General features: G+C 67.6%; 50 protein-coding genes and 1 tRNA gene (2 of these 51 running past the window's edge). 24 read left to right on the forward strand and 27 right to left on the reverse strand.

Annotation, left to right across the window (positions count from 1 at the left end):
- The 5 genes in view from thrB to argS are tightly spaced (at most 49 nt apart) and all read right to left on the reverse strand, a layout consistent with a single transcriptional unit that may run on beyond the window.
- On the reverse strand, positions 1–329 hold the 5' portion of the coding sequence (gene thrB / locus A5773_RS23380; protein ID WP_066948537.1) for a homoserine kinase. Its footprint begins 607 nt before the window's first position; 329 of the gene's 936 nt are visible here — the first part of the coding sequence; it begins with the start codon at positions 327–329; its stop codon lies off the left edge, out of view.
- A 49-nt stretch (positions 330–378) separates the two neighbouring features.
- Positions 379–1,461 (reverse strand): threonine synthase, encoded by a 1,083-nt coding sequence (thrC, locus tag A5773_RS23385; RefSeq protein WP_066948479.1) that lies wholly within the window; start codon positions 1,459–1,461, stop codon positions 379–381.
- Complete coding sequence (locus A5773_RS23390; protein ID WP_067261924.1) at positions 1,458–2,783, reverse strand: homoserine dehydrogenase; 1,326 nt, start codon at positions 2,781–2,783, stop codon at positions 1,458–1,460. Before A5773_RS23390 ends, thrC begins: the two co-directional genes overlap by 4 nt.
- A 3-nt stretch (positions 2,784–2,786) precedes the next feature.
- Positions 2,787–4,205: a diaminopimelate decarboxylase gene (lysA, locus tag A5773_RS23395; RefSeq protein WP_066948486.1), complete on the reverse strand. Its 1,419-nt coding sequence runs from the start codon at positions 4,203–4,205 to the stop codon at positions 2,787–2,789.
- The gene (gene argS, locus A5773_RS23400; protein WP_067792819.1) at positions 4,202–5,854 is read right to left on the reverse strand and encodes an arginine--tRNA ligase; all 1,653 of its coding nucleotides are present in this window, start codon (positions 5,852–5,854) and stop codon (positions 4,202–4,204) included. The genes lysA and argS overlap by 4 nt, the downstream gene beginning before the upstream one ends.
- A gap of 115 nt (positions 5,855–5,969) precedes the next feature.
- Between argS and A5773_RS23405 the strand changes: the two genes are divergently transcribed.
- Positions 5,970–6,042: transfer RNA gene (locus tag A5773_RS23405), tRNA-Arg, on the forward strand.
- Between the two features lie 191 nt (positions 6,043–6,233).
- Here the strand turns inward: A5773_RS23405 and A5773_RS23410 are convergent.
- Positions 6,234–8,000, reverse strand: coding sequence for a GNAT family N-acetyltransferase (locus tag A5773_RS23410; protein ID WP_067261932.1), 1,767 nt, complete (start codon positions 7,998–8,000; stop codon positions 6,234–6,236).
- A 90-nt stretch (positions 8,001–8,090) separates the two neighbouring features.
- Here A5773_RS23410 and A5773_RS23415 point away from each other — a divergent pair, with 90 nt between their 5' ends.
- The gene (locus tag A5773_RS23415) at positions 8,091–8,870 is read left to right on the forward strand and encodes an alpha/beta fold hydrolase (protein ID WP_067792822.1); all 780 of its coding nucleotides are present in this window, start codon (positions 8,091–8,093) and stop codon (positions 8,868–8,870) included.
- A 348-nt stretch (positions 8,871–9,218) separates the two neighbouring features.
- On the opposite strand, the gene A5773_RS23420 is transcribed toward A5773_RS23415, so the two are convergent.
- On the reverse strand, positions 9,219–9,719 hold the full coding sequence (locus A5773_RS23420) for a nitroreductase family deazaflavin-dependent oxidoreductase (protein WP_066953021.1): 501 nt from the start codon (positions 9,717–9,719) through the stop codon (positions 9,219–9,221).
- Between the two features lie 107 nt (positions 9,720–9,826).
- On the opposite strand from A5773_RS23420, the gene A5773_RS23425 reads away from it, so the two are divergent.
- A complete protein-coding gene (locus A5773_RS23425; RefSeq protein ID WP_067792826.1) occupies positions 9,827–10,516 on the forward strand; it encodes a glycoside hydrolase in 690 nt (229 codons plus the stop codon).
- Between the two features lie 17 nt (positions 10,517–10,533).
- Here A5773_RS23425 and A5773_RS23430 read toward each other — a convergent pair whose 3' ends face one another.
- Positions 10,534–10,983, reverse strand: coding sequence for a hypothetical protein (locus tag A5773_RS23430; RefSeq protein ID WP_067793062.1), 450 nt, complete (start codon positions 10,981–10,983; stop codon positions 10,534–10,536).
- Positions 10,984–11,186: 203 nt separating this feature from the next.
- Here A5773_RS23430 and A5773_RS23435 point away from each other — a divergent pair, with 203 nt between their 5' ends.
- Positions 11,187–11,510, forward strand: coding sequence for a DUF732 domain-containing protein (locus A5773_RS23435; protein WP_066953017.1), 324 nt, complete (start codon positions 11,187–11,189; stop codon positions 11,508–11,510).
- A gap of 44 nt (positions 11,511–11,554) precedes the next feature.
- Here A5773_RS23435 and A5773_RS23440 read toward each other — a convergent pair whose 3' ends face one another.
- On the reverse strand, positions 11,555–12,040 hold the full coding sequence (locus A5773_RS23440) for an NUDIX domain-containing protein (RefSeq protein ID WP_231989158.1): 486 nt from the start codon (positions 12,038–12,040) through the stop codon (positions 11,555–11,557).
- A gap of 61 nt (positions 12,041–12,101) precedes the next feature.
- Positions 12,102–13,397 (reverse strand): tetratricopeptide repeat protein, encoded by a 1,296-nt coding sequence (locus A5773_RS23445; protein WP_066953015.1) that lies wholly within the window; start codon positions 13,395–13,397, stop codon positions 12,102–12,104.
- Between the two features lie 155 nt (positions 13,398–13,552).
- Here A5773_RS23445 and A5773_RS23450 point away from each other — a divergent pair, with 155 nt between their 5' ends.
- Positions 13,553–15,268, forward strand: coding sequence for an NAD-binding protein (locus tag A5773_RS23450; RefSeq protein WP_066953013.1), 1,716 nt, complete (start codon positions 13,553–13,555; stop codon positions 15,266–15,268).
- Between the two features lie 271 nt (positions 15,269–15,539).
- Here the strand turns inward: A5773_RS23450 and A5773_RS23455 are convergent, their stop codons facing one another.
- On the reverse strand, positions 15,540–16,418 hold the full coding sequence (locus A5773_RS23455) for an LLM class flavin-dependent oxidoreductase (protein ID WP_067261937.1): 879 nt from the start codon (positions 16,416–16,418) through the stop codon (positions 15,540–15,542).
- Between the two features lie 70 nt (positions 16,419–16,488).
- Here A5773_RS23455 and A5773_RS23460 point away from each other — a divergent pair, with 70 nt between their 5' ends.
- Complete coding sequence (locus A5773_RS23460; protein ID WP_066953059.1) at positions 16,489–16,902, forward strand: VOC family protein; 414 nt, start codon at positions 16,489–16,491, stop codon at positions 16,900–16,902.
- Between the two features lie 9 nt (positions 16,903–16,911).
- A complete protein-coding gene (locus A5773_RS23465; protein ID WP_066953009.1) occupies positions 16,912–17,301 on the forward strand; it encodes a VOC family protein in 390 nt (129 codons plus the stop codon).
- 21 nt (positions 17,302–17,322) lie between these two features.
- On the opposite strand, the gene A5773_RS23470 is transcribed toward A5773_RS23465, so the two are convergent.
- Genes A5773_RS23470 through cysD form a run of 3 tightly spaced genes read right to left on the reverse strand, consistent with a single transcriptional unit; the run spans position 17,323 to position 20,646 of the window.
- Entirely contained in the window at positions 17,323–17,808 is a 486-nt protein-coding gene (locus A5773_RS23470) for an RrF2 family transcriptional regulator (protein ID WP_066953007.1), read from the reverse strand.
- A gap of 58 nt (positions 17,809–17,866) precedes the next feature.
- Positions 17,867–19,717, reverse strand: coding sequence for an adenylyl-sulfate kinase (gene cysC / locus A5773_RS23475; protein WP_066953006.1), 1,851 nt, complete (start codon positions 19,715–19,717; stop codon positions 17,867–17,869).
- Positions 19,717–20,646 carry a sulfate adenylyltransferase subunit CysD gene (cysD, locus tag A5773_RS23480; RefSeq protein WP_067792829.1) on the reverse strand — a complete coding sequence of 310 codons (930 nt, stop codon included), beginning with the start codon at positions 20,644–20,646 and terminating at the stop codon, positions 19,717–19,719. Before cysD ends, cysC begins: the two co-directional genes overlap by 1 nt.
- A gap of 186 nt (positions 20,647–20,832) precedes the next feature.
- On the opposite strand from cysD, the gene A5773_RS23485 reads away from it, so the two are divergent.
- Complete coding sequence (locus A5773_RS23485) at positions 20,833–21,270, forward strand: PaaI family thioesterase (protein ID WP_067792832.1); 438 nt, start codon at positions 20,833–20,835, stop codon at positions 21,268–21,270.
- 79 nt (positions 21,271–21,349) lie between these two features.
- On the opposite strand, the gene A5773_RS23490 is transcribed toward A5773_RS23485, so the two are convergent.
- Positions 21,350–21,841: a carbonic anhydrase gene (locus tag A5773_RS23490; RefSeq protein ID WP_066953000.1), complete on the reverse strand. Its 492-nt coding sequence runs from the start codon at positions 21,839–21,841 to the stop codon at positions 21,350–21,352.
- A gap of 136 nt (positions 21,842–21,977) precedes the next feature.
- Here A5773_RS23490 and A5773_RS23495 point away from each other — a divergent pair, with 136 nt between their 5' ends.
- The 4 genes from A5773_RS23495 (at position 21,978) to A5773_RS23510 (ending at position 27,376) form a co-directional block, all read left to right on the forward strand.
- On the forward strand, positions 21,978–22,955 hold the full coding sequence (locus A5773_RS23495) for an ABC transporter permease (RefSeq protein WP_066952998.1): 978 nt from the start codon (positions 21,978–21,980) through the stop codon (positions 22,953–22,955).
- On the forward strand, positions 22,952–23,878 hold the full coding sequence (locus A5773_RS23500) for an ABC transporter permease (RefSeq protein WP_067261945.1): 927 nt from the start codon (positions 22,952–22,954) through the stop codon (positions 23,876–23,878). Before A5773_RS23495 ends, A5773_RS23500 begins: the two co-directional genes overlap by 4 nt.
- Positions 23,875–25,713, forward strand: a complete 1,839-nt coding sequence (locus A5773_RS23505; protein WP_067792835.1) for an ABC transporter ATP-binding protein — start codon at positions 23,875–23,877, stop codon at positions 25,711–25,713. Before A5773_RS23500 ends, A5773_RS23505 begins: the two co-directional genes overlap by 4 nt.
- Positions 25,714–25,780: 67 nt before the next feature.
- Complete coding sequence (locus tag A5773_RS23510) at positions 25,781–27,376, forward strand: ABC transporter family substrate-binding protein (protein ID WP_232001963.1); 1,596 nt, start codon at positions 25,781–25,783, stop codon at positions 27,374–27,376.
- Here A5773_RS23510 and A5773_RS23515 read toward each other — a convergent pair.
- The 3 genes from A5773_RS23515 to A5773_RS23525 all read right to left on the reverse strand — a co-directional run bounded on the left by A5773_RS23515 (position 27,363) and on the right by A5773_RS23525 (position 32,473).
- Entirely contained in the window at positions 27,363–28,604 is a 1,242-nt protein-coding gene (locus A5773_RS23515; RefSeq protein ID WP_067792838.1) for an alpha/beta hydrolase, read from the reverse strand. The two genes, A5773_RS23510 and A5773_RS23515, sit on opposite strands and share 14 nt — an antisense overlap.
- Positions 28,605–28,703: 99 nt before the next feature.
- Positions 28,704–31,325, reverse strand: a complete 2,622-nt coding sequence (locus tag A5773_RS23520; protein WP_067792841.1) for an ATP-binding protein — start codon at positions 31,323–31,325, stop codon at positions 28,704–28,706.
- Complete coding sequence (locus A5773_RS23525) at positions 31,322–32,473, reverse strand: exonuclease SbcCD subunit D (RefSeq protein ID WP_067792844.1); 1,152 nt, start codon at positions 32,471–32,473, stop codon at positions 31,322–31,324. Before A5773_RS23525 ends, A5773_RS23520 begins: the two co-directional genes overlap by 4 nt.
- Before the next feature lie 254 nt (positions 32,474–32,727).
- On the opposite strand from A5773_RS23525, the gene A5773_RS23530 reads away from it, so the two are divergent.
- Positions 32,728–33,228: a histidine phosphatase family protein gene (locus A5773_RS23530; protein ID WP_156659496.1), complete on the forward strand. Its 501-nt coding sequence runs from the start codon at positions 32,728–32,730 to the stop codon at positions 33,226–33,228.
- 1 nt (position 33,229) lies between these two features.
- Here the strand turns inward: A5773_RS23530 and A5773_RS23535 are convergent, their stop codons facing one another.
- Together A5773_RS23535 and A5773_RS23540 are read right to left on the reverse strand one after the other, a co-directional pair.
- A complete protein-coding gene (locus A5773_RS23535) occupies positions 33,230–33,772 on the reverse strand; it encodes a DUF3558 domain-containing protein (protein ID WP_067792847.1) in 543 nt (180 codons plus the stop codon).
- A complete protein-coding gene (locus A5773_RS23540) occupies positions 33,769–34,326 on the reverse strand; it encodes a DUF3558 domain-containing protein (RefSeq protein ID WP_066952984.1) in 558 nt (185 codons plus the stop codon). The genes A5773_RS23535 and A5773_RS23540 overlap by 4 nt, the downstream gene beginning before the upstream one ends.
- A gap of 172 nt (positions 34,327–34,498) precedes the next feature.
- Here A5773_RS23540 and A5773_RS23545 point away from each other — a divergent pair, with 172 nt between their 5' ends.
- The 4 genes from A5773_RS23545 (at position 34,499) to A5773_RS23560 (ending at position 41,360) form a co-directional block, all read left to right on the forward strand.
- Positions 34,499–36,256: an ABC transporter ATP-binding protein gene (locus A5773_RS23545; RefSeq protein ID WP_067792850.1), complete on the forward strand. Its 1,758-nt coding sequence runs from the start codon at positions 34,499–34,501 to the stop codon at positions 36,254–36,256.
- Entirely contained in the window at positions 36,253–38,151 is a 1,899-nt protein-coding gene (locus A5773_RS23550; RefSeq protein WP_066952979.1) for an ABC transporter ATP-binding protein, read from the forward strand. The genes A5773_RS23545 and A5773_RS23550 overlap by 4 nt, the downstream gene beginning before the upstream one ends.
- Before the next feature lie 145 nt (positions 38,152–38,296).
- Entirely contained in the window at positions 38,297–39,448 is a 1,152-nt protein-coding gene (gene embR / locus A5773_RS23555) for an ATPase/transcriptional regulator EmbR (RefSeq protein ID WP_067261960.1), read from the forward strand.
- Between the two features lie 133 nt (positions 39,449–39,581).
- Positions 39,582–41,360 (forward strand): serine/threonine-protein kinase, encoded by a 1,779-nt coding sequence (locus A5773_RS23560; RefSeq protein ID WP_067792852.1) that lies wholly within the window; start codon positions 39,582–39,584, stop codon positions 41,358–41,360.
- 36 nt (positions 41,361–41,396) lie between these two features.
- Here the strand turns inward: A5773_RS23560 and A5773_RS23565 are convergent, their stop codons facing one another.
- Positions 41,397–41,978: a hypothetical protein gene (locus A5773_RS23565; RefSeq protein ID WP_066952975.1), complete on the reverse strand. Its 582-nt coding sequence runs from the start codon at positions 41,976–41,978 to the stop codon at positions 41,397–41,399.
- 281 nt (positions 41,979–42,259) lie between these two features.
- Entirely contained in the window at positions 42,260–43,405 is a 1,146-nt protein-coding gene (locus A5773_RS23570) for an adenylate/guanylate cyclase domain-containing protein (protein ID WP_067792855.1), read from the reverse strand.
- A gap of 11 nt (positions 43,406–43,416) precedes the next feature.
- Here A5773_RS23570 and A5773_RS23575 point away from each other — a divergent pair, with 11 nt between their 5' ends.
- Positions 43,417–43,953: a DNA-deoxyinosine glycosylase gene (locus A5773_RS23575; RefSeq protein WP_067792858.1), complete on the forward strand. Its 537-nt coding sequence runs from the start codon at positions 43,417–43,419 to the stop codon at positions 43,951–43,953.
- Between the two features lie 8 nt (positions 43,954–43,961).
- Here A5773_RS23575 and A5773_RS23580 read toward each other — a convergent pair whose 3' ends face one another.
- Positions 43,962–45,353, reverse strand: a complete 1,392-nt coding sequence (locus A5773_RS23580) for an amidase (protein ID WP_082948365.1) — start codon at positions 45,351–45,353, stop codon at positions 43,962–43,964.
- 47 nt (positions 45,354–45,400) lie between these two features.
- On the opposite strand from A5773_RS23580, the gene A5773_RS23585 reads away from it, so the two are divergent.
- The 3 genes from A5773_RS23585 to A5773_RS23595 all read left to right on the forward strand — a co-directional run bounded on the left by A5773_RS23585 (position 45,401) and on the right by A5773_RS23595 (position 50,295).
- A complete protein-coding gene (locus tag A5773_RS23585) occupies positions 45,401–45,829 on the forward strand; it encodes an HIT family protein (protein WP_066953048.1) in 429 nt (142 codons plus the stop codon).
- Between the two features lie 10 nt (positions 45,830–45,839).
- Entirely contained in the window at positions 45,840–46,292 is a 453-nt protein-coding gene (locus tag A5773_RS23590) for a nitroreductase family deazaflavin-dependent oxidoreductase (RefSeq protein ID WP_067792865.1), read from the forward strand.
- 85 nt (positions 46,293–46,377) lie between these two features.
- The gene (locus A5773_RS23595; RefSeq protein ID WP_082948366.1) at positions 46,378–50,295 is read left to right on the forward strand and encodes a bifunctional diguanylate cyclase/phosphodiesterase; all 3,918 of its coding nucleotides are present in this window, start codon (positions 46,378–46,380) and stop codon (positions 50,293–50,295) included.
- On the opposite strand, the gene A5773_RS23600 is transcribed toward A5773_RS23595, so the two are convergent.
- The 3 genes from A5773_RS23600 to A5773_RS23610 are packed head-to-tail and all read right to left on the reverse strand — an operon-like array spanning position 50,292 to position 53,325.
- Positions 50,292–51,323: an LLM class flavin-dependent oxidoreductase gene (locus tag A5773_RS23600; protein WP_066952966.1), complete on the reverse strand. Its 1,032-nt coding sequence runs from the start codon at positions 51,321–51,323 to the stop codon at positions 50,292–50,294. The two genes, A5773_RS23595 and A5773_RS23600, sit on opposite strands and share 4 nt — an antisense overlap.
- A 59-nt stretch (positions 51,324–51,382) precedes the next feature.
- Positions 51,383–52,501: an FAD-binding protein gene (locus tag A5773_RS23605; protein ID WP_067792868.1), complete on the reverse strand. Its 1,119-nt coding sequence runs from the start codon at positions 52,499–52,501 to the stop codon at positions 51,383–51,385.
- Complete coding sequence (locus A5773_RS23610) at positions 52,498–53,325, reverse strand: uracil-DNA glycosylase (RefSeq protein ID WP_067792871.1); 828 nt, start codon at positions 53,323–53,325, stop codon at positions 52,498–52,500. Before A5773_RS23610 ends, A5773_RS23605 begins: the two co-directional genes overlap by 4 nt.
- 85 nt (positions 53,326–53,410) lie before the next feature.
- Here A5773_RS23610 and A5773_RS23615 point away from each other — a divergent pair, with 85 nt between their 5' ends.
- Positions 53,411–54,652: an MFS transporter gene (locus A5773_RS23615; protein WP_067792874.1), complete on the forward strand. Its 1,242-nt coding sequence runs from the start codon at positions 53,411–53,413 to the stop codon at positions 54,650–54,652.
- Positions 54,653–54,656: 4 nt separating this feature from the next.
- Here the strand turns inward: A5773_RS23615 and A5773_RS26370 are convergent, their stop codons facing one another.
- Entirely contained in the window at positions 54,657–55,253 is a 597-nt protein-coding gene (locus A5773_RS26370; RefSeq protein WP_067792877.1) for an SHOCT domain-containing protein, read from the reverse strand.
- Positions 55,254–55,318: 65 nt separating this feature from the next.
- Between A5773_RS26370 and A5773_RS23625 the strand changes: the two genes are divergently transcribed.
- Positions 55,319–56,686 (forward strand): FAD-binding oxidoreductase, encoded by a 1,368-nt coding sequence (locus tag A5773_RS23625; RefSeq protein ID WP_067792880.1) that lies wholly within the window; start codon positions 55,319–55,321, stop codon positions 56,684–56,686.
- 118 nt (positions 56,687–56,804) lie between these two features.
- On the forward strand, positions 56,805–57,321 hold the beginning of the coding sequence (locus tag A5773_RS23630) for a cytochrome P450 (RefSeq protein ID WP_197507906.1). It continues 725 nt past the right edge of the window; 517 of the gene's 1,242 nt are visible here — the first part of the coding sequence; its start codon is at positions 56,805–56,807; its stop codon lies beyond the right edge, outside the window.

The following is a 57,321-nucleotide window of genomic DNA, read 5'->3' on the forward strand; positions in this document are numbered from 1 at the left end:
GCAGCCAGGCCGCCGACCACGGCCGCCGCGGACGAGCCCAGGCCACGGGAGTGCGGAATGGCATTGCGGCAGCGGATCACCAGGCCCGGGGCCTGGACGCCGACGGCCCGCAGTCCGCATTCGACGGCACGCACCACCAGGTGTTCTGAGCCCCGCGGCACCTGCTCGGCGCCCTCCCCTTCGACCAGCACGACCAGGCCGGAATCCGTTGTCTCCACGACGATCTCGTCGCAGAGGCTCAACGCCAAACCGATGCTGTCAAAACCGGGACCGAGGTTGGCACTGGACGCCGACACCACGGCGCTCGCCACCAGCCCGGCGGACAGCATCTGGCTCACCGACAAACCGCCATCGGCTCTGCCGCGCTTTCGATCGCCACTATGCAAGCCCCAGCTTCTCGACGACGAGCACCGGATCGACGGGTAGCGGGGAGACGGTCGGCATGTCCCTCAGCGCGGTGTCGGGATCCTTGAGGCCGTTGCCGGTCACCGTGCACACCACGGTCGACCCGCGCTCCACCCAGCCGTCATCGACGGCCTTGAGCAGACCCGCGATGCTGGCCGCCGAGGCGGGCTCGACGAAGACGCCTTCACTTTCGGCCACCAGGTGGTACGCGGCCAGGATCTCCTCATCGGTGGCGGCCAGGAAGCGCCCGTTGGACTGCTGCTGCGCGTTGACCGCGGCCGCCCACGAGGCGGGCGCGCCGATGCGTATCGCGGTCGCGATCGTCTCGGGGTTGCTGACCGGGGCGCCGTGCACCAGTGGTGCGGCGCCGGCAGCCTGGGTGCCCAGCATCCGGGGCAGCTTGTCGATCACGCCGTCCTGGTGGTACTCGGTGTAGCCCTTCCAGTACGCGGTGATGTTGCCCGCGTTGCCCACCGGGAGAGCGTGCACATCCGGCGCGGCACCAAGCGCGTCGACGATCTCGAACGCCGCCGTCTTCTGGCCCTCGATGCGGACCGGGTTGACCGAGTTGACCAACGCGATCGTCGGGAAGTCGGCGGCCATTTTGCGGGCCAATTCCAGGCAGTCGTCGAAGTTGCCGTCGATCTGGATGATCTTGGCGCCGTGCATGACCGCCTGAGCCAGCTTGCCCATCGCAATCTTGCCCTGCGGAATGAGCACCGCGCAGGTGATGCCGGCACGAGCGGCGTATGCCGCCGCCGACGCCGACGTATTGCCGGTCGAGGCGCACAACACGGCCTGCTGGCCCCGCGCCAGTGCGTCGGTGACCGCCATGGTCATGCCCCGGTCCTTGAACGAGCCGGTCGGGTTGAGGCCCTCGACCTTGAGGTGGACCGTGCAGCCGGTCTTTTCCGAGAGACGCGTCGCGGCGATCAGCGGAGTGCCGCCCTCGAGCAGGGTGACCGGGGTCCAGTCGTCGCCCACCGGCAGCCGGTCGCGGTACGCCGCGATCAATCCGGGCCACGGTTGGTGCACGGCGGTATGCGGGACGCTCATGAACCGGTCTCTTCCAATCGCAGGACACTGGTGACGCCCTGCACGACGTCCAAATCCGCCAGCGCATCGACGGTTTCGGAGAGTGCGGCGTCGGTGGCGCTGTGGGTGACCACCACGACACGGGCTCCCACCCGCCGCCCGCCTTCGTCGGACACCCCCTCCTGCCGGACCTCGGCGATGCTCACCTCGCGCTTGGCGAATTCGGCCGCCACCGTGGACAACACGCCCGGCTTGTCGGCGACGTTCATGCTGACGTAGTAGCGGGTGCTGATGAAACCCATTGGGGCGATGGGAAGCTGGGCGTATTTGGACTCTTTCGGCCCGCGGCTGCCCAGTACCCGGTTTCGGGCGGCCATCACCAAGTCACCGGTGACCGCGGATGCGGTGGGTGCGCCACCGGCGCCCTGACCGTAGAACATCAGCCGGCCGGCCGCCTTGGCTTCGACCACCACGGCGTTGAACGCCCCACTGACGGTGGCCAACGGGTGCGACAGCGGCACGAGCGCCGGATAGACGCGGGCCGAGACCCGTTCCTGTCCATCGTCACCCGGGATGCGCTCGCAGATGGACAGCAGCTTGATGGTGCAGCCCAAAGACCGTGCGGAGGCGAAGTCGGCCGGGGTGATCTTGGTGATGCCCTCGCGATAGACGTCGTCGGCGGTGACCCGGGTGTGAAAGGCGATCGATGCCAGGATCGCGGCCTTGGCCGCGGCGTCGTAGCCTTCGACGTCGGCCGTGGGATCGGCCTCGGCGTAGCCCAGGGCGCTCGCCTCGGCCAGGGCGGTTTGGTAGTCGGCGCCGGTGCTGTCCATGGCGGACAGGATGTAGTTGGTGGTGCCGTTGACGATGCCGGCGACCCGCAGCACGGTGTCCCCCGCCAGCGACTGGGTGAGCGGGCGGATGACCGGGATCGCACCCGCGACCGCCGCCTCGAAATACAGGTCGACGTGAGCGTTTTCGGCGGCCTGCGCCAATTCCCCGGTGGAGGTGGCCAACAGCGCCTTGTTCGCCGTCACGACCGATTTGCCGTGCTCGAGCGCGCGCAGGATGGCCTTGCGGGCCGGTTCCACCGGCCCCATCAGCTCCAAGACGATGTCGACGTCCTCGCGGGAGACGAGTTCCTCGATGTTGTCGGTGAGCAACTCGATCGGGACACCGCGGTCGGCGGCGACCCGCCGCACTCCGACGCCGCGCAACACCAAGGGCGCGCCGACCCGAGCCGCGAGGTCATCGGCGCTGTCCTCGATGATTCGGACGACTTCGCTTCCGACGTTGCCGAACCCGAGTACCGCTACGCCGACAGGCTTTTCGTCACGGGGCACAGTTCACCTCACTTCCAGACTCAGTAGATCGTCAACCGTCTCGCGGCGCAGGATCAGCCGGGACCGCCCCGCGCGCACCGCCACCACCGCCGGCCGGCAGATCATGTTGTAGCGGCTCGACAGCGAATAGCAGTACGCGCCGGTCGCCGCGACCCCGAGCAGGTCACCGGGCCGAAGGTCGTCGGGCACCCACGCGTCGCGCACCACGATATCGCCGGTTTCGCAGTGCTTTCCGACGATCCGCGCCAGCGTCGCCGGTGCGTCGCTGTCGCGCGAGACGAGCCGGGCGTCGTACTGCGCGTCATAGAGCGCGGTGCGGATGTTGTCGCTCATCCCGCCGTCGACGCTGACATAGCGGCGTTGGGCCGTGCTGCTCACGTCGACGTCCTTGACCGTGCCCACCTCGTACAGGGTGATGGTGCCGGGCCCGGCGATGGCACGTCCGGGCTCCACCACCAGCCTCGGGGTGGGCAGCCCCACGGCCGCCGACTCGTTGCCGACGATGGCAGTCAGCTTGGCCGCCAGTTCCGCCACCGGTGGCGGGTCGTCGGTGCCCAGGTATGAAATCCCCAGTCCCCCACCGAGATCCACGGTCGAGATCTGCCCCGTCTTGTCGACGCCGAATTCGTCGACGATTTGCTGCAGCAGCCCGATGACGCGATGAGCGGCGACCTCGAAACCGTCGACGTCAAAGATCTGGGAGCCGATGTGGCTGTGCAGGCCCACCAACCGCAGGTGATCGGTGGCGAACACCCGGCGCACCGCGGCCATCGCTGCGCCGCTGGCCACCGACAGCCCGAACTTCTGGTCTTCGTGTGCCGTGGAGATGAACTCGTGCGTATGCGCCTCGACCCCGACGGTGAGACGCACGTAGACGTCCTGGACGACTCCGGCCTCCCCCGCGATGGCGTCGAGGCGCTCGATTTCGGTCATCGAGTCCAGGACGATGTGCCCGACACCGACTTTGACCGCCGCGGTCAGCTCCGCGACGGATTTGTTGTTGCCGTGGAAGGTGATCCGCTCCGGCGGGAAATCGGCGTGCAGCGCGACCGCGAGCTCGCCGCCGGTGGACACGTCGAGCGAGAGGCCTTCCTCATCAACCCAGCGCGCGATCTCGCTGCACAGGAAGGCCTTGGCCGCGTAGCACACGTTGTGCCCACCGCCGAAGGCCGTCGCCAGCTCGCGGCACCGAGAACGGAAGTCGTCCTCGTCGACGACGAACAGCGGGGTGCCGTACTCCTGGGCGAGTTGGGTCACCGGGATTCCAGCGAGGCCGGCCACACCCGCGTCGTCGCGAACGATGTTGCGCGGCCACACGTTCGGCGCGAGCCGCAGCAGCTCGTCGGGGGATTGCGGTCGCGGCGGGCTATTGAGGGGCCGAGTCTCTTCGGCGTGCCGCGGACCGGCGGGGTGTACGTTCACATTCGCTCCGGAGCGGTGACGCCGAGGATCGTCAGCCCGTTGGCGATGACCTGGCGGGCGGCCTCGCACAGCGCCAGGCGCGCGACGTGCAGGTCGCTGGGTTGTTCGTCGCCCTGGGGCAGAACCCGGCATGAGTCGTAGAACCGGTGGTAGTCGCCGGCCAGGTCCTCCAAGTAACGGCACACCCGATGCGGTTCCCGCAGGGACGCAGCCGTTTTCAGCACACGGGGGAATTCCCCGATGCTGCGCAGCAGGGTGCCCTCTTTGTCGTGGCTGAGCAGCTCGAGATGGCCGGTGTCGGGGGCCAGGCCCAGTTCGGCGGCGTTGCGGGCCAGCGCCGAGAGCCGGGCATGCGCGTATTGCACGTAGTAGACCGGGTTTTCGTTCGACGCCGACGACCACAGCGCCAGGTCGATGTCGATCGGGGTGTCGACCGACGAGCGGATTAGGCTGTAGCGCGCCGCGTCGACGCCGATCGCCTCGACCAGGTCGTCGAGCGTGATAACGGTTCCGGCCCGCTTGCTCATCCGGACCGGCGCGCCGTCGCGGACCAGGTTCACCATCTGCCCGATGAGGACCTCGACGGTCGCCGGGTCGTCACCGAACGCGGCGGCAACGGCCTTGAGCCGGGCGATGTATCCGTGGTGGTCGGCGCCGAGCATGTAGATACACAAGTCGAAGCCGCGCTGCCGCTTGTCCAGGTAGTAGGCGATGTCACCGGCGATGTAGGCGGGCTTACCGTCGCTCTTGATCACGACGCGGTCCTTGTCGTCACCAAAAGCGCTGGTGCGCAACCAGGTTGCGCCGTCCTTTTCGTAGATGTTGCCCGTCCCGCGCAACCGGGCGATGGCTTGGTCGACCCGGCCGCTGGTGTGCATCGAGTCTTCGTGGGTGTAGACGTCGAAGTCGGTCCCGAACTCGTGCAACGACTCTTTGATGTGGGTGAACATCAGGTCGACGCCGATGGCGCGGAACGTCTCGCGCATGTCGGCGTCGGGCAGGCTCAGCGCGTCGGGCGCCTTCAGCAGCACCTGCGCGGCGATGTCGTTGATGTAGGCGCCGGCATAGCCGTCCTCGGGCGTTGCTTCGCCCTTGGCGGCGGCGATCAGCGAGCTGGCGAACCGGTCGATCTGGGCGCCGTGGTCGTTGAAGTAGTACTCGCGCTCGACGTCGGCGCCCTGGGTGGCCAGCAGCCGCCCCAAGGCGTCGCCGACGGCGGCCCAGCGGGTGCCGCCGATGTGGATGGGTCCGGTGGGGTTGGCCGAGACGAATTCCAGGTTGATCTTGTGGCCGCCCTGCGCGTCGGAGTGGCCGAAGGTGTCGCCGGCGTCGATGACGGCGTTGACGATCTTGGCCTGCGCGGAGGCCTCGAGGCGCAGGTTGATGAAGCCAGGACCGGCCACCTCCGCCGAGGCGACACCGTCCGCCTCGGACAATGCCTCGGCCAGCCATCCGGCAAGTTCACGCGGGTTGGCGCCGACCCGCTTGCCCAGCTGCAGCGCCAGGTTGCTGGCGTAGTCGCCATGCTCGGGATTGCGGGGCCGCTCCACGGTGACGGTCGCCGGCAACGCGGCAGCATCCAGCCCGCGCTCGACCAGCACCGCGGAGGCGGTGGTCTTGAGCAGCTCAGCGAGGTCAGCGGGGGTCACGAGCGTCCATCCTATTGGCTGAGGTGCCCGCGCCCCGAATCCATTGCGGTGGCAAAGCGGCTACCGACATGCGCTAGTCTGGCGGGGCCCAATGGCGCAACACCGAAGTCGTAGCGCCCCCGTAGCTCAGGGGATAGAGCGTCTGCCTCCGGAGCAGAAGGCCGCAGGTTCGAATCCTGCCGGGGGCACAAAAATAGTTGCAGGTCAGACGGTGTTTCCGTTAGTCAGCTCGGCTAATGAAACGCCGTTTCGGGCCTCAGTGTTACGAGGATGCCACCACTGTTCCCAAAGTCTTTCCGGCCGGCAAAAGCGCGTCGTCCTCGCCTTGGCTGGAATCGCCATCACGCACGCTGAAACGTTCACCGCGCATAAACCGGACTCAGATGGTGCATTTCAGCCCGACGTGGGCGGCGTGGTACCCGAGCCGGCGATAGAACGCCCGAGCCCTTTCGCGAGCCTCGTCTGTGGTCACCTGCGCCAGCTGTGCCCCGTGCGCTCGGCCGTAGTTGTGTGCCCACTCGATGAGCGCAGTACCAAGCCCCTGTGCGCGTTCGGCTTTGGCGACCCGTAATCCCTCGATCTGCAGCCGGGTGGCGCCGCCGCGGGAAAGGCCGGGAATGATCGTCAATTGCACAGTCGCGACGACCATATCGGAACCGTTCAGGACGACTCCGAGATAGTTGGATCGGTTGCGAACGACGATGTCGTAGGCCGCCTCGTAGCGTTCGAGTTCGGCGTCTTCGCGATCCTGACCGAATTCGTCGTCGGAGAGCAGCTGGGCGATCACCCCCACGTGTTCGCGCGTCGCGCGCTGCACACGATATGTGCGGCCCGCTACCCGCAGCAGTCCTCGGACCGAGGACTGCGCCAGTGCCTGTAGGCGCGCCACCAACAGGTCCAGCCACGCCCCCACGTTGGTTCGTGCCTCCGCGGTATCCGGGTAGCGGCATCGCAGATGCAGCCCGGACTCGTCCTGGATGAACCAGAGCATGACGCCGTCGGTGTCAACGCTCGCGCTCACATACTGGGCGTCGAGTCCGACCGAGTCGATGCGCACCGGAAGTCTGCTTTGGTCCAGCCAGGAAATGGCGAACATTCCGGGCGCGATGGGCATTCCACCCCACGGAGCCAGAACGTCGGCCAGTGGCCAGGAACCAAGCTGCACGGCTTCTTTGACGGCGGCGGCCGCGGCGTGCGGCTCGGCAACCGCCGACTCCAGGACCGAATTGGTGATGAACCAGCCCACCGAGTCGTGCCATTTGTCTTCAAATCGGCTGTGCACGGGGAAGACCGCGCGCAGCGGCGCCCCGGCCAACTCGCGGGTCACCCCTGTCATGGCGACCACAGCGAGCGCCAGCGTCGAGACACCGTCCTCGCGTGCCTGCGCAGCGAACGCGGCGCCGTCATCGACATCGAACACATCACGCACTTCAACGCGTTCCGGATGCGGCCCGGACTCACCCAACGGCAACGGAAACCGTGGCATCACCCCACCGCTGTCGCTGATGATTTGTGCCCATCGCGCGCGCACGCGTTCCGGTGCCGCGGGACGGTCCAACAGTGCTTGCGTGTGCACGACAAATGCCGGCGGCGGCTGCAGCGACGACGTACGTCCGATCCGCGCGTCGGCGAGCATCGACAACAGGTCTCGGGCAATCACCAGCATTGACCACATGTCCACGTGGGCGTGGTCGGCAGCGATCACTACCGTCAATCCGGCGGCAGTCTCCAGCACACACAATCGATGTGAGGGTCGCTGATAGGGCGAGCACGTCGCATTGAGAACGACTCGCAGTGCGTCGTTGACCGCCTGGCCCGGAGTGATCTCATGCTCTACCCACTTGCCTGGGTGAATATCGATCTCATTCAGCTGCGGATCGCCGTCCGCCCCGAGCGTGAATGCCGTCCGTAGGGTGCCGTGGCGGGCGATCACAGCCAGCCACGCATCGGCCAACGATTGGCGGCTGACCCCCGCCGGCAACCGAATGGACAAAGCCATCCAGGAGCCGGGTCGTGCGCCCGCACCAACGTGTATGCGCTGGTCGAAAGACACCGGGAGCTGCCGGCCGAGGTCAGACACCGAGACGTCGTAGCCCCAGAGTCGTCCAAAGGGTAGCCGCAGGTGCGCGACGTTGGTCAGCCGCATGGCGGTACCCTAACGCCCCGGTTAGCCTGAGTGCTCGGTCTGCGCGGTCGGCTCCGGGGCGAGTCGTCCGGTCGTGAGAAGAGTTGCGTGATGTCCACTTTCGTGGTTCCTGGAGCAGAGCTTGCGGTTGAACTGAGCGACGAAGGTGGTCATCCGGTAGTTCAACTGCACGGACTTACCTCCAGCCGCGCGCGTGACCGGGTGCTCAATCTTGACCTCGGAAGAGGCCTCAGCGGGACCCGGTTGCTGCGGTACGACGCACGCGGCCATGGCAAGTCGACTGGGCGCAAGGTCCCGGAGGATTATCGATGGGAAAGCCTTGCCGAGGATCTTCTGCAGCTGCTCGACAAATGGTTTCCCGGCGAACGGGTGCACGGAGTCGGCCCGTCCATGGGTACCGGCACGCTGCTGCACGCGGCTGCCCGCGAGCCGGACCGCTTCGCCGGCCTCACGCTCATGGTGCCGGCCACCGCGTGGGAAACCCGGCCCGCGCAGGCGGCGATCTACCGGGTTGCGGCCGAAGTTATCGAAACCGAGGGAGTCGGGGCATTCATCGCGTCGGCTCGTGGGGCGACTCCGCCGCCAGCCACGGTCGGCGCGCCCGAAACAGTTCCCGATGTGGCCGACGCGCTGCTGCCGTCACTGCTTCGAGGCGCGGCTCTCAGCGACCTGCCCGCTCGCGAAGCGGTCGCACGAATCGATGTGCCGACGACGATTCTGGCCTGGGTCGGCGACCCGGCGCATCCGATGTCGACAGCGGAATCGCTTGCCGCACTGATGCCGCGGTCAACGCTCACCGTGGCGCACATCCCGGCCGATGTCGAGACCTGGCCCCAGATCCTGAGCCAAGACGTCGCCCGCAGAGGCTGACTTGTGCGCGCACGCCACGTCGGCTCATGCCTGGGCTGAGTCGGCGCCTTGCATGGTGTAGGCCATCAGCGGCTTCCGTCTCTACGGAGTACCTACACCGCACGCCGCCCGAATCAATCGAGAGATCCCAGATGAATCCCGCTGCGATTGAGCGCATTGCCCAGCCGTTGGCCCAACGCGGCGGCGACGCCTTCGGGTGATCAGATTGGAACCGGTTGTCGCACAACGGAATTCATTTCGACCGAGCTGAGGCATCCGACAACGATCCGACACGCACACCGGCATTACGCATCTGAACTGCGAATAGTGGCCCTAAATCGCCTGCAGGACAGGAGAATCGGGCTTACTTCAACTTCGCGCCAGGACGAACGCTTCGATGTGGCGCTTGCCAGCTCGCGCTTCGTACTTTCGCCAGCCGGGGTAAAGCTCTAGGCCCTTCGCCCAGATTTCGTCGCGCTCGCCCGGCGAGGCGAGCCGCGCGTTCGCATGCCAGGTGTCCCGGCCGATCGCCACCGTCGCCTCCGGGTGCGCCTTGAGGTTGTGGTACCAGGCGGGATGCTTGGCGCCGCCGAAATTGGACGCGATGAGGGCCAGGCCATCCGGATGCGGGATTCCGTACACGGCGACGGTGCGGGGCTCACCGGATTTAGCGCCGGTGGTGGTGAGCATCACCACGGGGATGCCGGTCGCGAGCCCGGCGAAGCTGCTTCTGCCGCCCGTGAGCTTGGTGATGAGTCGGTCCAGGTGGTGCGCCGTGGGGCGCAGGAGCGCCACACCCACCGGCGTGGAGGCGAAGCGACGCATGATCCGGTGGAACGCATTGGCATCGCCGAACGATTGGCTGGGCATGGTGACATTGTGACCCGACCTTGGGTCGCTTAGGGCCTATTCGTCCGAGCTGAATAACTGGACGAAAACGTGTCACAGAAGTCGCTTGCGGCACTAAGCTGCTGGTCGTGGGCAAGAACGTGTTAGCCAACGGCAGGGGCCGCTGGCTGGCGATTGTGGCCTCGTTCGCGCTTGCGGCCGCCATGGTCTACGCCCAAGACACAAAGCCGCGCTGCTGTGCGCCGAACGCGGTGGCCGCGGCCCCCACCACCACGGCCGCCGCGTCGATCAACGCCGCCGCCCCGCCGAACACCCCGCACACCGCCAGCCCCGCGGAAGTGGAAATGTTGACCGCCAGCGCACCGGCCGCCGCGCAGCAATTCCAGGTCGCGCTGCCCCGTGGAATCGCGTCGGAGGACAGGCTGCAGGTCAAGACGATCTGGGCGGAACGCGCCATCAGCGTGCTGTTTCCGCAGATCAAAACCATCTATGGGTACCGGGAAGACCCGCTGCCGTGGCACCCGAACGGGCTGGCGATCGACGTGATGATCCCGAACCACGGCAGCCCCGAGGGCATCGAGCTCGGCAACCAGATCGCCGGGTACGCCCTGGCGAATGCGAAGCGATGGGGAATCAACCACGTGATCTGGCGGCAGAAGATCTACCCGGGCGTCGGCGGGGGCAGCTGGACCGCCGACCTCGGTTCGGAAACCCTCAACCACTACGACCACGTGCACATCGCCACCAACGGCGGCGGCTACCCGACCGGGCACGAGGTCTACTACATCGCCTCGATGACGCCCGCGCCGCAGCAATGATTGGGTGACAACGAGATTCACTCCGGCCCGGCAGGAAACGCCGCCACCGGCATCTCGACGGTTCCCCGGCACGGGCCGCCGTTGATGTCGGTGTGCCAGGTGCCGCGCAGCGAACCGTCCGCCTGCGGCGTGTAGAACGCCCACGACCGCGCGGGCGCCCACACCTTCGGGACGCCGTCGCCCATGAAGCAATCCCATTGGAAGTCGAAGCGCTCAACCCAACGAGTGCCGTCCCAGGCGTAGTGAGACGGCTGGGGCAGCGTCGGGTTCTTGGGCGTGGGGCCGTTGGTGGCGGTAGCCACGCACTTGCCTGACGGGCAGGCGGTGACGAAGACGTAGTCGGCGCTGAACGTCGGCTCGGGCTGACTGGCCGCCGTGCTGGTGCCGGACTTGCTCGCGGCGTACCTCACCAGCGAATATTTCCCGTTCCACGCCGGTGTCGCCGCGTGCGCCGGAACGACGGTCATCGCGAGCACCGCCGCCGCGACGCCGACCAGCGGCACGGCGCCGAACCGCCACCCGGGAAACATCACGTCCATGGTGGGGGTTCGACGGCGCAGCCCATACTCCGCCAAGAATTCTTTGAGACTCCGTTAAGGCTCCGTGCTGATTCTGTGATCAACGCACTCCGCGTCCGTCAGAAAAGCCACCTCAGCACAAGGAGACCCCGATGTTTTCTCGCCGTTTCACCGCCTCCGTCGTCGGCACCGCCGCCCTGGGCCTGGCCGCGCTCGGCCTCGCCGGCACGGCGGGTGCGAGCTCGGTCGATGACGCGTTCCTCGCCCAGCTGGCATCGGATGGCATCACCCCGCCGAGCGCGTCGGTCGCCATCAAGGACGCGCACGCCGTTTGCAACGCGCTCGACCAGGGCCAGTCGAGCAAGGAGGTCATCAGCGCCGTGGCCAAGGCGACCGGCTTGAGCACCAAGGGCTCCAAGACGTTCGCGGTCGACGCGGCCTCGGCCTACTGCCCGCAATACGTCACGTCGGCCTGACACCGACCACCACAGTGCGGGGACCCGGCGGGCCCCCGCACTGTTCATGGCCGCCGCAACAGAAACAGGCTGTAGGCGGCGACGGACTGAGCGTCGGCGATCACTCCCGACCGGATCATCTGCTCGACGTCCTCGCGGGCGAACCAGGCACTGCGCAGGTCTTGTTCCTCGTGCTCGAGATCCGGCTCCCCTTCGGCGATTCCGGTGGCCAGGAACACCCAGCCGCGCTGGCTGGTCATGCCCGGAGCGACGTCGAGCTGGCCGAGCACCTCGAATGACGACGCACTCAATCCCGTTTCCTCGCGCAGCTCACGCTCGGCCAACTCGGACGGGTCGGTGTCCGCCAAGCCGGGAGCGGTGCCCTGCGGGAATTCCCACCGCCGCTCCCCGAGCGGATACCGGAATTGCTCAACCAGCCGGAATCGGTGCCCGTCGAACGGCATCACCAGCGCATAGTCCGGTTTGTCCACCACGCCGTAGATGCCCGGGCTGCCGTCCGGGCGACGGATGTCGTCTTCGCGGAGCACCATCCATTGGCTCCGATAGATCTCGCGGGACGCGACGCATTCGATGAAGGGCACCAACCCAGTATCACTGGGATGCCGTGAAGCGGTCGTACGTGCGGCGCAGGGCGCCGCGGTCGACGGAGTGCAGCGCCCGGGTGAGGACTTCGAACACGTCGACGTGCCCGACGGTGGGATCCGCCGTCTCGCCACGCGTGTATTGCCACGGCATGGACCGGCCGCGCCGCAGCACTTCGCCGAGGTACCACACGGCGCCATCGACGAACGGTTCATTCCGCTCTTCGTTCAGGAGCTGCTCGGGTGTCGAGGCCTTCTGAATGACAAGCTCTTCCAACGCGTCTAACGACTCCGGCGAGAAGTCCCACACGGCATCGCCGCCGTAATGACCTGCCCAGACCGGGAATTGGGCCCCCCGCTCGGCAAGCCAGCATCTCAGGTATTCCTCATCCGAAAACCGCTGGGTGACTTGCCTTTTAGCGCTGAAGCGGCGCTTTCCAGCTTCTTCGACCCGGTCGCGTAACTCGGCCACCCATCGGTGGTCCTCGGCGCGGTCGCGCCACTTCGCCAGCTCCTCCCTGGCCGCGACGGTGACCGGATTGTCTTCGCCGAAGACTCGTGCTTCGTCGAAGACCAGTGCCTGCCAGGTAGCCACCTTGTCCCCGTAGTCCATGGGTTCTGGCTCCCACAGTGCGATGGTGTGCCGCGCGATCAGCGTGTGGCGGTGGTCGTCGCCCAGCTTTTCGCGCATCACCTCGACCAGCGACTCGAGCTCAGCCACGGCGCCGGCGCCGTCCACCGATTCGCCGTGCCATTGCGCCAGCGACAACCGCATTCCCAACGTGTCCTCGTGGTCGTCGCCGAGCACCCTTCGCCGGGCGGCAAGGACGCGCTCGCCCTCGGCGACGGCACCCGGGTAGTCACCAAGCTCCTTGCGCTTGTGCGCCACGCGGTCCATGGACGTCAGCACGGTGGGGTGCTCGGCGCCCAGGACGCGTTCTTCGTCGGCCAGCAGCTGTGACCATTCGGCCAACGCGGCCCGCGCTTCCTGCTGGGGCCGGTCCGCGAACATGTGGCGCGCCGTCAACGTGGTGATGTGATCCCAACCGAGCACCTCCTCGAACTCGGGTACCAGCTGCTCGAGCACGGCGTAGGCCCCGGCCTGGTCTCCCATTTGGAGCTGCAGGTGTACCAGCGCAAGCTTCATGTCCAAGACGTTGGGGTGCCGTTCCCCCAGGATCGGGCGGCAGACCGCGACCAGCTCGTTCATGAGTGGCAACGCCCCGGCGAAGTCGGCCGCGGCGATGCGCTCCGAGATGAGCCGGGTCAAGGCGGCGAGCGGCCCAGGCAGTTCCGGCTGCGTCATACCGCTATCGAATCTCTCCTGCGGCCCCGTGGCAATTCACTCTGCGGCCGGTGTCGCGCTGGCAGAATCGGCACGGTGCCCGATAGTCATAGGAACAAAACTCCAACGTCAGCAGAGGTGGGGGTCATGCCGGACGACCCGGGGCGTGCCTGACCATGCGCGGGCACATCATCGTCAGTGGTGACGACGCGCTGGCGACCACGATCGTCGAGGAGCTCAACAACGCCGGTGTACACATCGTCAAGCTCCAAACCGCCGGCGAGCTCGACACCGCCGGTGTGACCCGTGCTCGCGCCGTGATTTGCGTCGGTGACGACGACGCGACCAACCTCGAAATCGCACTGCTGGCAAGGAAAGCCAACCCCCGGGTGCGCGTGGTGGCACGGCTGGGCAACGATGTGCTGCGGACGGCGATGGCGGCCGACAAGCGTCCCGGCGCGATCCTGGACGTCGCCGACCTCTCCGCGCCCTCGGTCGTCGAGGCGTGTCTGGCGCACACCGTGCACCCCTTTGAGGCGGCGGGCATCGAATTCGTCGTCTCCGGCGCCGAGGCACCGTATAGCGCGACGCTGCGCGAAATCTACGGTGACCTGGCACCGGTGGCGGTGATCCACGGCGAGAACTGCGCCACCCCGGGCGAGGTGGTGTCCTGTCCAGGCCGTGATCTGTCGGTGCACGCCGGCGACTGGACCGCGATGATCGGCACCGCCGAGGAATTGGCCGAACGCGGCATCAAGGTCCCGCGGCCGACCGTGACGCGCTATCGCCTGCCCCGGCTGCGGCGGATCCTCGACAGTGCGCGCGCGCTGCGCGACGACGTCAACCCGATGTTTGCCCGAGCGTTGCTGGCCGCGGCATGCCTACTGGTCGGGTCGACGGTAATCCTGCGGTTCAGCTACCAGCCGGGTCCGAAGATGACCTGGCTCGACGCGCTGTATTTCAGTACCGAGACGATCGCGACGGTCGGTTACGGCGATTTCAGCTTCCTCCATCAGCCGACCTGGCTGCGGCTGTTCAGCATCATGCTGATGTTCGCCGGCGTAACAACCACCGCGCTCCTCGTCGCTTTCGTCGCGGACCTGCTGATATCGCGGCGCTTCGCCCACTCCGTCGGCCGCCGCCGGGCGCGCCATCTGCGCAATCACGTCATCGTCGTCGGGCTCGGTTCGTTCGGTAGCCGCGTCGTCGCCGACCTGAGGTCAGCGGGATACGACGTCGCCGTGATCGAGCGGGACGAAAACAACCGCTTCCTGTCGGCGGCGGCCGACCTCGACGTACCGGTGATCTTCGGGGACGCGACGCTGCGCCAGACGCTGGAGGCCGCCCGCGTCGAGCACGCCCGCGCGGTGGCGGTGCTGACCCAGGACGACATGGTGAACATCGAGACCGGGATCGTGCTGCGCGAGATGCTGGGCCCCCGGGTGAAGCCCGAAGTCGTGCGCACCGACGTTCCCCTGGTGCTGCGCGTGTACGACCGCGCGTTGGGTGCCGCGGTGGCGCAGCGATTCGGATTCGAAAACGTCCGGTCCACCGTCGAACTGGCCGCACCATGGTTCATCGGCGCCGCAATGGGCCTGCAAGTGCTGGGCACATTTTCCGTCGGGCAGCGCTCGTTCATGATCGGTGGAATGCATGTGGCGCCAGGCAGCGAGCTCGACGGGCTGAAGATGTTCGAACTGTCCACCCAGACCCGGGTCATAGCGATCACCCGCCAGGACGCGCCCGTCGAGCTGCACCCGCGGCGGGACGCCTGGCTTCGTGGCGGCGACACCGTCTACCTGGTCGGCCCGTATCGCGAGTTGTTGGCGACGCTGCGCAAGGGACAGCCGCCGCAGCAGCCAGCCGCGGGCGACGAGCGCGCGTCGGCCTAGTGGCGATCGCAAGCGCGGCGCAGCCGGGCGCGGCGGGTCGCCACCATCGGGCCAGTGGCGATCGCAAGCGCGGCGTAGCCGGGCACAGCGGGTCGCCACCATCGGGCCAGTGGCGATCGCAAGCGCGGCGCAGCCGGGCACAGCGGGTCGCCACCATCGGGCCAGTGGCGATCGCAAGCGCGGCGCAGCCGGGCGCAGCGGGTCGCCACCATCGGGCCAGTGGCGATCGCAAGCGCGGCGTAGCCGGGCACAGCGGGTCGCCACCATCGGGCTAGAGCCGGCCGGCCACGTCCGCCGCACGGCTCAGTTGGTCGACGTCCACGCTCGTCGGGATGAGCTGTACCTCGTCGGTGCCTATGTCCTCGAACTTGCGCAGCACCGCCAGCAGCTCGTCCTCGGAACCGGCCCATCCGGTCGTCGGCGCCATGGCGTCGACGTACTCCGCCGGTATCCAGTTCATGTAGCGCCGCAGGTGGCGATGCACTTGGGCCCGGGCCTGCTCCGGCGATCCGAACGCGAACCAGAACGACGTCACCAGGTGGGGTTTCCCCTTGCCCGCCTGCCCCCACGCTTCGCGCGCGACGTCGAACAGCTCGTTCTGCTTGGCGACGTCCAGGTCCAGCGTGGTCCCGGCCAGTCCAGCGGCCCAGGACGCGGCGCTGCGGATGGTCTTGGGGCCGATGCTCCCGACGAACAGCGGCGGGCCGCCGGGCTGCACCGGCGCCGGCCCCACTGGCAGGACGGACTCCGTGAGCTTTTCGCCGGCCCACACCCGCTTCATCACGGCGACGCGGTCGGCCATCTCGCGCATGGTCTGCGTCGCCGGATCGGCGCCGACGGCGTGGTAGTCCTCGTGCCTGCCGCCCACGCCGATGCCCACGCTCAGCCGCCCGCCGCACAGCATGTCGCCGGTCGCCAGGCCCTTGGCCAGCATGACGGGGTCGTGCAGCTGCGGCACGATCACGGTCGTCAGCAGCCGCACCCGGGTCGTCCACGCCGCCAGCGCGCCCAGCAAAGTCAGATTGTCGGGGTTGTCGAACGCGATGCGCTCGCCCCAGCACAGCGACGAGAACGGGCCGGCGTCGATCGCGCGCGCCCAATTCTCCAAAACTCCCGCGTCCAAGTCCGGCTCCATCACCGGTAGCGTCATCGCAATCCGCACGACGGCGATTCTGGCATGACCGTCAACATCCGGGCGTACAAGTGGCAGCATGGAACAGATGGGTTTCACCAGCAGTTCCATCGCGCACGTCCGCCTCACCGTCACCGATATTGAGCGATCCCGGCAGTTTTACGAGAGCGTGTTCGGTTGGCCGGTGCTACTGGAGGTGCCCGACAACGCCGACGAGGCCACCCGCAGCCAGTTGAGCTTCTTGTTCGGTGGCGTCATCTACGACCTCGGCGGCACGCTGCTGGGACTGCGCCCGGTTGCAACCGATCGCTTTGACGAGGATCGCGCCGGGCTCGACCACATCGCGTTCCGGGTCGGCAGCAAGGATGAATTGGACTCCGCCGCAGCGCATCTCGATGAGCTCAGCGTTGCGCACGAGCCCGTGAAAGACATCGGACCGTCGTACATCCTGCAGTTCCGCGACCCCGACAACATCGCCCTGGAGCTCACGGCACCCAAGTAGGAGGAGGCCATGTCCATCAGTTTCAACCACACGATCGTCGCCGCCCGGGACAAGCGCGAGTCCGCCGAGTTCCTCACCGAACTGTTTGGGCTGCCCAGCCCAAAGCCGTTCGGCCACTTCATGGTTGTCGAACTCGAGCACGGCGCCACTTTGGACTATGCGGATGCTTCCGACGGCGGGAACATCCCGCGGCAGCACTATGCCTTCCTGGTGTCCGAAGAGGAATTCGACACGATCTACGGCAAGATCTCCTCGCGCGGCATGGAGCACTGGGCTGACCCGGGCGCCAATCGGCCGGGCGAGATCAACCACAGGGACGGCGGGCGCGGCGTGTACTTCCTCGATCCGTCCGGACACGCCATGGAGGTTCTCACCCGCCCGTACGGGTCGGGGGGCTGACGCTCCGGCGGGCGGCGGCGCCTACTCGCCGGCGTGCGGTGTGCCGTGCCGAACGCTCTCCTGTGCCCGATAGTCGTGGGCGAACTGCGCGACGTGCCCGGGCAGGGCATTGGCGGCGACGTCGGCTAGGGTTGTCTCCTCGAGCACCGACCGCATGCTGGCACGCAACGCCCGCCAGACGTCGGTGAGCGCCGCGGTCGGACCGGAGTAGGGCAGGTCCCCTAGCCCGATGTCGCGCACGCTCGCCAGCGGGCCGTCGATACAGCGCAATACGTCGGCGATGCTGATCTCGTCTCCGGGACGGGCCAGTTCATAGCCGCCTTCGCGGCCCCGATGGCTTTTCACCAGCCGGTCGGTGCGCAGGTTGGTCAGGATGTCGACGAGGAATTGCGGCGGTATGCCCTGCGCTTGGGCCAAGTCGTCGGTTTTCACCAATGTCCCGCTGGGGACCGTGGCGAGCTGGACCATGGCCCGCACCGCGTACTCCGCCTTCGCCGACATGCGCACTCTCAGGATTGTGCCACTCGGCGCGCGGATTGCGGTGCAGCCGGGCTGTGGCGGTGCGCTAAGCCCGCGATTCGAGCAGATCGACGATGTTGCGCGCCTGCTCCTCGACGGTACGGTCCGGCGTAAGCCGCAGGTCGGGGTTGGCCGGCGGCTGATACGGGCTGTCGATGCCGGTGAAGTGCGCGATCTCGCCCGCGCGGGCCTTGGCGTACAGGCCCTTCGGATCACGCTGCTCGCATTCTTCGATCGGGGTATCGCAGAACACCTCGACGAAGTCGAACCCCGCGGCGGCGTGCACATTACGAGCCATCTCGCGTTGCTCGGTCAGCGGGCTGATCGCCGGCACCAGCACGACGTTGCCGCAGTCGGCGAGCAACGCGGCCACATGTGCCAGCCGTCGCAGGTTCTCGGCGCGGTCGGCCATGCTGAAGCCCAGGTCGGCGTTCAAACCGTGTCGCAGGTTGTCGCCGTCGAGAACGTAAGCGGGCGTGCCCTTTTCGAGCAGCATCCGCTCGACCAGCATGGCCACCGAGGATTTACCGGAGCCGGACAGGCCGGTGAACCACACCGTCTTGCCCCGCGGCCGGGCTTCGGCGACGGCCGAAGACTTGTGCCGCACGGTGTTGGGGCTCGCCGTTTGCACCGAGACGTCGCGCAGCACCATGCCCGCGGCCACGGTGCCGTTGGTGTGCGGGTCGATGAGGATGAACGAACCGGTGCTGGCGTTGCGGGTGTACTCGTCGAGCAGCAGCGGCACCTGGGTACGCACCGAAATGCGGCCAAGCTCGTTGAGCTGCAACGCCGTTGCGGACTTGTCGCGATGCAGGGTGTTCACGTCGAGCCGGTAGTCAAGCCCGGTCACCCTCGCGCGCGTGGTACGGGTGGTGTGCTTGATGACGTAGTCGCGGCCGGGCTCCAGCGCGGCGCCGTCGGCCATCCAGCAGACGGTCGCATCGAATTCCTGCGTGACCCGGGGATGATTGTTGGTGCGGGCGATGAGATCACCGCGCGAGATGTCGATCTCGTCGGCCAGGCTCACCGACACGGCCATCGGCGGAAAAGCTTCCTCCACTGGACCATTCGGCCCTTCGATCGCGGTGATGCGGGTGGCCTTCCCGACCGGCAAAACGACGACTTCGTCTCCCGGACGCATGACCCCGCTGGCCACGGTGCCGGCGTAGCTGCGGTGGTCTTGATGCTCGCGGGTGTGCGGCCGGATGACGTACTGGACTGGGAACCGCACGTCGACCAGGTTGCGGTCACCGGCGATGTAGACCTCCTCCAGGTGCGACAGCAGCGCCGGTCCCTCGTACCAGGGCGTCTGGTCGGATTTGGTCACCACGTTGTCGCCGTGTAGCGCGGAAAGCGGGATGGTGGCCACGTCGTGCACATCCAGGCGTGCGGCGAAGGCGTGGAATTCGTCCCGGATGGCCTCGAATTTCTCCCTGTCCCAACCGATCAGGTCCATCTTGTTGACGGCGAGAACGATGTGCTGAATGCCGAGCAGCGAGGCCAGGAAGGCGTGCCGGCGGGACTGCTCCAACAGGCCGTGCCGGGCATCGACGAGCACGATCACCAGCTGGGCGGTCGACGCGCCGGTCACCATGTTGCGGGTGTACTGGATGTGGCCCGGGGTGTCGGCGATGATGAATTTCCGCTTGGGCGTTGCGAAATAGCGGTAGGCGACGTCGATGGTGATGCCCTGCTCGCGTTCGGCGCGCAAGCCGTCGGTCACCAGGGCCAGGTCGGTGTAGTCGTGGCCACGATCCTTGGACGTCTGTTCCACCGCCGCCCACTGGTCCTCCATGACGGCCTTGGAGTCGTAGAGCAGGCGGCCGATCAGCGTGGATTTGCCGTCGTCGACGGAACCCGCGGTGGCGAGGCGAAGCAGCGTGGCGGGTGTGGCCATCAGAAGTACCCCTGCCGTTTGCGGTCTTCCATCCCGGCCTCCGAGATTCGGTCGTCGGCCCTGGTCGCGCCGCGTTCGGTCAGCCGGGACACCGCCGTCTCGGCGATGACCTCTTCCACCGTCGCGGCCTCCGATTCCACGCATCCGGTGCAGGTGACGTCCCCGACGGTGCGGAAGCGCACCGTCGCTTCGAACACCGGCTCGTCGTCGCGCGGCTGCATGTGCCGGTCGACCGCCAGCAGCATGCCGTCGCGGCGGAACACCTTGCGCCGGTGGGCGTAATAGATCGAGGGCAGCCCGATGTTCTCCGCGCCGATGTAGGACCAGATGTCGAACTCGGTCCAGTTCGACAGCGGGAAGGCCCGGATGTGTTCGCCCTTGTGGTGCCGGCCGTTGTAGAGGTTCCACAGCTCGGGCCGCTGGGCCTTCGGGTCCCATTGGCCGAACTCGTCGCGGAAGCTGAACACCCGCTCCTTGGCGCGTGCCTTCTCCTCGTCGCGGCGGGCCCCGCCGAACGCCGCGTCGAACTTGTTCTCCCGAATGGCGCGCAGCAGCGTCACGGTCTGGATCGGGTTGCGTCCCTGCTTCGGCTCGACGACGCGCCCGGCGTCGATGTCCTCCTGGACCGAGGCGACCACCAGGCGCACCCGGTGCTCGGCGACCAGTTCGTCACGGGTGGCGATCACCTCGTCGAAGTTGTGGCCGGTGTCGACGTGCATCACGGGGAACGGCAACCGCCCGGGGCGGAACGCTCGCAGCGCCAGGTGCAGCATGACGATGGAGTCCTTGCCCCCCGAGAACAACAGCACGGGCCGCTCGAACTCGGCGGCCACCTCCCGGATGATGTGGATCGCTTCGGCCTCCAGCGAGCGCAGATGGCTCAACTCGTACTGGCCGGCGGCGGGGGCCGCCTTCAGATCGCTGGTCATAGCTTCCTCGGGTAAACCTGGTTGAGTCGGTCATATTTGGCAGCTTTGCCGTCCATAGCATCAGTTCGCGCCGATGGTTGTCAAGTGGCGGCCACCTCACGGCGCGGAGGGCGGCCATGCGACGTATCGCGTCAAGACCGGCGGCAGACCTTTTCCGGCCGATGCCGGGTGCGACAGCATGAACGGATGACCTCCGACCCTGCACCCGCCGGCCCGCCACCGAGCGGCCGCGACGTCATCGCGCAGTTCCTCCCCCGATCGGCGTTCGTCGCCAAGCTGGGGATCGTCGCCGACCAACTCGAGGAGCACGAGGTCAGGCTGCGTCTGCCGTGGGACCCGTCCAACGTCACGATCGGCGACATGGTCCATGGCGGGGCTATCGCCACACTCGCCGATGTGACCGTGATGGCGGCGGCGTGGTGTGGGGCCGAGGCGCCCCCGGAACTGCGGGGGGTAACCGTGTCGATGACCTTGGACTTCATGGCCCCCGCCCGGGCCACCGACGTGATCGGCGTCGGCCGGGTGCTGCGGCGCGGCCGGTCGCTGGTTAATTGCGAGGCCGAGATCATCGACGCGCAGGGCCAGCTCGTCGCGAAGGCCCTCGCCACCTACAAGGTCGGCTAGAGCCTCACCGAACGTGCACTCAGGGCGCAGAAATGGGCAATTTCTCGCCCTGAGAACGCGCTCGGTATAGGGGGCGGCGCTAGAGCGTCACTTCCTCGAGCTTGCCCGTGGCGACGTCGAAGACGAACCCGCGAAGCGAGACATGCTTGGTGACGAACGGGCTGTTCTCGATGCGGCGCAGCGACTGCCGGACGTCCTCGCCCACGTCGGGGAATGACTCGGCCGCCCATGGCGGCTTGACACCGGTCTCCTCCTGAATGGCGCGCTTGAAGTCGTCGTCGGTGAAAGTGAGCATCCCGCAGTCGGTGTGGTGGATCAGGATGATCTCGCGGGTCCCCAGCAACCGCTGGCTGATGGCGAGCGAGCGGATGACGTCGTCGGTGGCGACTCCGCCGGCGTTGCGGATGACGTGCGCCTCGCCCTCGTTGAGGCCGAGGAGGCGGTAGACGTCGAGCCGGGCATCCATACACGCGACCACCGCGACGTGTTTGCTCGGCGGCATGGGCAGCGGGCCCTGGAAGCCGCTCGCGTATTGGGCGTTGTTGGACAGGTAGTCATCGGTAACCGTCACGCGCGCCTCCTCGGGATATCGCGGGCTGAACGTAGCAACTAACCACCCGTAATTCACTCATGAGAATCAGCCGGATCACAAGGACGGGCCCGGCTCGTTAACCTGTCCCAATGCGAGGCGGGCGGTGCGGTCGGGGATGATCCGCTTCTTGGCGCGCCGATTGCTCAACTACGTCGTGCTGCTGGCGCTGGCGTCGTTTCTGACGTTCTGCCTGACGTCGGTGGCGTTCCGGCCACTGGACAGCCTATTGCAGCGCAGTCCGCGTCCGCCGCAGTCGGTGATCGACGCGAAGGCCCATGCGCTCAACTTGGACAAGCCGATACCGATCCGCTACGCGCAGTGGGCTTCGCACGCCGTTCGCGGCGACTTCGGAAAGACCATCACCGGACAGCCCGTCGGCGCCACCCTCTGGCGCCGCGTCGGGGTCACCCTGCGGCTCCTGGTCGTCGGGTCGCTGGCCGGCACGGTCCTGGGCATCGTCGCCGGCGCCTGGGGAGCCATCCGCCAGTACCGACTGAGTGACCGCCTTGTCACGATGGTGGCGCTGCTGGTCCTGAGCACCCCGACGTTCGTCATCGCCAGCCTGTTGATCCTTGGTGCGCTGCGGGTGAACTGGGCTTTGGGCGTGCACCTCTTCGATTACACCGGGGAAACCTCGCCGGGGGTGAGCGGCGGGCTCGGACACCATTTGGTGGACCGGTTGCGGCATTTGATCCTGCCCACGCTCACCCTGACGCTGGCCGCCGCCGCCGGATACAGCCGTTATCAGCGCAACGCGATGCTCGACGTTCTGGGCCAGGATTTCATTCGCACCGCGCGCGCCAAAGGACTCACCCGCCGCCGCGCCTTGGTCAAGCACGGGTTGCGTACGGCGCTCATACCGTTAGCCACCCTGTTCGCCTACGGGGTGGCCGGGCTGGTCACCGGTGCGGTGTTCGTGGAAAAGATCTTCGGCTGGCACGGCATGGGTGAATGGCTGGTACAGGGCATCGCCACACAGGACACCTACATCATCGCCGCGATCACGCTGTTCTCGGGCACGGTGGTGCTGCTGGCCGGCCTGCTGTCCGACGTCTTCTACGCCGCGCTCGATCCGAGGGTGCGGGTGTCATGACGACCGAACCCAAAGTGGAAGGCGCTCAGGGCCTCTCGGCACCCAAGGCAACGGAGTTCACCTCGCGCCGGAAACTCGTGCTGCGCAGGTTCCTCCGCAACCGCTTGGCGGTCGTGTCACTAACGCTGCTGGTGCTGCTGTTCGTCGGCTGCTACGCGCTGCCTGCGGTGCTGCCCTATTCCTATGACGACCTCGACTTCGACGCGCTGCTGCAACCACCGAACAGCCGGCACTGGTTGGGGACCAACGCGCTGGGGCAGGACTTGTTGGCGCAGATCCTGCGGGGCATGCAGAAGTCGATGCTGATCGGTGTCTGCGTGGCGGTCATCTCGACCGGCATCGCCGCCACGGTCGGGTCGATCGCCGGTTATTTCGGTGGCTGGCGCGACCGGGCGCTGATGTGGCTGGTTGACCTGCTGCTGGTGGTGCCCAGCTTCATCCTCATCGCCATCGTCACACCGCGAACCAAGAGCTCGGCCAACATCCTGATGCTCGTCTTGCTGCTGGCCGGATTCGGGTGGATGATCAGCTCGCGCATGGTGCGCGGCATGACCATGAGTCTGCGCGAACGCGAATTCATCAGGGCCGCAAGGTACATGGGGGTTTCCAGCCGTCGGATCATCCTCGGCCACGTGGTACCGAACGTGGCCTCCATCTTGATCATCGATGCCGCCCTCAACGTCGCCTCGGCCATCCTGGCCGAGACCGGGCTCAGCTTTCTCGGATTCGGCATTCAGCCGCCCGATGTGTCGTTGGGCACGTTGATCGCCAATGGCACCCAGTCCGCGACCACCTTTCCGTGGGTGTTCCTGTTCCCGGCGGGCGTGCTGGTTTTGATCCTGGTGTGCGCCAACGTGACCGGCGACGGCCTGCGCGACGCCCTGGACCCCGGCAGCGGCATGCTGCGAGGCGGCGCCCGGTGAGCGCGCTGCTGGAGGTGACCGACCTGGCCGTCACCTTTCCGACGGACGGCGAACCGGTGACCGCGGTGCGCGGGATCAGTTACAGCATCGCCCCGGGTGAGGTCGTGGCCATGGTCGGCGAATCGGGCTCCGGCAAGTCGGTTTCGGCGATGGCGGTGGTGGGCCTGCTGCCGGAGTACGCGCGGGTGCACGGCTCGGTGCGGCTGCACGACACCGAGCTGCTGGGCCTCGGCGACGACGCGATGTCGCGGTTCCGCGGCAAGACGGTCGGCATGGTGTTCCAGGATCCGATGTCGGCGCTGACGCCCGTTTACACCGTCGGCGACCAGATCGCCGAGGCGATCGAAATTCACCAGCCGCACGTGGGCAAGAGCGCCGCCCGCCGGCGCGCGGTGGAGCTGCTCGAGCTGGTGGGCATCGCGCAGCCGGAACGGCGCGCGCGGGCGTTTCCGCACGAGCTGTCCGGCGGCGAACGGCAGCGGGTGGTCATCGCGATCGCGATCGCCAACGACCCGGATCTGCTGATCTGTGACGAACCCACCACCGCACTGGACGTCACCGTGCAGGCGCAGATTCTCGAGGTGCTCAAGACGGCGCGCGACGTCACCGGCGCGGGAGTGCTGATCATCACCCATGACCTGGGTGTTGTCGCCGAGTTCGCCGACCGGGCGCTGGTGATGTACGCCGGCCGGGTCGTCGAATCCGCCGGGGTGCAAGGCCTTTACCGCGATCGCCAAATGCCCTACACCGTTGGGCTATTGGGCTCCGTTCCGCGACTGGACGCGGCCCAGGGCACCCGGCTGGTCCCCATCCCCGGCGCCCCCCCGTCGTTGGTGGGGCTGGAGCCCGGCTGCCCCTTCGCGCCGCGCTGCCCTCTGGTCATCGACGAATGCCGAGCGGACGAACCGGAGTTGCTCCCAGTCGGGGTGGATCACCGCGCGGCCTGCATCCGCACCGACCGGGTGAACGGGCGCAGCGCCGCGGACATCTACGGGGTTAACACCGAGGCCCCCCGAACCGAATCCGGCGACTCGTCGGTCGTCGTGCGCGTGCGCGATCTGGTCAAGACGTACCGGCTCACGAAGGGGGTGGTGTTGCGCCGCACCGTCGGTGAGGTCCGCGCGGTCGACGGCGTCAGTTTCGAGCTGCGCCAGGGCCGCACGCTGGGCATCGTCGGCGAGTCCGGCTCCGGCAAGTCGACCACCCTGCACGAGATCCTCGAACTCGTTGCACCGCAATCGGGTTCGATCGAAGTGCTCGGTACCGATGTCGCGACCCTGAGCGCCTCCCGCCGGCGATCGTTGCGACGCGACATCCAGGTGGTGTTCCAAGACCCGGTGGCCGCGCTGGACCCCCGCCTGCCGGTGTTCGACCTGATCGCTGAACCGTTGCTGGCCAACGGCTTCGACAAAGACCGGACGAACGCGCGCGTCGCAGAGCTGCTCGACATCGTGGGGTTGCGCCGGGCCGACGCCGCCCGCTATCCGGCCGAGTTCTCCGGTGGGCAGAAGCAGCGCATCGGCATCGCCCGGGCGCTGGCATTGCAACCGAAGATCCTGGCGCTCGACGAGCCGGTGTCCGCCCTCGACGTCTCCATCCAGGCCGGCATCATCAACCTGCTGCTCGACCTGCAGGAGCGGTTCGGCCTGTCGTATCTGTTCGTGTCCCATGACCTTTCGGTGGTCAAACACCTCGCTCACCAGGTGGTGGTGATGTATGCCGGCGCGATCGTGGAGCAGGGCGACAGCCGGCAGGTGTTCGGCAGTCCGCAGCACGATTACACCCGGCAACTTTTGGGCGCCGTGCCACGAGCGGATCTGGGCAAACGTGTCTAGGCGGGTCGCGACGGCGCTTTTCGTTGTAGCGCTTACGGTTTCCGGATGCTCACCGGCCATCAACGTCATGCCGGAAACCGGCCACAACGCCGCCGAGATCGGCACCAGCAGCGATATCAACCCCCAGGATCCCGCCACATTGCGGGACGGCGGCAGCCTGCGGCTGGCGCTCAGTGATTTTCCGCCCAACTTCAACATCCTGCACATCGACGGCAATTCGGCCGAAGTGGCCGCCATGATGAAGGCCACCTTGCCACGGGCATTCATCATCGGCGCCGACGGTTCGACCACGGTCGACACCGACTACTTCACCAGCGTCGCACTCACCGGCACCGCACCGCAGGTGGTGACCTACACGATCAACCCGAAGGCGGTGTGGTCCGACGGCACCCCGATCACGTGGGAAGACATCGCCAGCCAAATCCACGCGCTGAGCGGAGCGGACAAGACGTTCGAAATCGCGGGACCCAGCGGCGCCGACCGGGTCGCGTCGGTCACCCGGGGCGTCGATGACCGGCAGGCCGTCATGACCTTCGCCAAACCGTATGCCGAGTGGCGCGGCATGTTCGCCGGCAACGGCATGCTGCTCCCCAAGAGCGTCACGGCCACGCCGGAGGCGTTCAACAAGGGCCAACTGGATGCGCCCGGCCCGTCGGCCGGCCCCTTCATCGTCACGTCGCTGGACCGGACCACCCAACGGATCGTGTTGTCCCGCAACCCGAAATGGTGGGGCGCCCGTCCGCGCCTGGACAACATCACCTACCTGGTGCTGGATGACGCCGCGCGGCTGCCCGCGCTGCAGAACAACACCATCGACGCGTCGGGTGTCGGTACGGTCGACCAGCTGACCATCGCGCAGCGTACGAAAGGGATCTCGATCCGGCGGGCCCCGGCACCCGCGTGGTCTCACTTCACGTTCAACGGTGCGCCCGGGTCGATCCTCGCCGACAAGGCGCTGCGCCTCGCGGTCGCCAAGGGCATCGACCGGCGCACCATCGCCAAGGTCGTCCAATACGGCCTCACCAGTGATCCGGTGGCGTTGGGCAACCACATCTATGTCGCCGGGCAGAAGGGCTACCAGGACAACAGCGCGGTCGTCCCGTACGACCCGGACGAGGCCAAGCGGGAGCTCGACGCGTTGGGCTGGAAGCTCAACGGCCAGTTCCGCGAGAAGGACGGTCGCCCGCTGGTCATCCGCGATCTGTTCTATGACGCCCAGGGCAGCCGGCAGTTCGCCCAGATCGCGCAGCACAGTCTCGCCCAGATCGGCGTCAAGCTCGAACTGGTGTCCAGGTCCGGCAGCGGTTTCTTCACCAACTACATCAACGTCGGGGATTTCGACATCGCCCAATTCGGTTGGCTCGGTGACGCTTTCCCGCTCTCGGCGCTGACCCAGATCTACCTATCCGGCGGGGAAAGCAACTTCGGCAAGATCGGCAGCCCGCAGATCGACGCGGCGATCGAACGGACCCTCGAAGAACTCGACCCCGGCAAGGCGCGGGCGTTGGCCAACGATCTCGACAAACTCATCTGGGCCGAGGGGTTCAGCCTGCCGCTGACACAATCGCCGGGCGACGTCGCGGTACGCAGCACGCTGGCCAATTTCGGCGCCGCCGGGCTCGGCGACCTGCGCTACACCGCCATCGGATTCATGCGCGGCTGACCCGGCGTAGCGGCGCCGGGATCGGCAGGATGCCCTCCACCGCGGCCGCCACCCCGATCGCCTTCCACAGCAGGCGCAGCTCGGGGCGCGGCGGAAGCGCGTCGAGCGCCGGGGCTTTCGCGGCGAGCCCGTCGAATTCGCCCCGCGACACCGCCTGGGCGATGGCGATCGCGGCGGGCTCACGGAAGTCCAGCGCGCTGTGCGCCATGGTGGGCAGCTTCAACAGCACCGCGTGCGGCAGCAGTGCGGCGACGCGCTCGGCGACCGCCGGCGGGGTGATGAGGTCGCGACCGCCGGAAACCACCGCGGTGGGCCAGCCGAAATGCGGCATCTCGGCCACCAGGTCATAGGGCTCGTCCTCGAATGTCGCCGTCTGCGTGCGCGCCTCGCGTTCCGCCACGGCCGGGTCCAGCGGAAGCCCGTCGGGTTCGGCGGCGTAGTCGAGTTCGCGGAACGCGATGCGGCTCACCAGGTCTTCCTCGTAGCGATATGGCAGGTTGCTCAGGGTGGTGAACCGGGACATCACCCACCACAACAGCTTTCGGCCATCCAGCAGCAGGTCGAGTTCGCGCTCGAGCAGGCCGGCGCCGCCGTAGCCGTAGATCGTCGCGACCACCTGGGTGGCCGCCGCGGTCATCACCCCGGCGTCGACGAGCTTGCGCATTTTGGGCGCCAGCGCGGCGGTTTCGGGGCTATCGCCCCTGAGCAGGAGCCGACGAATCGCGCGGCGCACGATCACAATGTCATGCCGCGACAGCAACGGAGAGTCCAGGATCATCGCCCGCACCCGGCCGGGATGGCGCACACCGAACCCGGAGGCGATGTAGGTGCCGTACGACGCGCCGTAGATGTCGGCCGAGTCGACGTGGGCGTCGTCGAGCACGGCGGCGATGTCGTCGACAACCTGGTTCACGGTGATCGCTCCGGGGGGCAGGTCTGCGCCCGCGTCGTCGTGGCGCGACATACCCACCCCGCGGTGTTCGATCATGATGACGTCCAGGCCGGCAGCGGCGGCGCGGCCTCGCAGGCCCTTGTACATCTGCACCGACGCCACGCCGGGACCGCCCGGGATGATGACCAGCGGGTGCGCCGACTTGCGGCCGGTGCGCACGTAGTACAGATCGAACTCTTCGCTGGTTTCCGGCGAGATCGGCCGACGCACGGGCCGCACCCCGGGCAACGCCGCGAGCTTCTCCTGCACCCGGCGCCGTTTCGCATTCATCGTCATCGGTGTCGGCCCGCCATGATCCCATTCTGCCGGGACGGCCGGCGGGCTTCGCCGCGCCGGTCCACAGGCGGGGGTTCGACGCAGCTCAGCGGGTTCGCGCTAAGCGCTGAGATCGATGCGGTGCGCGCCCTTGACGCCGTCGTACCGGTCCGGACTGCAGGTGAGCACGATTACCTGACCGTGCGTGCCGACCGTGTCGAACACCTCCCCCATCTTCGCCAGCCGGTCGGGATCGGTGAACCCCAGCGCGTCGTCGACCACCACCGGAACGGCGTCCTCCTTGGCGACCAGGGCGGCGCCGGCCAGCCGCGCCAGGATGCCGAGCTGCTCCTTGGCTCCGCCGGAGAGGGATTCGTAGGGCACCGTGACGCCGTCGAGGGTGCGGCTGCGGATGCACAGGTCGCTGTCGATGTCGACCTCGAACGTGGGCCCGAACACCGGCCGGCCGAGCCTTTCCAGTTCCGCGCGGTAGGGCTCGACGTAGCGCTGCCGGGTGGTGTCACGGTGGCGCGTCATCACCGAGCGCAACAGCCGCGCCGCACGGGCCCGGCTGCCGACCCGGATGTGCTCGCTGGCGGCATGCTCACGTTCGGTCTCCGCGGCATCGAGCTTCCCCTGGCGTCCCTCGCTGCCGAACACCGAGAGTTCGATGGTGATCTCGCGCAATGCGCGCGCGGCCTCTTCGTAGCGTTCGCGAAGTTCCTCAGCTTCCTTGGTAGCAGAGGTCAATTCGCTGTGCACCGCGTCCGGATTCGCCGCTGCAAGGCCGTCGGCGAACTCGGCGTGGCGACGTTCGGCGGCCCGCGCCGCTTGCAGCGCCGCGTCCGCCGAGGCCGCGAGCTCGTCATCGCCGGCCGATGCCCGCTCCCGGGCCAGCCGGTCGGTGGCGGCGTCGAGCTCGCCGCGTTGCGTCTGCAACGTGTTGTGGAGAACCGTTGCGCGGGTTGCCAACTCGGTGAGCCGGGCGGATTCGGCGGTGGCGGTCCGACGGCGGTCGTCGCACTCCGCCAGCGCGGCCAGGTGAGCCTTCTCGAGGGCATCGAGTTCGTCGCGGGCCGCGCCGACGTCCGCCGGGGGGAAGCCGGCCTCGGCCGGTTGCGCGGCACGCAGCTCCGCGAGTCGCGCGCGCAGTTGGTCGATCTCCTGGTCGCCGCACAGGCCGGCCAGGGTTGCGCTCAGCTGGTCGCGGTTGCCCTGCAGTTCTCGGCGACGCTGATCGGCGGATCGAGCGGCGGCGAGGTCGACCACCCGGGCAGCGGATAACGCGGCGGCCAATTCTTCTTGTGCGGCAGTGTGTTTCGCTTGAACATCGAGCGCCGTCGCGCCCGGACTGACCCGCGCGGTCAGTATGCCGGGAACCTGGACCGAGGTGGGTCCGGTGGCCGTGATGGACCAGGTTTGGCCCGCGGACAGCGACACACGTTGCTCGCCGATGGAGAGTTCGATGTCCGCGGCGGCGGTGAACTCGACCGCGGCGGACGTCGACGCCAACTGGTCGCCGATGCGATCGGCAGCGGCGGCGGCGTTCTCGATTCGCCGCAGCAGCTGCTCGGTGATGGCGATCTCGCTGAGTGCCGCGCACACTTGATCGCGGTCCCGCCGGATTGCCTCGACCTTGTCCACTCGGGCGCTCAACCGGTCGGCTTCTTCGCGGTCGGTTTGCTCAGCGACGGCACGCCGGGCGGATTCGACGCCGAGTTGCAAGGCAGCGAGGGCCGCGGCGGCCTCTTGGGTCGCGGCGTCGGCGGCGTCGGCCCCGGCGCGCGCCGCGTCGCGCGCGTCGGCGGCGGCCTGCGCTTCGGCCTCGGCGGTAGCGACAACGGCTGTGCGGGTGCTGATTTCGGCGAGCAGTTGCAGGCGTGAGTGGTGGGCGGTTGTCGCGGCGGCGCTCGTCGCCGCTGCCGCGGCGGCGATCAACTCGGCCTCCCGCGCCTGGCCGGTGAGTTCGTCGATCTTCTCCGCGGCCTCCTGCGCGGCGGCGAGCCGGGGGCGGGCAGCGATGCGCTGCTGGGACAACTCCGCGACCCGTTCGGTCAGGGCGGCATGCCGGCACACCCGCTCGTCGACCTCGGCGACCGCCGCCGCGTACTCGGCGACCGCGGCTTCTGCGTCGGCCAGTCGCGCGATCGCCGCAGCCCATTCGCCCGTCGGACGCCCGGTTGCGGTGAAATAGCGTCCATATTCCGCGTCGATTCGCTCGATGAGCAACGGTTCGGTGCCCGACAGCGCCCCGGTGTCGCCGGCCGCCACATCGAGCGCGCGTGAGAGTGCATCGCAGCCCGAGAGATCCACCGCGGCGGTTGATGCGGACTGCAGCACCCGCTGGGCATGCCACAGGTCGCTGTCCACCGTCTCGGCCAGCATCGCGCGGACACGTTCGTGCGCCTCGTCGCCGGTGAGCTGCTCGCGGTGCGGGGCCTGAATCGTCAGCTCGGTTTCACATTTCTTATGGAACCGCTTCCGATAGATGAATCGATAAGGGCCGCAGCTCAATTCGGCGCTCACCTCGGAGCCGACATCACTGTTGGTGGGCTTGACCTGCTTGACTTCCTTCTTCGTCGAGCGGTCCCTGGACTCCAGCAGTAGGTCCAGGGCTTCGACCATCGACGACTTGCCGATCTCGTTGGCGCCGAACACCACGACGACGCCATGATCGGGAAACTCGATCTCCCGGTGCGTGATGCCGCGGTAGTTCGTCAGGATCAGGCGGTGCAACTTCATGCGGCACCCCGATCGGTGAGCCGTAGTAACAGCGCCAGCGCCGCCTGCGCGTCAACGGCGGTCTCGGAATCACCTTCGCGCGCCGTTGCCACGAGCTCGTCCACCGCCGCGGCGGCGAATCCCCCGATACCGAGATCGCTGAATTCGCCATCGGCCGGAATGACCGCCAGGTCGGTGCGGCGTTCCCACAGGCCGAGCCAGGCGTACAGCCGCGCGTACTTGTCCAGGCACGCGTCCAGCGCGGCGCGGTCGGTGACCGTCAGCGACCCGGTGAGCGCCAACCGCACCACGGTGCGGTCCTTTTCGGTCATCAAGTCCAAGTTGACGTCCAGGTCGGCGATGTCGCGCCGAGTGTCGACCTGTCGGTGCATGGTGACGAAGCGCCAGCGGCCGACATGTCGCGATTCCACCGTGACGGCCCGGCGCGGATCGGCTTCGTCGATCTCGACGATGAGGACGTGGCCTGGGTCCGATTCCACGTCGTCGAAGTTGGTGACTTCGGGCGCCCCGGAGTACCAGACCCGGCCGCTGTTCCCGACGTGCGTGCGGGAATGCTTGTCCCCCAGTGCCACATAGTGCACCGTGCCGGTCACCAGCGCGTCGTCGAGCGCGGCGAGCCGGATCAGGGAGGGCTTGTCGCGATCGGGGTCCAGCACGTCGACCCCGCCGTGGGCGACCAGGATCCGGGTGACCGGTTCCGGCGTCAGGGCTTCAAGGACTTCCGCGACCAGGTCGGTGGTCGGGGCCTTGGACCGCCAAGGCGCGGCGACGATCTCCAGCCCGGGCCTGACCTGGTGCACGCCTGCCCGGTCGAGCACCACCACGCTGTCGGGGCGTTCGGCGGTGAACAGCGCGCTGGTGTACACCGAGGACGCGTCCAGCGGATCGTGGTTGCCCGGCAGCAGGTAGACGGGAATCCCGATGGCGCGCATGGCTTCCAGGGACTGCCCGACAACCTGCGGGGGAAGCTGGTTGTGTTCGAAGACATCACCGGACACCACGACGAACTCGGCACCCACCTCCGCCGCCAGCGCCCCCAACCCGGCCACCGCATCCCGCCGGGCCGCGGAGTATCGCGGCTGGGCGTCGCCGGCGAGGAAATGCCGGGTCATCCCGAGCTGCCAGTCGGCGGTGTGCAGGAATCGCATGGCGGTGGCCTCCTTTCGAACTGCGTGGTTACCAGGGCATTGCGAGCTTAAGTCCGCACACCGACAAGACGCGGGACCTCGCCCGGCAGGTCTCCGAGCGGGTACGCCGCCGCGCGCTCGTCGAGAGGTTGATCAATCAGTGGTGCTCGGCGGCCTGGGCCGACCCCGCACCAACACGTTCCGCCACCCCAAAAAAGGCTCCTGCGTGACGACGACGATGACCACGACGCGGCATAGGGGTTAGCGTGGCTTCCGTGAAAGACCAGCGCACGTTGCTGTTGATGCGCCACGCGAAATCCGACTACCCGGCGGGGGTCACCGACCACGACCGGCCGCTGGCATCCCGCGGCATCAAGCAGGCCGGACTCGCCGGTGATTGGCTGCGCGCCAACGCGCCGGCCATCGACGCCGTCCTGTGCTCCACCGCGAAGCGCGCCCGGGAGACGTTGGCCAACACGCGCATCGATGCCCCGGTGCGGTATAGCGAGCGGCTCTACGGCGCAACACCCGGCACCATGATCGAGGAGATCAACACCGTCGCCGACGACGTCAAGACGCTGCTGGTCGTCGGACATGAGCCGACGATGTCCGCCCTGGCCCTCGGCCTGGCCGGCAGTGGTACCGATACCGCTGCGGCCGAGGGAATTTCGGCCAAGTTCCCGACGTCGGCGATCGCGGTGCTGGCCGTGCCGTCCGGATGGGGAGACCTCGAACTCGGTCGCGCGCAGTTGATCGGGTTCGAGGTGCCGCGCTGAGCTACGAGTTCGTGGCCAGCGTGAGTTCCATCAGCTTGAGGGCCTGACCGCAGGCGTCGATGCCGGGTGCCTGGGGGTTGACCCACCAGCCGACCACTCCGGCCGCGTCGCTGGCCACTCCGCATGCACCGTTCGGGTCATCCGGGCGCATCACGATCGAATCGATTCCCGCGATGTTGCGCGTCTCGACCTTGTACTTCAGGAAGTCGGCGACCTTGCGTTCGTTGCTCAGGCTGCCCTGCTCGAACCAGAACCGGGTGATGTCGATGAGCCCGGCCGGGTTGGCCGCCTGCCACCTACAGATGGCGCCGACGAACGTGCTCTGGATGTCGAGCGGGTCGGCACCCACGGTCTTGGCCAGGATGTCGCTGGTGAGCACCTCACACTCCTTGAGCAGGTTCGGATACTGCTGCTGGGAGTTGTTGTTGCGCGTGGGGCCACCCGCCTTCACGGCGTTGCCCGCGACGGACCTCGAACATCCGGTCAACACCAGTAACGCCGCGATCAAGACGGCTACCACGGGGCGGACGTTTCTTCTGGTCATTTGGAGTTCGCAATCGACTGACGCGCCAATTCTTTGGCTATGTCGCATGGCGGCGGAAACGGCTTTTGGCTGAAGCTGATCGACCACTCGATGAAGTCGTCCTGAAATTGGATGCCCACCTCGCATAGCGAGTCACCGAGGTTCGGTTCGTTTCCTATCGCGATGAAGCCGCCGTGTCCGTTGATGTTGATGTCATCGACGCTGGCGCGCGAGAGTTCCTCGGTCTTGCGCTCGCGTCCGATCGGGCTGCCGCGATACCAGGAGAAGGAGAAGTGCGGACCGAGGATGCCGCCGCCCGCCAGCCATTGGCAGCCGACGGAGTTCCGGGCCGTGTTGATCAGCCCGGTTACCTTGGTCAGCTCGGCCACCGTCTGATCGCTGATGCCGCCGCACTGGGGGAACATCGGCCCGTGGTGTCCCTCCGAATTCCCCGGCGCTGTCGACGACGTCGCCCCCGGTTTGTTGCCGCCCGAATCGGAGCAGGCCGCAACCGCGGGAACCAAGATCGCCAAGGCTAATGCCGCACCGGCCAGCGCCCTCGAGTTACGCCGCACCGCTACCCTGCTTCTGCTCAGCCTGCTGCCGGTCCACACGATGCACTGTAGCGGCAGCTCAGCGGGTCAACCACCGACGCGCCTGAGCAGGCGTTTCAGTCGCCCCCACGCGGGTTGGGCCATCCGGCGGCTGCTGCCCACCGCGGGACGCGCCGTATGCGACCCTTACGAAATGCTCCTGGCACTGCTGCGCCAGTACATCCAGCCGTACCGGCGGCTGGTCGCAGTGCTGATGGCGCTCCAGCTGACCAGCACGCTGGCCTCGCTGTACCTGCCGACGGTCAACGCCGCAATCATCGACGAGGGCGTCGCCAAGGGCGACACGGCCACCATCGTCCGGCTCGGCATGGTGATGCTTTCGGTCACCGGGTTGCAGGCGTTGTGCGCGGTCGCGGCGGTGTACTTCGGCTCGCGAACCGGGATGGGCTTCGGCCGCGACCTGCGTGCCGCGATGTTCAACCACATCACCACCTTCTCCGAGCATGAGACCGCCCGCTTCGGCGCACCCACGCTGTTGACGCGCAGCACCAACGACGTCCGCCAGATTCAGTACTTGGTTCAGATATCGAGCACCGTGCTGGTCACCGCGCCCATCATGTGCATCGGCGGAATCTTCATGGCCATCCACCAAGAGGCGGCGCTGACCTGGCTGCTGCTGGTGAGCGTTCCCATCATGGCCGTGGCCAACTACTGGGTGATGTCGCACATGCTGCCCCTGTTCCGCCGGATGCAAGGCCTGATCGACGGCATCAATCGGGTAATGCGCGACCAGCTTTCCGGCGTCCGGGTCGTGCGGGCGTTCGCCCGCGAGGCCTACGAGCGCGACCGATTCGCCCGCGCCAATGCCGCCCTGTCGAACACCGCGCTGACCGCCGGCAATTGGCAGGCGGTGATGCTGCCGGTGACCACGCTGACCGTCAACGTTTCCAGCGTCGCGCTGATCTGGTTCGGTGGGCTGCGCATCGATCGTGGCCAAATGCAGGTCGGCTCGCTGACCGCCTTTCTGGCCTACTTCACCCAGATCCTCATGGCGGTGTTGATGGCGACCATGACGCTGGTGGTGCTGCCGCGAGCGTCCGTGTGCGCCGAACGGATCACCGAGGTGCTCGCCACCCAGGCCGCGGTCACCGACCCGCCGCGGCCGGTGTTTCCGGGCGGCGGGATCACCGGGGTGGTGCGCGTGGCGGGTGCGACGTTCACCTATCCGGGCGCCGACAGCCCGGTGCTGCAGGACATTTCGTTGACGGCACGGCCCGGCACCACCACGGCCATCGTCGGTAGCACCGGTTCGGGAAAGTCGACGCTGGTGTCGCTGATCTGCCGGCTCTACGACGTGACCGGCGGCGCCGTCCTCGTCGACGATGTCGATGTCCGCGATTACCACACAGAGCGGCTCTGGTCCGCGATCGGGCTGGTTCCCCAGCGCGGCTATCTGTTCTCCGGGACCGTGGCCGATAACCTGCGCTACGGCAAGGCGGACGCGACTGACGACGAGATGTGGGACGCGTTGCGGGTGGCCGACGCCGAAGGATTCGTCCGCGCACACGATGACGGGCTGCGAATGCGGGTGGCCCAGGGCGGAATCAACTTCTCCGGCGGCCAGCGGCAGCGACTGGCGATCGCGCGGGCGGTCATCCGCCGCCCGACCATCTACCTCTTCGACGACTCGTTCGGGGCTCTCGACGTGCACACCGACGCGCGGGTACGGGCATCGCTCCAGCAGATAGCGGGCGAGGCCACCGTCATCGTTGTCACCCAACGGGTTTCGACCGCCGCCCAGGCCGACCAGGTTATCGTCATCGACGGCGGGAAGCTGGTGGGCACCGGCACGCACGAAACGCTGCTGACCGACTGCGCCACCTACGCGGAGTTCGCCGACTCGCAGTCGGTGAGCGCCTTGCGATCGGGTCGGGTCGGGGGCGCGCCATGACCGCGGCGGCCACCCGAGGTTTGACCCCGGCCCCGGCCGGGCGGTCGCGCGACTTCTGGGGTTCGGCTGCCCGACTGGTGAAACGACTTGCGCCGCAACGCCGGCTGAGCATTGCGGTGATCATCCTGGGTATCACGGGGACGGCGATCGGAGTTGTCGTCCCGCGAATCCTCGGGCACGCCACGGATCTGCTGTTCAACGGGGTGCTCGGTCGACAGCTCCCCGCGGGCATCACCAAGGCCCAGGCCGTCGCCGCGGCCCGGGCCCGGGGCGAGGGCACCTTCGCCGACCTGCTGTCGGGGATGAATGTGGTGCCGGGCAAGGGCGTGGACTTCGGCGCGGTGGCCCGGACCTTGGCCGTGGCGCTGGGCTTGTATCTGATTTCGGCCCTGTTGATTTGGGCGCAAGCGCGGCTGCTCAACGTCACCGTGCAACGCGCCATGGTCGCGCTGCGTTCCGATGTCGAGGACAAGATCCACCGGCTGCCGTTGTCGTACTTCGATGGCCGCCAACGTGGCGAGCTGCTGAGCCGGGTCACCAACGATATCGACAATGTGCAGTCGTCGCTGTCGATGACCATCAGCCAGCTGGTGACGTCGATCCTGACCGTGGTGGCGGTACTGGCGATGATGGTGTCCATCTCGCCGCTGTTGACCCTGATCGCGGTGGCGACGGTGCCGCTGTCGTTGGTGGCGACGCGCGCGATCGCGCGGCGCGCGCAGCGGCTGTTCGTCGCGCAGTGGACGAGCATCGGTCGCCTCAACGCCCACATCGAGGAGACCTACAGTGGCTTCACGGTGGTCAAGACGTTCGGCCACCAGGCCGCGGCTCGCAAGCAATTCCGCGATTGCAACGACGACGTTTATCACGCCAGTTTCGGCGCCCAAATGTTCTCCGGCCTGGTGGCACCGGCGACCGCATTCATCGGCAACCTCGGCTACGTGGCGGTCGCCGTGGTGGGCGGCCTGCAGGTGGCCACCGGCCACATCACTCTCGGAGGTATCCAGGCCTTCATCCAATATGTCCGGCAGTTCAACGCCCCGCTTAGCCAGGTGGCCGGGATGTACAACACCCTGCAGTCCGGGGTGGCCAGCGCTGAGCGGGTGTTCGATCTGCTCGACGAGCCCGAGGAATCGCCGGACCCCGAGCCCGCTCTGCCGGGGCTCGACGGACGCCCGGCCGGGCGGGTGGAGTTCCAGCACGTGAGCTTCGGTTACCACCCGAACGCCCCGGTGATCCACGACCTGTCGATGGTGGCCGAGCCGGGTAGCACCGTGGCGATCGTCGGGCCCACCGGAGCCGGCAAGACCACTCTGGTGAACCTGCTCATGCGGTTCTACGACGTCGATTCCGGCCGGATCCTGGTCGACGGGATCGACATCACCACGGTGAACAGGCAGGCGCTCCGGTCGCGAATCGGCATGGTCTTGCAGGACACCTGGCTCTTCGACGGGACGATCGCTGAGAACATCGCCTACGGGCGGCCCGAGGCCAGTGCGGACGAGGTGGTGCAGGCCGCCAAGGCGGCTTATGTCGACCGGTTTGTACACACCCTGCCAGCCGGCTACCAGACGCGCGTCAGCGGCGGGGGCGGCAATATCAGCGCCGGCGAGAAGCAGCTCATCACCATCGCGCGCGCATTTCTGGCCAGGCCGCGGCTACTGATCCTGGACGAGGCGACCAGCTCGGTCGACACCCGCACCGAAGCGCTCATCGCCCGGGCCATGTCTGAGCTTCGCCGGGATCGAACGAGCTTCATTATCGCGCACCGCCTTTCGACGATCCGCGACGCCGACCGCATCGTGGTGGTCGAGGCGGGCCGCATCGTCGAACAAGGCAGCCACGCCGAGCTGTTGGCCCGCCAAGGCGCCTACTACGCCATGACGCGGGCGTAGCGCAACATCCCGCCGCGTGGCCTGGCCGCAATCGCGTCGCGGGGAACGCATTTCACTCCCGGTGCCAAAAGTTAGTGTCACTGCGTCGGCTCCGTGGGGGTTGCAGCAGAATGGCAACGGTAGTGACCGGAAGGACCGATAGGCGATGGTGGACAAGCGTCTCGAACTCGGCCTGCTCGGACCGCTGGAGATGAGCGTCGACGGCACGCTGGTGCCCCTGGGCACCCCCAAACAGCGGGCGGTGCTGGCCATGCTGCTGATGAACCGCAACAGTCCGGTGGGGGTGGACCGGCTCATCACGGCTCTGTGGGACGACGAGCCGCCGTCGGGGGCACGCGCCAGCATTCATTCCTACGTGTCCAACCTGCGTAAGCTGCTCAGCGGCGCCGGCATCGACCCGCGGGCGGTGTTGGCCGCGGCGCCTCCCGGATACCGGCTCAACATCGCCGAAAACGATTGCGATCTGGGGCGGTTCATCGCCGAGAAGACGGCGGGCGTGCATGCCGCCGCCACGGGCAGATTCGAAGAGGCCGGCCAGCACTTGGCGGCGGCATTGGCGCAGTGGCGCGGGCCGGTGCTCGAGGACCTGCGCGAGTTCCAATTCGTCGACACCTTCGCCACTTCCCTTGTCGAGGAAAAGATCCTGGTCCATGGCGCAAAGGCGGAGGCCGAAATTGCTTGCGGGCGTGCGTTCGCCGTGATCACCGAGCTGGAGACGCTGACCGCGGAACATCCCTACCGCGAGCCGCTGTGGGCCCAGTTGATCACGGCATACTATCTGACCGACCGCCAATCTGACGCGTTGGCCGCCTACCGCCGCGTCAAAACCACTCTCGCGGACGACCTGGGGATCGATCCGGGACCGACACTGCGGTCGCTCAATGAGCAGATCCTGCGGCAGGAACCGCTAGACGTGAAGCGAACCGCCAAGACCGCCGCCGTCGATACGGTCACGGTCCTCGAACAGCACACCATGGTGTCCGGCCAGCAGGCCATCGCGTATCTGCACGAGATCTCGGGACGCAGCTATCCGCTGCGAGCGGCGGCGACCCGGATCGGGCGGCTCAGCGACAACGACATCGTCCTCGACAGCCCCAAAGTCAGCCGCCACCATGCGGTCATCGTCGACACGGGCACCAGCTTCATCATCAACGACCTCCGCTCTTCCAACGGGGTGCACGTGCAGCATGAGCGAATCCGCTCCGCCGCCACGCTGCGCGACGGCGACCACGTCCGCATCTGCGACCACGAATTCACGTTTCAGATCGCCACGGACGGCGAGAGCACACCGGGCTAATCGGTTGATTGTCATGCGTCGGGCTGGGCGGGGGCTTACGGTCATGGTTGCTGGGCCAGGGGGTTGCGGCTGACCCGTGTGCCCGGCGATTGTTGGGTTGTCGACGGTGTGGTGGCTGGGTGAAGGATCGGCGATGAGTGATGAGCAGGCCTCGCGGGCGGGGACGGAATTTGGGCCTTATCACCTAAAGCGGCTGCTGGGCCGGGGTGGGATGGGGGAGGTTTACGAGGCCGAGCACACCGTCAAGGAGTGGACGGTGGCGGTCAAGCTGCTCTCGGAGACGTTCAGCAGGGACCCGGTCTTTCGCGAGCGGATGAAACGTGAAGCCCGCACCGCCGGTCGTTTGCAGGAGCCGCACGTGGTGCCCATTCACGACTACGGCGAAATCGATGGGCAGATGTTCTTGGAGATGCGCCTGATCGAGGGCACCGACCTAGACAGCGTGCTCAAACGCTTTGGCCCGCTGGCCCCGCCGCGCGCGGTGGCCATCATCACCCAGATCGCCTCGGCGCTCGATGCCGCCCATGCCGCGGGAGTGATGCATCGCGACGTCAAACCGCAGAACATCCTGGTCACTCGCGACGACTTCGCCTACCTGGTCGACTTCGGCATCGCCAGCGCCACCACCGACGAGAAGCTCACCCAGTTGGGCACCGCGGTCGGCACCTGGAAATACATGGCGCCCGAACGCTTTTCCAATGCCGAAGTCACTTACCGCGCCGACATCTACGCGCTGGCCTGCGTGCTCTACGAATGCCTCACCGGCTCGCCGCCCTACACATCCAGCAGCGCGGGCGCACTGGTTACCGCCCACACCATGAACCCCATCCCCCAGCCCACCGCGGTGCGCCCGGGCATCCCCAAGGGCTTCGACGCGGTAGTCACCCGCGGGATGGCCAAGAAACCCGAGGACCGCTACGCCAGCGCCGGCGACCTGGCCCTGGCCGCCCACGACGCGCTCAGCGACCCCGACCAGGACCACGCCGCCACCATCTTGCGCCGCAGCCAAGAAGCCACCCTGCCGGGCACCGTGATGGTGCCTCCCCCGCCGCCGCGTCCGGCGGCCAACACCCCGCCACCGTCGCCGGGCCAGAATGCACCGACACCCACCCCGGCGCTCGGCTCGACTCCGGTTCCCGGGCAAAGCGCTCCGCCCTGGCGGCCCGACAGTGGGCCCATTCCGGCCGCCGCCCAGCCCCCGGTCACGCCGCCCTATTACCAAGCCGCCAACGCCAATTGGGGCAGTGCACCACAACAATTCGGCGGCCCACCCGCCTGGAACCAACCCCCACCGAAACGACGCAACCCCTGGCCCATCGTCGCCGCCGTCGCCGCGCTGGTGATCGTCGTGGTCCTGGCTGCCGTGGGCATCGCGATATTCATGGGAGGCGACGACAGCAACCCGCAGGCGAACCGCACGTCGACGACGACCACCACCAGGACCGTCCCCACCACCACGACAACTACTCGGCCCGCCAACCCGCAGGGCAAGCTGCTGGGCATGCTGCCCGCCGGGTATCCCAGTGGCGCTTGCACGCCCGCGACCCCGAAGTCCAACAGCATTTGGGTGAATGCGCTGGCCATGGTCGACTGCGACCAGAACACCAATCAGGGTGGCCCATCCCGCGCGGTCTACGGCCTGTTCGCCAACACGGACCTGCTCAAGAAGGCGTTCGACGACGACGTGGCCGCCGTGCAGCTGATGAATTGCCCCGGAGCCGGCACGTCACCGGATGGCTGGCACCACGACAGCACGCCGTCGGTGACCGCGGGCATGATCGCTTGCGGCACCTATAAAAACCACCCCAACGTGATATGGACCAACGAGGCGAAACTCATGCTCTGTGACGTCTACGGGGATCCCCCGGCCATCGAGGACCTGCATACCTGGTGGACCAATTACGGTGGCTGATCGGATCCAAACCTTTAGCCGCACTGTGACTTTGAATTACGACTGAAGGTCGGGGCCCTCGGCGCGCAGATCGTCGACCGCCGACATGGCGCTACGCAACTTGGCCAACCATTCCTCGGCATGTTCGCCGACGAGCTTGACCGACCACGCGAGCGCGTCCGCGCGGGACCGCGCGACGCCGGCGTCGACCAATGTGTCGAGCACCTGACGCTCCGGTTGCTTCAAGCGCGTCATCACAGGTACTGCGATGTGAGTGAAGAGGATTCGCTCCGCGCCGGTGCTGGAGCCGATCTCGACGCCCCAGGAAACCTTGCGGCCGTAGCGATCCTGCGCCTCGTCGGCGATGCGCATTCGCTCCGAACGGGTTTCCTCGCGGAAGCGCGACGCGCGCCCTTCCGCGCGGGCCTCGGTCTCTTTCTCCGAGCCCTGCGGTTCGGGCAGTCTCCCGATGACCGTGATCTCTTCGCGGTCGACGATGACCGTCGGGTCGCCGTCGAACCAGCTTTCGGGCAGGCGCCCGGCGAACCATTCGGCGGCGTCGCTCGCGTCGGGTTGCTGTGCCTGCTGCCAGCCGCCGGGGCGGCCGTAGCGCCGGCCGTGCGTGTGGTGAGATTTCATAATTACATGATTACATCGTTACAGCCGCAATGGAATGGCGTTCACCGCCGGCGAACGCAGCCCCGCACCGGCCCGCGCGCAGAAGGCGCGTCGGGTGCGGAAAACCCGTTGATATGGGCAGTTCAAAGTTGTATTTTTGGTAGCGAAGCAGGCCCGGAAACGACCAATTCCCAAGCGCCGGATGTCAGGGTAGAAAACCGGCCGCGTAGGACCCGCGCATGACGGAGCCCAACGCCCCCTAGCGTCGTCCGGGCCTGCCCATGTCCGCAGGATTTCCCCGGTCAGTTGCCGCCAGAACCGACCCCGCGGCGGATCCGGAAGAGCTTGACCTCGTTCTTGATGCCCTTGAGGCGGCGCGCACCGGCGAACGACGCATCGAATCGGCCGGCGTCGCCGATCGTCTCCCAGACCGAGTCCGCCGCCAGCACCGTGCCCGGGCGCGCCACACTGGTGACCCGGCTCGCGACGTTGACCGGGCTGCCGAACCAGTCTCCCGCCCGGCTCACCGCCATGCCGGAGGCCACCCCCGCTCTCAGCCGCGGGAAGTCGGCGTCGGTGTCGACGGCGTCCACGAGCTTCACCACCACGTCGAGCATGGGCAGCGGATCGGGGCAGACGAACATGACCGCGTCGCCGATCGTCTTGATGAACCGCACGGGCGGGACGGTGACGTCTCGGGCCAGGACCGCCAGCCGGTTGGCCAGATGACCCAGCTCCTCCGCCGACACCGCTTCGCCGATCCGGGTGAAGCCGACGAGGTCGGCGAAGGCCACCGTGATCTGACGCGCTCCCGGCAGCGGCTGGCCGGCGGCGCGCTCGGCGGCGTTGACCGCTTCGGTCTCCATCATGTGGCGCAGCTGCATGAACATCATGTGCCGCAGCAGCGGGCCGAGTTCGGGCGCGATTTGGCTGACTAATGCCTTTGACGCCTTGGCGATTTCCAGTTCGGTTGCCCCCGGCCGCATGATCGCCGAAAGCGCGGAGTAGCGCATGACCTCGGCGGCCCGGGACAGGCCTTCCGCGAGCACCCGGACCACCAGCACCACCTGCTCGGGATCCAGGCCCAGCTCGACGAAACGCCGGGCGTAGGCGGCGGCTTCACCGTCGGCGCGCATGTGCACGACGGCATCGGGGTCCTCGATTCGGGCCAGACCGATGGCGCGTTGCAACTGCTGCAGAAGGTCCAGTTCGATGCCGTGGGTCTCGCTGATCTCTCGGGCGGACACGTAACTGCCGTCGTCACCGATGAGGTGGCGGGTGGCCAGCAGCAGCGGCGGATTGGTCGTCCTGATCTCCTCGGCGGTGATGCCCTGCTCGAGCAGCCACTCCACCAATTCGGCCCGTTCGGCGCGTGCGCTGCCCTCGAGTCCGTCGAGTAGGTCCTCGTCCACTTCGTCAACGTACAACGGGCGCCGATCGCGAGCCATGATGGAAAACGATGAGCACACCTCTGCTGCGGGGATTTCCGCCGATCGTCGATGAGCACGCGAGTGTGCTGATCCTGGGGTCATTTCCCAGCGCACAATCCCTGGCAGTCGGTCAGTACTACGGCAATCCCCGAAATGCGTTCTGGCCGATCACCGGCGAGCTGTTCGGGTTCGACGCGACGGCGCCGTACGAAGCACGGCTGGTCGCGCTGCAAACGGCGGGCGTGGCCCTCTGGGACGTCTTGCGCGCATGTCGCCGCGCCGGCAGCGCGGATGCGGCAATCGAGCCGAAAAGCCTGGCGGTCAACGACTTCGATGGACTGTTCGCGCGGTACCCAACGATCGCGCGGGTCTACTTCAACGGCGCCAAGGCTGCGGAGCTGTACCGCAGGCTCGCCGAGGCCGACGAGCGGGTCGAGTACCGGCGGCTACCGTCGACGAGCCCGGCAAACGCCATCCGACCGGGCGCCAAGCTGGCCGCGTGGCGCGAGATCACGTCGATCGCGAGCGCGGCGAAGCCGGGCGAAGCGGGTCGGCGCAATAGATGAGGCGCTCTTTATGACACCGGCGGTTGCCGGTGTGCCCACGGCCTGGCGGATTCGATCTGCGCGGCCAGCGACAACAGCGTCGCTTCGTCGTACGGCCTGCCCACCAGCTGCACGGCGATCGGCAGACCGTCACCGTCGAAGTCCCACGGCACGGCCGCCGCAGGCTGTCCGGTCAGGTTCCAGACCTGCTGGTAGGGCACCTGTTGCGCCACCGCCAGCAGCGTCCATACCGCGCCGCGGCGCTGGTAGGCGCCGATGCGAGACGGGCCCGTCGCGTTGCCGGGCGTGACGACGACATCGACGTCGTCGAAGATCGCTTGGATCCGGGCGGCCGCTGCCGGCTCCGCGTCGCGAAGGGCGGTCATTCGGCGGTCCGAGAAAAACGAACCGGCGCGCGCCAGGTTGCGGGTGCGCGCTTCGAGACGTTCGGGGTAAGCGAGCGAATCGGCGTCGTCACTGATACCGCGCAGGTAGCGGGGCAGGTAATTGGTCATGATGGCCGACGGCGGATAGTCGGGGTCGGCGGTGATCACGTCATGACCGAGATCGCGGAGCAACGCGCCGGCCTGTTCTACCGCCGTGAGCTGATGCTTGCCGATCCTGACGGGCAGCGGCGTTGGCGACTTGGTGCTCAAGGCAATTCGCAGCTTGCCGGGGTGACGCGTCGCCGCGGCCGCGAACTCGCCCTCGGGCCCCGGCACGGTCGACGTCGCATCGAGGAAAAGCGCCGCGTCCAGGACCGACCGGGCGAGCGGGCCGTTGACACTCAGCCCGTACCACGCATCGTCGTGCGGCTCCAACGACACTCGATCCCGTTGTGGTTTGACGCCGAACAGTCCGCACCAGATCGCCGGGATGCGAATCGACCCGCCACCGTCGGACCCCAGCGCCAGCGGAGCGAGTCCGGCGGCCACCGCGGCGGCGCTGCCGCCACTGCTGCCGCCTGGAGTTCGCCTGGGATTCCATGGGTTGCGGGTCGCACCGAACGTCAGCGATTCGGTGTAGGGAAACATCATCAGCTCGGGCACATTGGTCTTGCCGAGGATGACGGCGCCCGCGGCGCGTAGCCGGCGGACCACCTCCGCGTCGGAGGTCGCGGCGGGGCGGTGTCCGCCGCTGCCATAGGTCGTCACCTCGCCGGCGACGTCGACATCGTCTTTGATCGCGATCGGCACCCCGAGCAGCGGGAGCCGCTCGCCGGCGTCGAGGCGGTCCTGCGCGACGGCGGCCTCGTAACGCGCGCTGTCCGAGAGCACCACGCGATAGCAGCGCAGCTGGCTGTCCAGCCGCGCGATCCGTTCCAGGTAGATTTCGAGCAGCTCGGGCGCGGTCAGTTCGCCGTCGGCCAGCATTCGTGCCTGAGCCGCCGCGCCGGCAAAGGCCACGTCGCGAGCGTCCACTGCGGCAGCGTATCCCCCGCACCGGGCCGGCCAGTACCGTGGGCGACATGCCCTGCGTGTTCTGTGCGATCGTCGCCGGCGAGGCCCCGGCCATCCGGATCCATGAAGACGACGACTACCTGGCGATCCTCGACATCCGCCCGTTCACCCGCGGCCACACCCTGGTGATCCCCAAGAGGCACAGCGTGGATCTCACCGACACGCCGCCGGAGACGCTGGCTGGGCTGGTCACCATCGGCCAACGGATCGCCCGCGCCGCCCGCGCGACGGAGTTGGCCGACGCGACCAACATCGCGATCAACGACGGCAGCGCCGCCTTTCAGACGGTGTTCCACATCCACCTACACGTGCTGCCCCGGCGCAACGGCGACAAACTGTCGGTCGCCAAGGGAATGTTGCTGCGGCGCGACCCCGACCGGGACGCCACCGCGGAAATCCTGCGCTCGGCTCTGGCCCGCATCGACGCCAGCCAGTAATACTGGGCGGATGGCACTTCCGTCCTGGGTCGAGCAGCGGTTGCTGCCTCAGGTCCTGCGCGTACACGACACCGTCTATCGCAGGACGAACGGCTGGATCGGTCATCGCATGCTGCTGATACCCAGCCTGCTGCTCCATACCGTGGGCGCCAAGACGGGCCAGGCGCGAACAGCGGCGCTCACCTATGCCCGGGACGGCGACGACTACCTGATCGTCGCTTCCAAGGGCGGCGACCCGCGCGCGCCCGGCTGGTATCACAACCTGCGCAAGCATCCGGACGTGGAGATCAACGTCGGGCCAAAGCGTTTGGCGATGACCGCCCGCGCGGTGCTGCCGGACGATCCCGACTACGCCCGGCTGTGGCAGATCGTCAACAAGAACAACGGCAACCGGTACACGGCCTACCAGCAGAAGACCTCGCGACCGATTCCCGTCGTGGTACTCGCGCGACGTCGACCCTGAACCTGACGCGGAGGTTTATTCTCCACTAGCGCGCGGTGAATTACTCGATGGCTCACCAAACGGCGCGGGATCGGCTGGAGCGGGTATGAGTCCGTGGGCGGGAAACCCTTGGCGGCGATTCAGGCTGCCCCCGCGGCTCGGTTGGCTCTTCGTCGGTGCATACGGTTTGGCGGCCGCCCTGGTGGTGGCTTCCTCGATCGGCGGCTGGGAGGGCGCCTACGCAACCCGACCGGTCGACGAAATCGCCCTGGCGGTGTGCCTGCTGTTCGGGGCGGGGTGTGCCGGCTACGCGGCCCGGTCGGCGGCCGGTCGGCAAAGGGCCGGGTGGCTGGCAATGGTGACGGCCCAGCTGGGCTGGGCGGCGGGCGAGGTCATCTGGGCCGTGTACGACGTGCGTCCGGGACTGGCCCACGCCACCCATCCCGCCGCCGCGGAGATCGTGCTGTTGCTATGGCCGTTCGGCGCGTACGCATCGCTGGTGCTGTTGTCGCGCTTCTCGCGGCAAAGCCCGCGGCGACTGGTGCTGGACGGCCTCATCGTGGCGACGTCGCTGTTCGTGGTGTCGTGGGTCTTCGTCCTCGAGAAACAACTGCGCGAGGACAGCGGTTCGCAGGCGACGACGATCGCCGAAGTCTTCAACGACGTCCTCCTGCTGACGACCTCGATCCTGATGCTGTCCCGGGTTCGTCGCGGCGACCCGCCGAGCCGCAACCTGCTGGCCGGGGGCGTGACGACGATCAGCATTGCCGACATCACGATGGTGTTCAAGAGCGGGATCGGCAGCTACCAGGTCAGCGATCTCGTGGACCTCGGCAGAGTGGGCGGACTCGCCATGATCGCGCTCGCCGCGCTGTCGAGCGTCTACGAGGTGCCGGTGCCGGGGGCGCGTGACGACGAAATACGGTCGCGCACCCGGCTGTGGCTGCCGTACCTGCCGCTGCTGGTGGCCGCCGCAGTCGGGCTGACCCGCGCGGTCAGGTTGATGGCGCACGGACCTCTGCTGATCGCGCTGGGGATCCTGGTGGCCGCGGTGCTCGTCCGGCAGTTCGTCATGCTGATGGAGAACCAGAGGTTGTTGTCCGAGGTGGCGCGGGAAGCGTTCCGTGACAGCCTGACGGGGCTGGCCAATCGGGCCTACTTCCTCGATCGGCTCGAGCAGGCCGTCGCCCGGCGAAGCTGCGAAATTTCGCCCATTGCGGTGTTGTGCCTCGACCTCGACAATTTCAAATCGGTCAACGACGCCCTCGGCCACCCTGCCGGTGACGAATTGCTGATCCGGGTCGCCGGGCGGCTCACCGCCGCCTTGGACGACAGGTGCGTCACCGCTCGCCTCGGTGGTGATGAGTTCGCAGTGCTCATCGAGGGGTCCATCGAAGAATCACAAGGAGCGGCGCGGCGGGTTCTCGAGGCGTTCAACGCCCCGATTCTGGTCGATGGCGTTCCGATACCGGTCCGACCGAGTGTCGGTTACACGGTCGCCACCGCCTCGTCGGAGTGCAGCGTCGAGCAGCTCCTCAGGCATGCAGACCTGGCCATGTACACCGCTAAACGCGAAGGCGGCCAATGCATTCGGAGCTTCGTGCCGGATCTGTCCCTCTCGTTCTCGACCGCGCAGCCGGCGGGGCCCATCCCGGCGGCAGTAAAGGTCGCCAAGCCGGGCGCCGCACCGATGTTCAGGCGCGCCGCTGACGTAGGGACGTCACGGCCGGTGCAACCGCAGGAAGGTATCGACGGCGTCCGGTGGCCCCCGACAGCCATCCGGATTGCATTGGCCCTCTTGATCATTGGCGTGGTCGCGTTCACTGCGACCAGCGCCCTCTACCCGAACGCCAGCCACAGCGTCTTCTTCGCCAAATCCCTGTACTCGGCGTTGAACCTGCTGGCGGCCGGGCTGATTGCCGTGCGCGCGTGCCGCCTCAAGGCCGACCGCATTGCGTGGTCTTTGATCGCGGCGGGCATGACGTTGTCGGCGCTAGGTGACGTCGCCTATGCCTTATGGGTCCCGAACGCCCAGTCGCCCTCGGTTGCCGATCCCGAATACCTGGCTTTCTATCCGCTCGTCTATGCCGGGATTCTGCTGCTGATGCGATCGCGCCTCAAGCGGGTGCCGATGCCCATCCGCCTCGATTCCCTGGTGTGCGCGTTGGCCGTCGCCGCACTGGCCGCGGCGCTGCGGGCCGGGCCCATGCATGGCGCCGCCGCACGGACACCCGCCACCGTGCTGGTGGGTCTGGTCTACCCGTGGGGCGATCTGGTCCTGCTGGCGCTGGCCGTCGGCATGCTGCCAATCCTCGGTTGGCGCAGCGAATTTCGCTGGGGTTTTCTGGTGGTCGGGCTGGTTGGCTTCGCGGTCGCCGACACGGCCTACCTCTTTCAAACCTCGGCGGGCTCATACCGGGTCGGCACCACGCTGGACGCGCTCTGGCCGGCTTCGTCGCTGCTGGTGGCGATGGCCAGCTGGGCGCGTGGGTCGTCGGCGGCGCCGGCGGCACGGCGTGGACTCGCCTCCTACGCGGTTCCGGTGACCTGCACCGTCGTAGCACTGGGCGTCACCATCCTGGGGCACGATTCGCGGCTCGCGTCGACGCTCGCCGCGCTGAGCCTCGTTGCGGTCGCCGCCCGATTCTCGGTGACCTTCCGGGATATCAGCATGCTGGCCGAAAGCCACCAGCAGGCCATGACGGACGAATTGACCACCCTGCCCAATCGGCGATCACTCGCGACGGCGCTGACCGAGCTGTCGGCTTCCGCGTCACCCGTCGGGACGTCGTCGCGTCGTTCGCTGCTCTTGCTGAATCTGCATAAGCTGCGCGAGATCAACGACTCCGTCGGTCGCCACTTCGGTGATGAGCTGGTGTGGCACATCGCAAACCGACTGGCGCACAGCGTTCGTCGCGATGACCTGCTTGCGCGCGTGAGCGACGAAGAATTCGCCATCCTGCTCGGTGAGGGATCGGATCTGGTCGCCGCACGCGCCCAGGCGGGGCGGTTGCTCGAAGGCGTCAGCATCCCATTCGAACTCGACGCCATCAGCGTGCAGATCGATGCTTGCATCGCCATCGCGCTCTACCCCGATCACTGCGACCATCCGCAGGAGCTGTTGAATCGCGCCGAGGCGGCGATCCCGCACGCCAAGTCCGCCCTCAGCAGGATCGCGGTGTACGAGTCCGCCTTTGAGATTGACCGTGATCACGACCCCAACCTCGTCGGGGAGTTGCGGGCCGCGCTGATCGATGGCGACCAGTTGACGGTGCACTACCAGCCCAAGGTGAACGCGAGTGACGGAAACGTCCACAGCGTCGAGGCGTTGCTGCGCTGGCGACATCCCACCCGCGGGTTGCTGCTGCCAGAGGAATTCCTTCCGGCCGCGGAGCGGGCCGGCTTGATGCGCACGATCGCCAATCGCACCATCAACCTCACGCTCGAGCAAGTTCGGTCCTGGCGCGACCAGGGCATTCCGCTGACAGTCGCGGTGAACCTGTCGACGACGAACCTGCTCGACCTCGACCTCGCCGTCACCATCGAGCGGCTGCTGCGGGTCCACGGCCTACCCCCCGAAGCGCTGATCGTCGAGATCACCGAGAGCGCCCTCGTCGATTCGGAGCGCTCCCGCAACACCGTCGCCGCCCTGCAGCTTCTCGGCGTTCGGATCTCGCTGGACGACTACGGCACCGGATGGTCGTCTCTGGCGCGCCTGCAGGATGTCTCGGTCGACGAACTCAAACTCGACCGAAGGTTCGTAGCGCGGCTGGCCCAGGACCCGCGGTCGGTTGCCATTGTGCAGTCCACCGTGGACTTGGCCCAGAACCTGGGCGCCGACCTGGTCGCCGAGGGGGTCGAAGACGAGGTCACCCTGAGCGCGCTGCGGCGCTACGGCTGCACCATCACCCAAGGGTTCGTGCACAGCGCGCCGTTGCCGCCGGACGAACTGCAACGCTGGATCACAACCCGGAGCGCGATCGCGGGCATCGAATCCGAACGATCGGCTATGACGGACGGTTAAAACAACTCCTTGGCCAGCAATTCCAGCGTCAGCACCCGTGCCGGAGCGGTGGCCGGGTCGATGCCGCGGCGAGCCGAGGCGACCGGGTGCACCATCACCTCGTCGACGTCGAACCGCTGCGCAAGCGCTCGCAACTGGTCGGCGGCCTCGGCCGGTGTACCGAGGACCGCTCGTTGCAGCCCGCTCTCCACGATGCGCTCCTGCTGCGGCGTCAGCTCGGCGTCTTGGGCTTCCTCAACCAGGGGCACCGGGCCCAGGGGCTGTCCGGTGCGCAGCTTCGCCATGATCTGTAGGTTGGGCAGCATCAATGCCGTTGCCTCGTCGCGTGTTTCGGCCACCGCGGCGTTCACGGTCAGGAACGTCAGCGGTTCGGGGGTTAGGGGGCTGGGCCTGAATCGGGAGCGATAGAGCTCGAGCGCCTCTTCGGTTCCGCTGCCCGAGAAGTGATGCGCGAAGACGTACGGCAGCCCCTTGGCGGCGGCCAGATGCGCCGAGTACATCGACGAGCCCAGTAGCCACAAGCGTGGCTCACCGGCCGCCGCCGGAGTCGCCTTGAGGCGATAGTCCCCCGAGCGCAGCGGTACCACCACGCCGCGCGCGCTCATCAGCGCCGCCACGTCGTCGAGGTACTCCGGAAAGTTTTCGATGTCACGGTCGTCCCGGCCGCCGCGCAGCGCGTAGGAGGTCACCGGGTCGGACCCGGGCGCCCGACCGATGCCCAGGTCGATGCGGCCCGGGGCGGCGGCCTCCAGCAGCGCGAACTGCTCGGCCACCGCCAGCGGCGCGTGATTGGGCAGCATCACACCGCCGGACCCCAGCCGCACCTGCGTGGTCTGCGCGGCCAGATAGGCGATCAGGACCGGCGGGCTGGTGGCGCCGACCGACGGCATGTTGTGGTGCTCGGCGACCCAGTAGCGCGTGAAACCCAGGCGATCCGCGGCCTGTGCCAGCTGCACGGTCGCGGCGAGCGCATCGCTGGTCGTCTGGTCGGTGCGCACCGGGACGAGATCAAGGACGGAAAGACGCACGTTCGCGTCAACGTCTGATGGCGTGCGAACGTTCCCTTGCGTCAACGGTCCTTCGTATCTCAGTAGTCCTTCAGCGTGATCGAACTGACGATGCGGTCGAAGACCTCCTGCGGGATCGGCGCCCCGCCCGGAATGTTGTCAACGACAAGCCATTGGTTGCGGCTGACGTAGTCGTTGAACTCCTTGTGGTAGTTGGCGAAGCCGAGTTCGTAGTCATCACCCGCGGTGGCGAGCTCGCCGGCCAAGATGTAGGCGCCCAGGAGAGCGACGCTGGTTCCCTGGCCCGACAACGGCGAACAGCAATATCCGGCATCGCCGACCAGCGCCACCCGGCCCTTCGACCAGCGATCCATCTTGATCTGGGACATCTCGTCGAAGTAGAAATCCGGTGCGCCGCGCAGGTATTCCAGCAGTTGGGGACGCACCCACCCGTCGTCGGCCATCCGCCGCTCCAGCTCGGCGAACTGCGCCTCGGTATCGCGGTAGTCGATGCGCAGATCGGTGTCCATGAAACCCAGCATGGCCCGGGCCTCGCTGTTGTTGCGGGCGCTGTACACCCCGGCCATCGTGGAGTCCCCGTAATGCCACGTCTGCCAATAGTCCAAGTCGAGAAAATTGGGCACGGTGAAGATCGCCGCGTAAGTGCCCAGCCGCTCGATGAATTGGTCCTCGGGGCCGAACACCAATCGGCGCACGTTCGAGTGCAGTCCGTCTGCCCCGACGACCAGGTCGAAGCTGCGCGCAGGGGCACGTTCGAACGTCACATTGACGGCCGTGCCGTCGTCCTCCAAGCCGATGATGGTGTCATCGAAGATGTATTCGGCCGTCCATTGGCTTGCGCCGTACAACAATTCGACGAGGTCGTCACGCAAGAGCTCGATATCGGGGCTGTCGATGGGCCCGCCGGTGGGCGTCGACTCCGTGTCGCGGGAGAGCTCGTTGCCGTCGCGGTCGACGACGGAAGCGCCCCGAATTTGCGTCTTCCGTTTTTGGGCGGCGGCCAGCAGCCCCATGCGTTCCAGCACTCCCAGCGCCGGCCCGCGCACGTCGATCGCCTGACCGCCCGGCCGCGGCCCGGGGTGGCGCTCCACCACGGTGACCGAATAACCGTGCCGTCCAAGCCAATAAGCCGCCGTTGCACCGGCCACGCTCGCGCCGGAAATCAGAACGTCAGTCACTTGATCCCTGCCAGCCTTTTCGCGTCTCGGAAAACGTCGTCGAGCATTGCTGGTGTCAACCTACCGGTAAACATGTTTTGCTGGCTCGGGTGGTAGCAGCCGAGTAACCGCACACCAGGGGCGAATTGCGCCACCACCCCGTGGCCGAACCGCGGTTTGCGCATGGCGGACGCTCCCGGCAGGCGCAGCGCGATTTGCCAGGCGAAGCCGCCCAACGCCACGATCGTGCGCACATGCTCGGATACCAGCCGCCATTCGGCCTCCAGCCAGGACCAGCAGGTGTCGCGCTCCGCCGGCGTCGGGGCGTTGGCCGGGGGCGCGCACCGCACCGGTGCCGCGATGCGAACCCCGTTGGCCCGCAACCCATCCGCGGCATCCACGCTGGTGGGTTGGTTAACGAGCCCGGCCCGGTGCAGCGCCGCGTAAAGCTGATCGCCGGACCGGTCGCCGGTGAACATGCGTCCGGTCCGGTTGGCCCCGTGCGCGGCGGGGGCCAACCCGACGATCAACAGCCGCGGCCGCTCCGACCCCCAGCCCGGCACGGGCCGGCCCCAATACGGCTGGTCGGCGAACGCGCGGCGCTTGATGACGGCCACGTCTTCGCGCCATTCGACCAGCCGCGGGCAGGCCCGGCAGACGCTGATCAGGGCGTCGAGTTCGGGGATCGACGCGGCGTGCGGCGCGAGCGCGGCGACCTGTGCGGCGTCGGCGGCCACGGTGGTCTGCGGGGTCGCCGGATCACCCGGCCATCCGGTGCCGGGGACCACTGGGGAATCGAACGCCTGGCCGGTACGGGGGTGGAGGAGCACATGAACATCCTGCAGTCAGCCGGTAGGCGGCGGCCGAACGCCCCGAAATATTCGGTGGTCTCGCCGCAAATCAACGGCTAAATTCTGCCCGGGATATTTCATGAGCCATACGAGCCGCGGCCCGGCGCTTCTCATCTTGTCCGCCACGCTGATGGCGACGGCCGGTACCGGCATCTCGGTGATCGCGTTTCCGTGGCTGGCGTTGCAGCATCATGACCGCGCGCGCGACGCGTCGATCGTGGCCGCGGCCATGACGCTGCCACTGGTGCTGTCCACCCTGGTCGCCGGCACCGCGGTCGACTTCTTCGGGCGCCGCCGGATCTCGCTCGTTTCCGACTCGCTCTCCGGCGCGGCGGTGAGCGCCGTCCCGCTGATCACCTGGGTGTTCGGCGTCGACGCGATCAACGTCGCCGAGCTGGCCGGATTGGCCTTCTGCGCGGCGGCCTTCGACCCCGCGGGGACCACGGCGCGCCAGTCGATGCTGCCCGAGGCCGCCGCCCGCGCGGGCTGGTCGCTGGACCGCACCAACAGCCTCTACGAGGCGATCCTCAACCTCGGTTTCATGGTGGGCCCCGGCATCGGCGGCCTGATGATCGCCACGGTCGGCGGCGTCAACACCATGTGGGTCACGGCGGGTTGTTTCGGGTTGTCGTTGTTGGCGATTGGTGCGCTGCGGCTCGAAGGCACCGGCAAGCCCCACCACGCGACCCGCCGCGGCGGTTTGGTGTCCGGCATCGTCGAGGGCCTGCGGTTCGTCTGGACTCTGCGGGTGCTCCGGACGCTCGGCCTGATCGACCTGGCCGTCACCGCGTTGTACCTGCCGATGGAAAGCGTGCTCTTCCCAAAGTATTTCGCCGAGCGGGACCAGCCCGCGGAGTTGGGTTGGGCGCTGATGGCCCTCGCGGTCGGTGGCGTGGCGGGCGCGCTGGGCTATGCGGCGCTCTCGAAATACACCCGGCGGCGTACGGCCGTTCTGACGGCGACCCTGACCTTTGGCGCGGCGACGGTGGGCATCGCGTTCCTGCCGCCGCTGCCGGTGATCTTGGTGCTCTGCGCGGTGACCGGCCTGGTCTACGGGCCGATCCAGCCCATCTACAACTACGTCATGCAGACCCGCGCGCCGCATCATCTGCGCGGCAGGGTGGTCGGGGTGATGGCGGGGCTGACCTACGCCGCCGGGCCGTTGGGCCTGCTGGTGGCCGGTCCGCTCGCCGACGCCGCCGGGTTGAACGTCACCTTCCTGGCGCTCGCGGTGCCGATTCTGCTGATCGGCTTGTTGGCCATCCGGCTGCCGTCGCTGCGGGAGTTGGACTTGGAGGCAAGTCGGCAGTCGCCGCTGTGATCCGTCAGTCGCCGAGGATCTTGCGCTTTTGCTGCTCGAATTCCTCATCGGTGAGCAATCCCCGGTCTTTCAGCGCGGCCAGCCGCTCGAGCCGCTCGATCGGGTCCGCACCCTGTTGGGTCTGCGCCGCCTGCATGGCGCCGAGCGCCTGCTGCTGCATCTCGGAGCCGCGCCGCATCATTTCATCCCGGAACGCGGTCGGATCGGCAATGGCTTGGCGAATGACGTCGGCCATCGGCATACCCATGACCTGAGCGCCCGCCAGGTCGGGACGGGCCGAGGTCACGGCGTCGACCGCCACATCGGCCGTGGCGGCCGGCTGGCGGTCCATTTGGATGCGGCTGTGGTCCTTCGGGTCGTAGAGCACCGGCAGTCTCATGCCCGGACGCGGTGGGCTCAACTGAGGTAGCAGCGCGGTGAGGCTGGCCTCGAACGGCGGTTCGGCGTCCGGCGTGACCCGCAGCAGCAGTTTCCAACGAACTTCGGTGTTGCCAACCAGGTTCGGGTTGCCGATCGTGACGGAAATCGCCGACTGCTCGGCGGCGAGGACCTCCGCAAACGCACGGATGCCGACTTTGCTGAGATCTCGCCGTCCGAACATCTCTGACCCGCCTTTCGCCAGAATCGCTCAACTGTACAGCGCCCCCCGGCCCGTAGGATCGGTCCGTGACCGCTGATGTCCTGGCCGAGCTCATCGCCGGCCTGCCCGACGGCATGGTCGTCACCGACCCGACCGTGACCGAGGGCTACCGCCAGGACCGCGCCTTCGACCCGTCGGCCGGCAAACCGTTGGCCGTGGTCCGGCCGCGGCGCACCGAAGAAGTGCAAACCGTGTTGCGCTGGGCGTGTGCTCATTCGGTCCCGGTGGTGACCCGGGGCGCCGGCAGCGGCCTGTCCGGTGGGGCCACGGCACTGGACAACGGGATCGTCCTGTCGACGGAGAAGATGCGCGACATCACCGTCGACCCGGTCACCCGCACCGCGGTGTGCCAGCCGGGTCTGTTCAACGCCGAGGTCAAGAAGGCCGCCGCCGAGCACGGCCTGTGGTATCCCCCCGATCCGTCGTCGTTCGAGATCTGCAGCATCGGCGGCAACATCGCCACCAACGCCGGCGGCCTGTGCTGCGTCAAGTACGGCGTCACCACCGACTATGTGCTGGGGATGCAGGTGGTGCTGGCCGACGGCACGGCGGTCCGGCTCGGCGGCCCAAGGCTCAAGGACGTCGCGGGGCTGTCGCTGACGAAGCTTTTCGTCGGCAGCGAAGGCACCCTCGGCGTCGTCACCGAGGTAACGCTGCGCCTGGTGCCCAAGCAGAACGCGTCCAGCATCGTGGTGGCCTCTTTCGCGACGGTCGAGGCGGCCGTCGAAGCGGTGCTCGGGGTCACCGCGCGGTTGCGCCCGTCGATGCTGGAGTTCATGGATTCGGTGGCCATCAACGCCGTCGAGGACACCTTGCGCATGGACCTGGACCGGGGGGCGGCCGCGATGCTGGTGGCCGGGTCCGACGAAAGGGGGCGCGCGGGCTCAGAAGACGCTTCGGTGATGGCCGCGGTGTTCGCGGAATGTGGTGCGGCGGAGGTATTTTCGACCGACGACCCCGACGAGGGCGAGGCGTTCGTCGCTGCCCGCAGGTTCTGCATCCCCGCGGTGGAGGCGAAGGGATCGCTACTGCTCGAGGATGTCGGGGTCCCGCTCCCGGCGCTGGGCCAGCTGGTCACCGGCATCGCGGACATCGCGGCCGAGCGTGACCTGACGATCTCGGTGATCGCCCACGCCGGCGACGGCAACACCCACCCGTTGATCGTGTACGACCCCGGGGATGCCGCGATGACCGAGCGGGCCCATCTCGCGTTCGGCGAGATCATGGATTTGGCCGTCGGCCTCGGCGGGACGATCACCGGCGAGCACGGCGTCGGCCGGTTGAAGCGGCCGTGGCTGGCCGGCTACCTCGGGCCCGAGGTGATGGACCTCAACCGGCGGATCAAGCAGGCCCTGGACCCGCGGGGCATCCTCAACCCGGGCGCGGGGATCTAGGGCTTTGTATCTACTCGAGTGTGCGGCTGGCCGCACACTCGGTGCTCAGCGTGCGGCTAGGCGCACACTCGCCGGCGACCGCGTTGACATCCTGGCCTGAGTGTCGTACGAATGAGACATGTCCACGGTTATGTCTCACGATGCACCGGTCACGTTCGAGCTGGCGACCGCCGACACCTGGCGGGATCCGTGGCCGATGTACCGCGCGCTCCGCGACCAGGATCCGGTGCACCACGTCGTGCCGGCCAAGCGGCCCGACCACGACTACTACGTGCTGTCCCGGCACGCCGACGTGTGGGCCGCCGCCCGCGACCATGAGACGTTTTCCTCCGCGCAGGGATTGACTGTCAATTACGGCGACCTGGAAATGATTGGGCTGCAGGACAACCCACCGTTCGTCATGCAGGATCCGCCGGTGCACACCGAGTTTCGGAAACTCGTATCGCGCGGCTTCACGCCACGACAGGTGGAGGCGGTGGAGCCCAAGGTGCGCGAGTTCGTCGTCGAGCGCATCGAGCGGCTGCGCGCGAACGGCGGCGGCGACATCGTCACCGAGTTGTTCAAACCCCTGCCGTCGATGGTGGTCGCGCACTACCTCGGTGTCCCCGAGGAAGATCGGGCGCAATTCGATGGAT

This window comes from Mycobacterium sp. 852014-52450_SCH5900713 (genome assembly GCF_001667075.1).
Lineage (GTDB): Bacteria > Actinomycetota > Actinomycetes > Mycobacteriales > Mycobacteriaceae > Mycobacterium.

Coding starts and splice junctions, on each gene's coding strand:
- thrC (WP_066948479.1), bottom strand. CDS start 1,461: ATGAGCGTCCCGCATACCGCCGTGCACCAACCGTGGCCCGGATTGATC.
- A5773_RS23410 (WP_067261932.1), bottom strand. CDS start 8,000: ATGCGGCTGACCAACGTCGCGCACCTGCGGCTACCCTTTGGACGACTC.
- A5773_RS23415 (WP_067792822.1), top strand. CDS start 8,091: ATGTCCACTTTCGTGGTTCCTGGAGCAGAGCTTGCGGTTGAACTGAGC.
- A5773_RS23420 (WP_066953021.1), bottom strand. CDS start 9,719: ATGCCCAGCCAATCGTTCGGCGATGCCAATGCGTTCCACCGGATCATG.
- A5773_RS23430 (WP_067793062.1), bottom strand. CDS start 10,983: ATGACCGTCGTTCCGGCGCACGCGGCGACACCGGCGTGGAACGGGAAA.
- A5773_RS23435 (WP_066953017.1), top strand. CDS start 11,187: ATGTTTTCTCGCCGTTTCACCGCCTCCGTCGTCGGCACCGCCGCCCTG.
- A5773_RS23440 (WP_231989158.1), bottom strand. CDS start 12,040: ATGGTGCTCCGCGAAGACGACATCCGTCGCCCGGACGGCAGCCCGGGC.
- A5773_RS23445 (WP_066953015.1), bottom strand. CDS start 13,397: ATGACGCAGCCGGAACTGCCTGGGCCGCTCGCCGCCTTGACCCGGCTC.
- A5773_RS23450 (WP_066953013.1), top strand. CDS start 13,553: ATGCGCGGGCACATCATCGTCAGTGGTGACGACGCGCTGGCGACCACG.
- A5773_RS23455 (WP_067261937.1), bottom strand. CDS start 16,418: ATGACGCTACCGGTGATGGAGCCGGACTTGGACGCGGGAGTTTTGGAG.
- A5773_RS23460 (WP_066953059.1), top strand. CDS start 16,489: ATGGGTTTCACCAGCAGTTCCATCGCGCACGTCCGCCTCACCGTCACC.
- A5773_RS23465 (WP_066953009.1), top strand. CDS start 16,912: ATGTCCATCAGTTTCAACCACACGATCGTCGCCGCCCGGGACAAGCGC.
- cysC (WP_066953006.1), bottom strand. CDS start 19,717: ATGGCCACACCCGCCACGCTGCTTCGCCTCGCCACCGCGGGTTCCGTC.
- cysD (WP_067792829.1), bottom strand. CDS start 20,646: ATGACCAGCGATCTGAAGGCGGCCCCCGCCGCCGGCCAGTACGAGTTG.
- A5773_RS23485 (WP_067792832.1), top strand. CDS start 20,833: ATGACCTCCGACCCTGCACCCGCCGGCCCGCCACCGAGCGGCCGCGAC.
- A5773_RS23495 (WP_066952998.1), top strand. CDS start 21,978: ATGATCCGCTTCTTGGCGCGCCGATTGCTCAACTACGTCGTGCTGCTG.
- A5773_RS23500 (WP_067261945.1), top strand. CDS start 22,952: ATGACGACCGAACCCAAAGTGGAAGGCGCTCAGGGCCTCTCGGCACCC.
- A5773_RS23510 (WP_232001963.1), top strand. CDS start 25,781: ATGCCGGAAACCGGCCACAACGCCGCCGAGATCGGCACCAGCAGCGAT.
- A5773_RS23515 (WP_067792838.1), bottom strand. CDS start 28,604: ATGACGATGAATGCGAAACGGCGCCGGGTGCAGGAGAAGCTCGCGGCG.
- A5773_RS23520 (WP_067792841.1), bottom strand. CDS start 31,325: ATGAAGTTGCACCGCCTGATCCTGACGAACTACCGCGGCATCACGCAC.
- A5773_RS23525 (WP_067792844.1), bottom strand. CDS start 32,473: ATGCGATTCCTGCACACCGCCGACTGGCAGCTCGGGATGACCCGGCAT.
- A5773_RS23535 (WP_067792847.1), bottom strand. CDS start 33,772: ATGACCAGAAGAAACGTCCGCCCCGTGGTAGCCGTCTTGATCGCGGCG.
- A5773_RS23545 (WP_067792850.1), top strand. CDS start 34,499: ATGCTCCTGGCACTGCTGCGCCAGTACATCCAGCCGTACCGGCGGCTG.
- A5773_RS23550 (WP_066952979.1), top strand. CDS start 36,253: ATGACCGCGGCGGCCACCCGAGGTTTGACCCCGGCCCCGGCCGGGCGG.
- embR (WP_067261960.1), top strand. CDS start 38,297: ATGGTGGACAAGCGTCTCGAACTCGGCCTGCTCGGACCGCTGGAGATG.
- A5773_RS23560 (WP_067792852.1), top strand. CDS start 39,582: ATGAGTGATGAGCAGGCCTCGCGGGCGGGGACGGAATTTGGGCCTTAT.
- A5773_RS23565 (WP_066952975.1), bottom strand. CDS start 41,978: ATGAAATCTCACCACACGCACGGCCGGCGCTACGGCCGCCCCGGCGGC.
- A5773_RS23570 (WP_067792855.1), bottom strand. CDS start 43,405: ATGGCTCGCGATCGGCGCCCGTTGTACGTTGACGAAGTGGACGAGGAC.
- A5773_RS23575 (WP_067792858.1), top strand. CDS start 43,417: ATGAGCACACCTCTGCTGCGGGGATTTCCGCCGATCGTCGATGAGCAC.
- A5773_RS23585 (WP_066953048.1), top strand. CDS start 45,401: ATGCCCTGCGTGTTCTGTGCGATCGTCGCCGGCGAGGCCCCGGCCATC.
- A5773_RS23590 (WP_067792865.1), top strand. CDS start 45,840: ATGGCACTTCCGTCCTGGGTCGAGCAGCGGTTGCTGCCTCAGGTCCTG.
- A5773_RS23595 (WP_082948366.1), top strand. CDS start 46,378: ATGAGTCCGTGGGCGGGAAACCCTTGGCGGCGATTCAGGCTGCCCCCG.
- A5773_RS23615 (WP_067792874.1), top strand. CDS start 53,411: ATGAGCCATACGAGCCGCGGCCCGGCGCTTCTCATCTTGTCCGCCACG.
- A5773_RS26370 (WP_067792877.1), bottom strand. CDS start 55,253: ATGTTCGGACGGCGAGATCTCAGCAAAGTCGGCATCCGTGCGTTTGCG.